General features: G+C 45.6%; 56 protein-coding genes, 3 pseudogenes and 1 other annotated feature (2 of these 60 cut by a window edge). Of the genes and pseudogenes, 40 read left to right on the top strand and 19 right to left on the bottom strand.

Features of this window, described 5'->3' with window-relative positions; translation table 11 throughout:
• On the top strand, positions 1-1,247 hold the 3' portion of the coding sequence (locus tag Q5C82_RS17530; protein WP_003223729.1) for a Na/Pi cotransporter family protein. Its footprint begins 385 nt before the window's first position; 1,247 of the gene's 1,632 nt are visible here — the last part of the coding sequence; its start codon lies beyond the left edge, outside the window; it ends in the stop codon at positions 1,245-1,247.
• A gap of 25 nt (positions 1,248-1,272) precedes the next feature.
• Here Q5C82_RS17530 and Q5C82_RS17535 read toward each other — a convergent pair whose 3' ends face one another.
• Positions 1,273-2,163 (bottom strand): glycerophosphodiester phosphodiesterase, encoded by an 891-nt coding sequence (locus Q5C82_RS17535; RefSeq protein WP_003223731.1) that lies wholly within the window; start codon positions 2,161-2,163, stop codon positions 1,273-1,275.
• Positions 2,164-2,261: 98 nt separating this feature from the next.
• Positions 2,262-3,596, bottom strand: a complete 1,335-nt coding sequence (gene glpT / locus Q5C82_RS17540; RefSeq protein WP_003223733.1) for a glycerol-3-phosphate transporter — start codon at positions 3,594-3,596, stop codon at positions 2,262-2,264.
• A gap of 294 nt (positions 3,597-3,890) precedes the next feature.
• On the opposite strand from glpT, the gene Q5C82_RS17545 reads away from it, so the two are divergent.
• The 3 genes from Q5C82_RS17545 (at position 3,891) to Q5C82_RS17555 (ending at position 6,398) form a co-directional block, all read left to right on the top strand.
• A complete protein-coding gene (locus Q5C82_RS17545) occupies positions 3,891-4,139 on the top strand; it encodes a YbeF family protein (protein WP_003223735.1) in 249 nt (82 codons plus the stop codon).
• Positions 4,140-4,230: 91 nt separating this feature from the next.
• Positions 4,231-5,148 carry a helix-turn-helix domain-containing GNAT family N-acetyltransferase gene (locus tag Q5C82_RS17550; RefSeq protein ID WP_003223737.1) on the top strand — a complete coding sequence of 306 codons (918 nt, stop codon included), beginning with the start codon at positions 4,231-4,233 and terminating at the stop codon, positions 5,146-5,148.
• Positions 5,145-6,398, top strand: a complete 1,254-nt coding sequence (locus tag Q5C82_RS17555) for an MFS transporter (RefSeq protein WP_003223740.1) — start codon at positions 5,145-5,147, stop codon at positions 6,396-6,398. The genes Q5C82_RS17550 and Q5C82_RS17555 overlap by 4 nt, the downstream gene beginning before the upstream one ends.
• 32 nt (positions 6,399-6,430) lie before the next feature.
• Here Q5C82_RS17555 and Q5C82_RS17560 read toward each other — a convergent pair whose 3' ends face one another.
• The 4 genes from Q5C82_RS17560 to Q5C82_RS17575 all read right to left on the bottom strand — a co-directional run bounded on the left by Q5C82_RS17560 (position 6,431) and on the right by Q5C82_RS17575 (position 9,740).
• On the bottom strand, positions 6,431-6,856 hold the full coding sequence (locus tag Q5C82_RS17560; protein WP_003223742.1) for a hypothetical protein: 426 nt from the start codon (positions 6,854-6,856) through the stop codon (positions 6,431-6,433).
• Positions 6,857-6,917: 61 nt separating this feature from the next.
• The gene (locus Q5C82_RS17565; protein ID WP_003223744.1) at positions 6,918-7,829 is read right to left on the bottom strand and encodes a hypothetical protein; all 912 of its coding nucleotides are present in this window, start codon (positions 7,827-7,829) and stop codon (positions 6,918-6,920) included.
• Between the two features lie 160 nt (positions 7,830-7,989).
• Positions 7,990-8,916, bottom strand: a complete 927-nt coding sequence (locus Q5C82_RS17570) for a DMT family transporter (RefSeq protein ID WP_003223746.1) — start codon at positions 8,914-8,916, stop codon at positions 7,990-7,992.
• A complete protein-coding gene (locus Q5C82_RS17575; RefSeq protein ID WP_003223748.1) occupies positions 8,913-9,740 on the bottom strand; it encodes an AraC family transcriptional regulator in 828 nt (275 codons plus the stop codon). Before Q5C82_RS17575 ends, Q5C82_RS17570 begins: the two co-directional genes overlap by 4 nt.
• A 230-nt stretch (positions 9,741-9,970) precedes the next feature.
• Between Q5C82_RS17575 and purT the strand changes: the two genes are divergently transcribed.
• From purT to Q5C82_RS17625, 10 genes are all read left to right on the top strand, one after another.
• Positions 9,971-11,125: a phosphoribosylglycinamide formyltransferase 2 gene (gene purT / locus Q5C82_RS17580; RefSeq protein ID WP_003223750.1), complete on the top strand. Its 1,155-nt coding sequence runs from the start codon at positions 9,971-9,973 to the stop codon at positions 11,123-11,125.
• Positions 11,126-11,266: 141 nt separating this feature from the next.
• Positions 11,267-12,205 carry an extracellular metalloprotease Mpr gene (gene mpr, locus Q5C82_RS17585; protein WP_003223752.1) on the top strand — a complete coding sequence of 313 codons (939 nt, stop codon included), beginning with the start codon at positions 11,267-11,269 and terminating at the stop codon, positions 12,203-12,205.
• Positions 12,168-12,566, top strand: a complete 399-nt coding sequence (locus Q5C82_RS17590; protein ID WP_003223754.1) for a YbfJ family protein — start codon at positions 12,168-12,170, stop codon at positions 12,564-12,566. The genes mpr and Q5C82_RS17590 overlap by 38 nt, the downstream gene beginning before the upstream one ends.
• A gap of 172 nt (positions 12,567-12,738) precedes the next feature.
• Complete coding sequence (locus tag Q5C82_RS17595) at positions 12,739-13,623, top strand: alpha/beta fold hydrolase (protein ID WP_003223755.1); 885 nt, start codon at positions 12,739-12,741, stop codon at positions 13,621-13,623.
• Between the two features lie 198 nt (positions 13,624-13,821).
• On the top strand, positions 13,822-14,355 hold the full coding sequence (gene pssA, locus Q5C82_RS17600; RefSeq protein ID WP_003223757.1) for a CDP-diacylglycerol--serine O-phosphatidyltransferase: 534 nt from the start codon (positions 13,822-13,824) through the stop codon (positions 14,353-14,355).
• Positions 14,346-14,834 carry a DedA family protein gene (locus tag Q5C82_RS17605; RefSeq protein ID WP_003223759.1) on the top strand — a complete coding sequence of 163 codons (489 nt, stop codon included), beginning with the start codon at positions 14,346-14,348 and terminating at the stop codon, positions 14,832-14,834. The genes pssA and Q5C82_RS17605 overlap by 10 nt, the downstream gene beginning before the upstream one ends.
• Positions 14,827-15,636, top strand: a complete 810-nt coding sequence (locus Q5C82_RS17610; RefSeq protein WP_003223762.1) for a phosphatidylserine decarboxylase — start codon at positions 14,827-14,829, stop codon at positions 15,634-15,636. The genes Q5C82_RS17605 and Q5C82_RS17610 overlap by 8 nt, the downstream gene beginning before the upstream one ends.
• Before the next feature lie 36 nt (positions 15,637-15,672).
• A complete protein-coding gene (locus tag Q5C82_RS17615; protein WP_003223765.1) occupies positions 15,673-15,951 on the top strand; it encodes a hypothetical protein in 279 nt (92 codons plus the stop codon).
• 103 nt (positions 15,952-16,054) lie between these two features.
• A complete protein-coding gene (locus tag Q5C82_RS17620) occupies positions 16,055-17,395 on the top strand; it encodes an erythromycin esterase family protein (RefSeq protein WP_003223766.1) in 1,341 nt (446 codons plus the stop codon).
• A 252-nt stretch (positions 17,396-17,647) separates the two neighbouring features.
• A complete protein-coding gene (locus tag Q5C82_RS17625) occupies positions 17,648-18,616 on the top strand; it encodes a rhodanese-related sulfurtransferase (RefSeq protein WP_003223769.1) in 969 nt (322 codons plus the stop codon).
• 35 nt (positions 18,617-18,651) lie between these two features.
• Here the strand turns inward: Q5C82_RS17625 and gltP are convergent, their stop codons facing one another.
• The 3 genes and pseudogenes from gltP to nagB all read right to left on the bottom strand — a co-directional run bounded on the left by gltP (position 18,652) and on the right by nagB (position 22,703).
• Complete coding sequence (gene gltP, locus Q5C82_RS17630; RefSeq protein WP_003223771.1) at positions 18,652-19,896, bottom strand: glutamate-aspartate/proton symporter GltP; 1,245 nt, start codon at positions 19,894-19,896, stop codon at positions 18,652-18,654.
• A 142-nt stretch (positions 19,897-20,038) separates the two neighbouring features.
• Positions 20,039-21,933 (bottom strand): annotated as a pseudogene (ptsG, locus tag Q5C82_RS17635) (glucose-specific PTS transporter subunit IIBC).
• A gap of 20 nt (positions 21,934-21,953) precedes the next feature.
• On the bottom strand, positions 21,954-22,703 hold the full coding sequence (gene nagB / locus Q5C82_RS17640) for a glucosamine-6-phosphate deaminase (protein WP_003223778.1): 750 nt from the start codon (positions 22,701-22,703) through the stop codon (positions 21,954-21,956).
• Between the two features lie 218 nt (positions 22,704-22,921).
• Here nagB and gamR point away from each other — a divergent pair, with 218 nt between their 5' ends.
• The 3 genes from gamR (at position 22,922) to Q5C82_RS17655 (ending at position 25,222) form a co-directional block, all read left to right on the top strand.
• Positions 22,922-23,629 carry a transcriptional regulator GamR gene (gene gamR / locus Q5C82_RS17645; protein ID WP_003223779.1) on the top strand — a complete coding sequence of 236 codons (708 nt, stop codon included), beginning with the start codon at positions 22,922-22,924 and terminating at the stop codon, positions 23,627-23,629.
• Positions 23,630-23,663: 34 nt separating this feature from the next.
• Positions 23,664-23,939 (top strand): DUF1648 domain-containing protein, encoded by a 276-nt coding sequence (locus Q5C82_RS17650; protein ID WP_003223781.1) that lies wholly within the window; start codon positions 23,664-23,666, stop codon positions 23,937-23,939.
• A 212-nt stretch (positions 23,940-24,151) separates the two neighbouring features.
• Entirely contained in the window at positions 24,152-25,222 is a 1,071-nt protein-coding gene (locus tag Q5C82_RS17655; RefSeq protein ID WP_032727371.1) for a branched-chain amino acid aminotransferase, read from the top strand.
• A gap of 35 nt (positions 25,223-25,257) precedes the next feature.
• On the opposite strand, the gene mmuP is transcribed toward Q5C82_RS17655, so the two are convergent.
• The 4 genes from mmuP to Q5C82_RS17675 all read right to left on the bottom strand — a co-directional run bounded on the left by mmuP (position 25,258) and on the right by Q5C82_RS17675 (position 30,304).
• On the bottom strand, positions 25,258-26,670 hold the full coding sequence (gene mmuP / locus Q5C82_RS17660) for an S-methylmethionine permease (protein ID WP_003223786.1): 1,413 nt from the start codon (positions 26,668-26,670) through the stop codon (positions 25,258-25,260).
• A 120-nt stretch (positions 26,671-26,790) separates the two neighbouring features.
• Positions 26,791-27,738 (bottom strand): homocysteine S-methyltransferase, encoded by a 948-nt coding sequence (gene mmuM / locus Q5C82_RS17665; RefSeq protein ID WP_003223788.1) that lies wholly within the window; start codon positions 27,736-27,738, stop codon positions 26,791-26,793.
• 124 nt (positions 27,739-27,862) lie between these two features.
• Positions 27,863-29,299 (bottom strand): sodium:alanine symporter family protein, encoded by a 1,437-nt coding sequence (locus Q5C82_RS17670; protein ID WP_003223789.1) that lies wholly within the window; start codon positions 29,297-29,299, stop codon positions 27,863-27,865.
• Positions 29,300-29,320: 21 nt separating this feature from the next.
• The gene (locus Q5C82_RS17675) at positions 29,321-30,304 is read right to left on the bottom strand and encodes a glutaminase (protein ID WP_003223791.1); all 984 of its coding nucleotides are present in this window, start codon (positions 30,302-30,304) and stop codon (positions 29,321-29,323) included.
• Positions 30,305-30,604: 300 nt separating this feature from the next.
• Between Q5C82_RS17675 and glnK the strand changes: the two genes are divergently transcribed.
• The 14 genes and pseudogenes from glnK (at position 30,605) to Q5C82_RS17745 (ending at position 46,025) form a co-directional block, all read left to right on the top strand.
• On the top strand, positions 30,605-31,837 hold the full coding sequence (gene glnK / locus Q5C82_RS17680) for a two-component system sensor histidine kinase GlnK (protein ID WP_045590033.1): 1,233 nt from the start codon (positions 30,605-30,607) through the stop codon (positions 31,835-31,837).
• A 10-nt stretch (positions 31,838-31,847) separates the two neighbouring features.
• Entirely contained in the window at positions 31,848-32,792 is a 945-nt protein-coding gene (gene glnL / locus Q5C82_RS17685) for a glutamine utilization two-component system response regulator GlnL (RefSeq protein WP_003223796.1), read from the top strand.
• A 228-nt stretch (positions 32,793-33,020) separates the two neighbouring features.
• Positions 33,021-33,947, top strand: coding sequence for a 5-dehydro-4-deoxyglucarate dehydratase (gene kdgD / locus Q5C82_RS17690; protein WP_003223799.1), 927 nt, complete (start codon positions 33,021-33,023; stop codon positions 33,945-33,947).
• Positions 33,948-33,976: 29 nt separating this feature from the next.
• Positions 33,977-35,443 (top strand): alpha-ketoglutaric semialdehyde dehydrogenase GucD, encoded by a 1,467-nt coding sequence (gucD, locus tag Q5C82_RS17695; protein ID WP_003223801.1) that lies wholly within the window; start codon positions 33,977-33,979, stop codon positions 35,441-35,443.
• A gap of 84 nt (positions 35,444-35,527) precedes the next feature.
• Positions 35,528-36,895, top strand: coding sequence for a glucarate transporter GudP (gene gudP / locus Q5C82_RS17700; RefSeq protein WP_003223803.1), 1,368 nt, complete (start codon positions 35,528-35,530; stop codon positions 36,893-36,895).
• A 36-nt stretch (positions 36,896-36,931) separates the two neighbouring features.
• The gene (gene gudD / locus Q5C82_RS17705) at positions 36,932-38,299 is read left to right on the top strand and encodes a glucarate dehydratase (protein WP_003223806.1); all 1,368 of its coding nucleotides are present in this window, start codon (positions 36,932-36,934) and stop codon (positions 38,297-38,299) included.
• 69 nt (positions 38,300-38,368) lie between these two features.
• A complete protein-coding gene (locus Q5C82_RS17710; protein ID WP_003223808.1) occupies positions 38,369-39,070 on the top strand; it encodes a FadR/GntR family transcriptional regulator in 702 nt (233 codons plus the stop codon).
• A 92-nt stretch (positions 39,071-39,162) separates the two neighbouring features.
• On the top strand, positions 39,163-40,695 hold the full coding sequence (gene garD / locus Q5C82_RS17715; RefSeq protein WP_003223810.1) for a galactarate dehydratase: 1,533 nt from the start codon (positions 39,163-39,165) through the stop codon (positions 40,693-40,695).
• Between the two features lie 276 nt (positions 40,696-40,971).
• On the top strand, positions 40,972-41,892 hold the full coding sequence (gene mphK / locus Q5C82_RS17720) for a macrolide 2'-phosphotransferase MphK (protein WP_003223811.1): 921 nt from the start codon (positions 40,972-40,974) through the stop codon (positions 41,890-41,892).
• 56 nt (positions 41,893-41,948) lie between these two features.
• Positions 41,949-42,196, top strand: a binding site (T-box leader).
• Positions 42,197-42,291: 95 nt separating this feature from the next.
• Positions 42,292-42,453, top strand: a pseudogene (locus tag Q5C82_RS17725) (tryptophan RNA-binding attenuation protein).
• A 231-nt stretch (positions 42,454-42,684) separates the two neighbouring features.
• A complete protein-coding gene (gene ycbL / locus Q5C82_RS17730; RefSeq protein WP_080334851.1) occupies positions 42,685-43,365 on the top strand; it encodes a two-component system response regulator YcbL in 681 nt (226 codons plus the stop codon).
• 1 nt (position 43,366) lies between these two features.
• Positions 43,367-44,302 carry a HAMP domain-containing histidine kinase gene (locus tag Q5C82_RS17735; protein ID WP_003223816.1) on the top strand — a complete coding sequence of 312 codons (936 nt, stop codon included), beginning with the start codon at positions 43,367-43,369 and terminating at the stop codon, positions 44,300-44,302.
• A 94-nt stretch (positions 44,303-44,396) separates the two neighbouring features.
• Positions 44,397-45,320 carry an ABC transporter ATP-binding protein gene (locus Q5C82_RS17740; RefSeq protein WP_003223819.1) on the top strand — a complete coding sequence of 308 codons (924 nt, stop codon included), beginning with the start codon at positions 44,397-44,399 and terminating at the stop codon, positions 45,318-45,320.
• 18 nt (positions 45,321-45,338) lie between these two features.
• A complete protein-coding gene (locus Q5C82_RS17745; RefSeq protein ID WP_079996494.1) occupies positions 45,339-46,025 on the top strand; it encodes an ABC transporter permease in 687 nt (228 codons plus the stop codon).
• A gap of 19 nt (positions 46,026-46,044) precedes the next feature.
• Here Q5C82_RS17745 and Q5C82_RS17750 read toward each other — a convergent pair.
• Both Q5C82_RS17750 and Q5C82_RS17755 read right to left on the bottom strand, forming a co-directional pair.
• A pseudogene (locus tag Q5C82_RS17750) lies at positions 46,045-46,107 on the bottom strand (hypothetical protein); the annotation flags it as partial.
• The gene (locus Q5C82_RS17755) at positions 46,079-46,465 is read right to left on the bottom strand and encodes a YndM family protein (RefSeq protein ID WP_003223823.1); all 387 of its coding nucleotides are present in this window, start codon (positions 46,463-46,465) and stop codon (positions 46,079-46,081) included. The pseudogene Q5C82_RS17750 and the gene Q5C82_RS17755, both read right to left, overlap by 29 nt.
• A 114-nt stretch (positions 46,466-46,579) precedes the next feature.
• Between Q5C82_RS17755 and Q5C82_RS17760 the strand changes: the two genes are divergently transcribed.
• The 7 genes from Q5C82_RS17760 to tatC all read left to right on the top strand — a co-directional run bounded on the left by Q5C82_RS17760 (position 46,580) and on the right by tatC (position 52,202).
• Positions 46,580-47,815: a serpin family protein gene (locus Q5C82_RS17760; RefSeq protein ID WP_003223825.1), complete on the top strand. Its 1,236-nt coding sequence runs from the start codon at positions 46,580-46,582 to the stop codon at positions 47,813-47,815.
• An 82-nt stretch (positions 47,816-47,897) separates the two neighbouring features.
• The gene (gene cwlJ / locus Q5C82_RS17765; RefSeq protein ID WP_003223827.1) at positions 47,898-48,326 is read left to right on the top strand and encodes a cell wall hydrolase CwlJ; all 429 of its coding nucleotides are present in this window, start codon (positions 47,898-47,900) and stop codon (positions 48,324-48,326) included.
• A gap of 105 nt (positions 48,327-48,431) precedes the next feature.
• Positions 48,432-49,163 (top strand): VWA domain-containing protein, encoded by a 732-nt coding sequence (locus Q5C82_RS17770; protein WP_003223829.1) that lies wholly within the window; start codon positions 48,432-48,434, stop codon positions 49,161-49,163.
• A 79-nt stretch (positions 49,164-49,242) separates the two neighbouring features.
• On the top strand, positions 49,243-49,419 hold the full coding sequence (locus Q5C82_RS17775) for a hypothetical protein (RefSeq protein WP_003223830.1): 177 nt from the start codon (positions 49,243-49,245) through the stop codon (positions 49,417-49,419).
• Between the two features lie 18 nt (positions 49,420-49,437).
• Positions 49,438-51,189, top strand: a complete 1,752-nt coding sequence (gene phoD, locus Q5C82_RS17780) for an alkaline phosphatase PhoD (protein ID WP_003223832.1) — start codon at positions 49,438-49,440, stop codon at positions 51,187-51,189.
• A gap of 13 nt (positions 51,190-51,202) precedes the next feature.
• Positions 51,203-51,415: a sec-independent protein translocase protein TatAD gene (gene tatAD, locus Q5C82_RS17785; RefSeq protein ID WP_003223835.1), complete on the top strand. Its 213-nt coding sequence runs from the start codon at positions 51,203-51,205 to the stop codon at positions 51,413-51,415.
• A 61-nt stretch (positions 51,416-51,476) separates the two neighbouring features.
• Positions 51,477-52,202: a twin-arginine translocase subunit TatC gene (gene tatC / locus Q5C82_RS17790; protein WP_003223836.1), complete on the top strand. Its 726-nt coding sequence runs from the start codon at positions 51,477-51,479 to the stop codon at positions 52,200-52,202.
• Here the strand turns inward: tatC and pcp are convergent.
• Positions 52,199-52,846 carry a pyroglutamyl-peptidase I gene (gene pcp / locus Q5C82_RS17795; protein ID WP_003223838.1) on the bottom strand — a complete coding sequence of 216 codons (648 nt, stop codon included), beginning with the start codon at positions 52,844-52,846 and terminating at the stop codon, positions 52,199-52,201. The two genes, tatC and pcp, sit on opposite strands and share 4 nt — an antisense overlap.
• Before the next feature lie 79 nt (positions 52,847-52,925).
• On the opposite strand from pcp, the gene Q5C82_RS17800 reads away from it, so the two are divergent.
• Positions 52,926-54,038, top strand: coding sequence for an aminotransferase class V-fold PLP-dependent enzyme (locus Q5C82_RS17800; protein WP_003223839.1), 1,113 nt, complete (start codon positions 52,926-52,928; stop codon positions 54,036-54,038).
• Positions 54,039-54,080: 42 nt separating this feature from the next.
• Here the strand turns inward: Q5C82_RS17800 and lmr(B) are convergent, their stop codons facing one another.
• Together lmr(B) and lmrA are read right to left on the bottom strand one after the other, a co-directional pair.
• Positions 54,081-55,514 carry a lincomycin efflux MFS transporter Lmr(B) gene (gene lmr(B), locus Q5C82_RS17805; RefSeq protein WP_003223841.1) on the bottom strand — a complete coding sequence of 478 codons (1,434 nt, stop codon included), beginning with the start codon at positions 55,512-55,514 and terminating at the stop codon, positions 54,081-54,083.
• Positions 55,515-55,563: 49 nt separating this feature from the next.
• Positions 55,564-56,130, bottom strand: coding sequence for a transcriptional regulator LmrA (gene lmrA / locus Q5C82_RS17810; RefSeq protein WP_003223844.1), 567 nt, complete (start codon positions 56,128-56,130; stop codon positions 55,564-55,566).
• Between the two features lie 793 nt (positions 56,131-56,923).
• Here lmrA and Q5C82_RS17815 point away from each other — a divergent pair.
• Positions 56,924-57,562 (top strand): triacylglycerol lipase, encoded by a 639-nt coding sequence (locus Q5C82_RS17815; RefSeq protein WP_003223846.1) that lies wholly within the window; start codon positions 56,924-56,926, stop codon positions 57,560-57,562.
• Positions 57,563-57,599: 37 nt separating this feature from the next.
• On the opposite strand, the gene Q5C82_RS17820 is transcribed toward Q5C82_RS17815, so the two are convergent.
• Positions 57,600-57,671, bottom strand: the 3' end of a protein-coding gene (locus tag Q5C82_RS17820; protein WP_003223848.1) for an RDD family protein. Its footprint extends 312 nt past the window's final position; 72 of the gene's 384 nt are visible here — the last part of the coding sequence; its start codon lies beyond the right edge, outside the window; its stop codon occupies positions 57,600-57,602.

The raw sequence follows: 57,671 nt of genomic DNA on the forward strand, positions 1-57,671 counted from the left end.
AACATAAAAATGTACAAAACGCTGGTCAGATTGTGTTTGGATTCGGGGCTCTGTTTTATGGACTGGAGTTAATGAGCGGCGGCATGAAACCGCTCCGTTCACTTGAGGCCTTTCATGATTTAACGGTTAGTATGAGCTCCAATCCGGTTCTGGGTGTTGTTATTGGGACTTTGTTTACGGTTCTCGTGCAAAGCTCCAGCGCCACGATTGGTATCCTGCAAGGTTTATTTTCAGATGGTCTGATTGATATTAACGGTGCGCTACCGGTGTTATTCGGTGACAATATCGGAACGACAATCACCGCGGTTCTTGCGTCTTTAGGTGCATCTGTTGCAGCGAGACGTGCTGCGGCTACTCATGTGCTGTTTAACCTTATCGGGACAGCGATTTTCCTTATTTTGCTTAAACCATTCACAGGATTGATCTTATCGCTTCAGACATCGATGGGGCTTGATCCGAAGATGACGATTGCATTCGCACACGGAATCTTTAATACAACCAATACGATTATACAGCTTCCTTTTGTCGGGATATTGGCTTTGGTCGTAACAAAACTGATTCCGGGCAAGGATTCAATGCTCGAATACAAGTCGCATCTTGATCCGATTTTTATCGAGCAATCTCCATCTATTGCTCTCGGGCAAGCAAAAGAAGAAGTGCTGCAAATGGGGAATTTTGCGGTGCAGGGGCTGGAAGTTACAAAACAGTTTTTAGTGACAAAACAGCCAAAATACGCGGCAAATGCTTATCAGATAGAGGATGCGGTTAACAATCTTGATCGGAAAATTACCGATTATTTGATCGAGCTTTCTTCAAGTTCTCTTTCAGAGCACGAGTCTGAGGAGCATCATATGCTGATGGATACAGTCAGGGACATTGAAAGAATCGGCGACCACTTCGAAAATGTGATTGAACTGATTGAATATCAGCAGGCGCATCGTGTGGTTATTACTGAATCTGCCATGGCGGATTTAACGGAAATGATGGATTTGACGATTTCTACTGTGAAGGCGTCAATAGAAGCATTGCACCACAATGATGTGAAGATAGCTGAACAAGTCATTGAAAAAGAAGATGAAATTGATAAGATGGAACGGAAGCTTCGCAAAAAGCATATTATCCGTCTGAATGAAGGGCTGTGCACTGGACAAGCGGGCATCGTCTTTGTCGATATGATCAGCAACCTGGAGCGTATCGGCGATCATGCGGTGAATATTGCAGAAGCTGTTATTGGTGAAAATCAATGAGAAAAAGCTGAGAATCCTAAGATTCTCAGCTTTTTTTGTAGTCTTTTTTAACGTGCTGGAAGATATCAGGGTAATTTGTGAACACTCCTGTCACTCCCCAGTCTAGCAGGCGGCGCATATCTGCTTCTGTATTGACTGTGTAAGGATGAAGCAGGAGGCCGTGGCTGCGGATCATGCTGACGTTTTCAGCATTCAGAGCTTTGTAATCGGGACCCGCACCGACAGCGTATGTTTTGATTTCTTCCAGATCAGCATCTGTCATTGACGCCATTTGTTTGGCTTCCAGCAATTGAACGGTTGGCAGGTTTGGCTGTAATTGATGGATTTTTACTAGACTTTCTTTGCTGAACGATTGAATCATCACTTGACCACGCTTAGCATGTTTGTCTAGTAGTTTATGTTTCTGTAAAGAAGCGATCAGTTTTTCTTCCATGCCTGGGTAGGTGTCAGGCGTTTTTGTTTCAATATAGTAGTTTGCGTGTTTTCCGAAACGGTCTAATACTTCCTCTAATGTAGGGACCTTAAGGCCGGCGTACTGCGGCTTTGCTTTTTCCGGATAGGCTTTATTGAACCAAGAACCGGCGTCAAGTTTCTTAATATCTGCGAGTGTATGGTCTTTCACCCAGCCCGTTCCGTTTGTGGTGCGGTCCAGTTTTTCATCGTGCATGACAATCAATTTTCCGTCTTTTGTCATTTGGAGATCCAACTCAATATAATCTGCTTTCATTTTCTGAGCGGTTTCGTAAGAAAGAATCGTGTGCTCAGGCACATATCCGGAAGCCCCTCTGTGTGCAACTGTAAGGATGCGGTCAGGTGACAGCAGGTTTCCTTTTGACGCTGCCGACACTGGCGTTACCATAAATGAGAGTAAGCCCAGCGACAGAAGAACCAGGGCTAGTATTCTATTTTTTCGCATGATTTCTCCTCCTTATAGATAAGCAGTACCTGTCTTTCATATTAAAAAAGTGATGTAAACGACGTGTTGAAAAATGATTAATCTTTTATGTTTCTTTCTTAAACGTGCTCTGCTCGTTTTCCTGTATTCCACGTTAAAGCTAAGAAAACGATTGCCAGAATGCAGGAAGAAATCAGCATGATAAAGCCGCCGTTCCAATCAAACCGGTCAACGACAAAGCCCATAATGGCGTTTGCGAAGGCAGATCCGCCAATGTATCCGAAAAATCCGGTCAAACCGGCTGCAGTTCCTGCCGCTTTTTTCGGCGCGAGATCAATTGCTTGCAGGCCGATCAGCATAACAGGTCCGTAGATTAAGAAGCCAATGCTGATCAGGGCGATGTTGTCTACGAGCGGATGGCCCGCGGGATTCAGCCAATACACCAATACGGCAATGAATACGCCCGCCATAAACAAGACGCCTGCCGGTGCCCGGCGGCTTTTGAAGAATCGGTCACTGATCCAACCGCACAGGATCGTTCCGGGTATGCCGGCGTATTCGTAGAGGAAATACGACCAGCGCGAATCTTCAGGAGAAAAGCCTTTGGCTTCTGTTAAGTAAGTGGGCGCCCAGTCGACCACGCCGTACCGCACGAAATAAACAAATACATTGGCAAACGCGATGTACCATAGAAATTTATTGTTCAGTACATATTGAAAAAGAATTTCTTTTGTTGTTAATTCTTTTTCCTGATTTTTAAAAGCGTGTTTTGGATAGTCATTCCGATACTCTTCAATTGGCGGGAGTCCGCAAGATTGAGGCGTATCGCGAACCAATAAAACAATCAAAAATGAAATGATAATGGCGATGATGGCAGGGAAGAAAAACACGCTTTTCCAAGTCACGAACATCGCGATGCCAAGAGTGACAAGCGGTGCTAGAATCCCGCCACCTATGTTATGGGCGACATTCCAGATCGACATTTTGGTGCCCCGTTCACTAATGGAAAACCAATGGGCCATTGTCCTTCCGCATGGCGGCCAGCCCATTCCTTGAAACCATCCGTTGATAAACATAAAGATAAACATGATGGTGACGCTCGAAGTCACCCAAGGCATTGAAACAAATAAGATATTAACAATTGCTGATAAAAATAGGCCTGTCGCGAGAAAATACCTCGGATTACAGCGGTCAGACACCATGCCCATGATGAATTTGCTGAAGCCGTATGCAATGGACACAGCGGCCAGCACCAATCCCAGTTCCGTTTTTGAAAACCCCTGTTCCTGCAAATAAGGAATGGCAAAGGCAAAGTTTTTCCGCAGCAGGTAGTAGCCTGCGTAGCCAATGAAAATACCAATGAATACTTGCAGCCTGAGCCGTTTGTAAGCCGCATCCATCTTTGAATCATCCAGTCTCTCAATGTGAGGAGCCGGTTTAAATATATTAAGCATTAAAATCATCCCCCTTTGCTGTTTGTGCTGGATGTGTGGCGTACCTCCTTTCTGAAAAACAAAAAGAGCCAGAAAACACCCCTTGTCAAAAAGGGGTTGGATTCCTGGCTCTCCTCATCTCCATCCAAGCTATTAACTTATCTTGATAGCGCTTTCTTAAATTATCATAGTCCGGAGTGAATGTAAACGGGTAATTTTCAAAATGGATCTAGAAAAAAGTGAATATTATCCTTTTCATATTGCAGTTATGTTTTTTTACGAGCCGCATAAAAATTTGGAGGGAGGCTGTTGCAGGTGGATGAATTAGATATCGCATTCGGTATTTTGCCTTTAGGGATTATATTGTTATCGGTTGCCGGGACTTGTGTTTGTAAAAACGTGTATCTGATGCCGGTGCTTAGTTTGATCATTTCGCTAGTGTTCACTTTTACCATTTTTAACGAATCATTTTTAGGCTGGGTTGTTGTCTATAGCTTGGTTTCACTGGCTTTATCCTATATCACATTGATTGTGATGAGGAAAAGGAAAGCATCAGGAAAATAAAAATGCCCCACTTTCCAACATATCGTTGACTATGGCAACTATATCTGATTATAATTGGCTTAATTAACGATATAAGAAAGTGGGGATGAGTTTGAAAACCAGTGAATCAACTGTCGGACTAAAATTCAGAAAGTTCAATCGATTTTACACAAATGTCCTTGGCTTCCTTAATGAGCACATTTACGACAGCCCGTTTTCCTTAACAGAAACTCGGATTTTATTTGAAATTTATAATACGCCTCATTGTACGGCAAAGACTCTTCAGGATAAGCTAGGGCTTGATCGGGGATATGTCAGCAGGATTTTGAAGCAGTTTGAAAAAGAAGACTTGATCTATAAACAGAAAAGCAAAGATGACGCTCGCCACCATTATATTTATGTCACGGAAACAGGGAAAACAATTTATAAAAAGCTGGAGGAGAAAGCCAACGAACAAGTAGAACTGATGCTGAAGGAAATTGACCAAAAGGATCAGCACAAGCTTGCGGAGGCGATGGCAGAAATTGAAGCGATCCTTTCACAGTCGCTTTCTACCAGAACGTCAGACATATCGATTAGAGATTATTTTCTTTCGGATGATCTTCAGCTTCTCATTGAAAAACAGAGACACTTTTATGAGGAGGCTCATGGCTGGGACGACACGTTTTTAGCTTATCTTCATGAGACATTTGATGCTGAAATCGAAAACATATGGATTGCGGAAAGCAGCGGGAAATTTGCCGGCTCTGTCGGATTGGTCAAACATGATGAAAAGACAGTGCAGCTCAGATGGTTTCTTGTTGATGCCGCTTTTCGAGGCAGAGGGCTCGGCACTCAATTGCTGGAGCATCTGGTTGCATACTGCCGGGACATGAAGTTTGAACGTGTTTTCCTTTGGACGGTGAGCACTATGGCTGAGGCTCGCCCGCTCTACGAAAAAATTGGATTTAGGGTAAGTGAAGTGAAAAAAGAAGCACCATTATGGGGACAGCGTTTGACAGAAGAACGGTGGGATTTGGAGCTGTCATGAAAAGACTGCACTATGCTTGGATCATCGTGTCCGTCACCTTTTTGATCTTATTGGCTGTCCAGGGGGTGCGCCTGTCGTTTGGTGCATTTGTGGAGCCGTGGGAACGGCAGTTTTCAATGGATAGAGGCACCATCTCGCTGATTTCTACGATAAGCTTTATTGTCTATGGCATATCACAGCCTGTGATCGGGCGGCTTGTGGACAAATGGGGTGCCCGGGCTGTTTTGTCATGGAGTGCGTTACTGACAGGAGTCAGCATTTTTTTAACATGTTTTGTCACTTCGCCTTGGCAGCTGTTTCTGCTTTATGGGCTGGGTGTTTCGCTTGGAGTGGGCGGAGCATCGAATGTGGCAGCAAGTGTGTTGGTTGTCAATTGGTTCAGCAAAAAGAGGGGACTAGCCTTTGGGATCATGGAAGCAGGCTTTGGCGCTGGGCAAATGCTTCTCGTTCCCGGCTCACTCATGCTGATCCATTGGTTTAGCTGGAAGCTGACGGTTGTGGTGTTGGGCTTGCTGTTAATCGTGATTGTCTTTCCGGCTGCACTGTTGATGCTGCGGAACAATCCTTCAGAAAAGAATGCAGAGCCGATAGGCGGGCTGGCTGCTACGGAAAAAGAAACAACGCCCAAATCAACTGCTCTTTCAGTGACCGGAATGTTTCGGATGAGGCAATTCTGGTTTTTGATTTTGCCGTTTTTGATCTGCGGATTTACGACCGTGGGACTGATGGATACCCATTTGATTCCGTTTTCTCACGATCACGGCTTTTCAACGACAGTCACAAGTGCCGCTGTCAGCCTGCTTGCCGGCTTTAATATCGCTGGCATCTTACTGTCCGGGATTGTAGCGGACCGGTGGAGCAGCCGGAAAATCCTGTGCTTTTTATATGCGGTACGCGCACTGTCGATCGTGATTTTGATTTACAGCCACGAGCCCTACTTGCTTTTAGCCTTTGCGATTCTGTTTGGATTAGTGGACTTCGCCACGGTAGCGCCGACTCAAATGCTCGCTACCCAGTACTTTCAAAACTATTCGATCGGCCTCATGATCGGCTGGCTGTCGCTTGCCCATCAAATCGGCTCGGCACTCGGCGCGTACGTGCCTGGCGTCATCTATACGGTAACGGGTGAGTATACACTGGCTTTTTATTTGTCGATTGGGATGCTTGTGCTGGCGAGTGTGATGAATGTGATGCTGAGGGAGCCCGCGGCGGTCACGCGTGACAGTGCGGCTGTGGTGGAGAAGGTGTAAGAGAGAGAGAAGGAGCATCTCTGATGTTGGAATTATTCAGAGATGCTGTTTTTGTATTTTTGTTCTAATACGAAGTCGATCATTCCGACTATACGGGCGTTTTCGGATTTTTGTTTGAAGTTTTGGGAGATTTGAATGGCTTTTCCGTTTTTAAAACAAGAGGCAAGCCAGATAAACCCGACAACAACAAAAAATAATCTAGCAAGTAAACTCCATGCATGGGGTAATTCATTCGTTGCAAAATATAAAAATAGAGTTACTAATGTGCCGTAGATTACTGTTTTTATACTATGTATAAGAGTCAGCTGGGGCTCGCTAAAGAATACTTTTAGCTGATTCAGCATGATAGAATCCTGTTTGTTTAGAAAAGCCAGGATTTCTTTAGCATCTTTTTTACCTTCTAAAATGAACTTCGCGGCTGTTTCAGTTTCTTTATATGTTTGTAGGTCTATATTCAATACATACATCTCCTAAGTATAACAATTGCGTATTTCTTTTCTTAGTCAGGGTAAAACAAAACTACATGATTTTTTTGTTATATCTTTCAGTTAGAACAAAATCTATAACTCCTTTCATTCGCAAATATTCGGCTCTCTGTGCAAAGTGCAAAACAGTATGTAATTGTCCTTTTCTAGATATATTTAAAAGCTTTATCAAATCAATAAGGATTTTCAAGAAAATAATTAATAATAGAAAGATAAAAATGTCTGGTATGTCAATGTAATTGATTTGTCCTGAAAATAAAGTAGTTGCATAGACGACAATTATACTTCCGCAAAACATCAAACTCATATAATGTGAAAGGGAAAATGGACGAGCTGAAAAATATGCTTTTAATTGGCTTAGCACAGCATTATCTTTTGTATGTAAGTAGCCCAAAAGCTCTTTATCATTCTTACTAATTGTAAGAACATGATTCAATACAGCATTAAAATTCATTGAATCTTCATTATCAGAGGCAGTTGGTTTATTAACCTGTATGTTTTGTTGATCCATTTTATATTTTTTATAAAGTATTGTATTAATTAACTTGTTTTTCTCATAGAATTCAGATCGTTGAATAAGGGATGCTTTTCCTTTGTTTTTATTTCCTCTTTTTATGACTTTAGTATAAGTCATAAAGATACAAATGACTGTAAAAATAGAAAATGCTGCAGGTGAAATATCTGATAGAATAGGATTGGTGAAAACTTCTTTTGCTTGGATGAAAAGGAAAGAAGCTAAAGTCATAGATATAAACATGCATAAAACTGCTACTTTCACAAGAAACTGAAGCGGAAGGGAAGGTTCAGAATAATAGTGCTTCAACTGGTTGAGTGTAAGAGAGTCTTGGCGAAAAAGATAATCTATTATCTCCTGTTGATTTTGCATCTGATCGATATCATGAGCGATGTTTTTTGTTTTTTCAAAAACTATTTGATCATTTTTCATTTTTTGATAAACCTCCAAAAGACGATAAATAAACTAAAAAAACTGCATGAGCATATTTTAACTTATGTTCATGCAGTTTTGTATTGATGTTAGCTTGTATAATAAGCAAAAATAGCCAGTAACATAGCAGATAATGCGGTAGAATAAAAAATGGATGCCGTTAAACATCCGTATTACATCCATTCCCCATCAGCTTCGCTTTCGGTTTCAGTTTCAGCTCTGAAATGTAGAGGCCTAGAAGTGTAAGTGCACCTCCTAGAAGAGCGATCCATGTCATGTTTTCGTGCAGGATCAGGATGGCGGCTGTGATTGTGATGACCGGGACCATGTAAATATACGCGCTGGATTTTACGGCACCGAGCACACCGACTGAGTAATTCCATGTTGCGAAACACAGGGCGGAAGCACCGATGCCGAGGAAGAGCATGTTGAGTATATTTGAAGCGGATGAAAATCGGCTCAGGTCAAAATGGAAGTCGAACAAAAATAAAGCGGGAACCATAAACAACAAACCGTATAAAAACACTCTCTGTGTCAGCTCGATGATGTGATAATCGTAAGCGCTTAATTTTTTCATGAAAATCGAGTAGCCTCCGAACACGAGAGCGGCCCCGACTGCCATGATGTCTCCGAACGGATTCAGACGCAGTACGACATTGCCGTTGAACGTAATCAATAAAAGCCCGATCAGTGCTGCCCCAAATCCAATGAAAAAAGTCAGCCGCAGTTTTTCGCCTTCAAGCAGAAAATGGGCCAGCACCGCAGTGATCATCGGAATAACGGATACGATCATGCCGACATTGGATGCATATGTATAGGTGAGAGCTATATTTTCTAATAGAAAGTATAAGGTTACGCCAAATAAACCTGCCCCGGCAAATAACAGCTCCTGCCGCCAATTTTTGAACGGAATTATTGTGGGACGTACGAGAATAAGCGCAATAAAGCCCATCAAAAACCGATAAAATAATATTTCCATTGGAGTGAAGTCATCCAGAAGAACCTTTGTCGAAATAAAGGTCGTCCCCCAAATCAGAATGGTCACAATGGCTGCGATATGCCCGGAAGTTTCTCTTTGTATGCTCATCTTTGAAGCTCCTTTTCAAAAATCTTCATGTATTGCTTCGGTGTCAGCCCCACCTGCCGTTTGAAAAACTTCGTCATATGGCTCTGATCGCTGAATCCTGTCTGAAATGCCGCATCAATCGGTCTAACCCCTTGTTCCAGGAGTTTTTTCGCTTGATTAATCCGGATTGTCTCCAGGTAGCTATTAGGGGTAATTCCTTTTTGTTTTGTAAATGAACGCAATAAATGATACTTGCTCCAGCCTGTTAGTTCACTCAAATCGTTGAGCGTAACGTTCTCGGCATAATGCTCTTCTAAAAATTCGCAAACCATTTTGACTTCGTCGGACGGTTCGGGAATGCTGCTGAGGAATGTGACGTCAGAATAATGGCGGATCAGCTCTTCAAGAAGATGAAGAAACAGCTCCTCTTTGCGCAAAGCCTGTTTTTCCTTGGATATCAAAATATGCAATTCCTGCAGGCTGGTTGTCAGCTCGTGGCGGAATAACACATGCTGGGAGAAATATGGGAGATGCCCGGCACCAGTAATCTCTTTCACCGCCTTCTCCATGACATCCGGCATCACATTGATACACCGATAATCAAGCGTCCGCCCGTCAATCTGCTCACAGCTATGCGTGTCACGGGGGTTAAAGAGGAGAAGATCACCTGGATTGATGATATATTCTTGATCCTGACAGGCCAGATACCGCTGTCCTTTTTCAATAAAGCCAATCACATAATAATCGTGAAAGTGGTTCGGGAATTTTTGCATAATCCCTTTGAAACGGTAGGCTTCTATATTAAGGTGCGGATCAAGCTGCAGTGTTCGGGTTTCGTTTTGCATGGGATGCCTCCTATCGGTGTGGTGTCTTGGGTTAAGTGTAGCATGATTTTTGGGGATTTCTTGTATGATGTTGCTGTTTGGAATAGAGAAAGCAGACCGTTATTGGTCTACTTTCGTTTAAGAATTTAAAAAAAATTCATTCTCCAATAATAAATTTATCTATTTTAATAAAAATTTATTTTTCGGATATTTCAGTTATAATGGTTGGGAAACAGATAGGAGGGGCAAAGATGTATCAATCAAAGAAGGTTTTGTTGTTAGGTTCAGGTGAGTTAGGAAAAGAGGTAGTGATTGAAGCCCAGCGTCTTGGGGTACAGACGGTGGCAGTTGACAGTTACGAGCATGCTCCGGCGATGCAGGTCGCGCATAACAGTTATGTCGTTGATATGCTGGATCGCGAGCAGATCAGAACCATCATTGAGAAAGAAAAGCCGGATTTGATTGTGCCTGAGGTTGAGGCGATCGCGACAGATGAATTGCTGAAGCTTGAAGAGGAAGGATTTCACGTCATCCCGAATGCGCGTGCGGCGAAGCTGACGATGGATCGGGAAGGCATCAGACGGCTTGCGGCGGAAACGCTCGGACTTGCGACGGCTGGCTATGAATTTGCGAATACATATGACGAATTTGTACAAGCGGCAGCTCAAATCGGCTTCCCTTGTGTCGTTAAACCATTGATGAGTTCTTCTGGAAAAGGCCAAAGCGTGTGCCGCTCTGAAGCGGATTTAGAGAGCTGCTGGGAGACGGCGATGGAAGGCGGACGTGTGAAAAACGGACGCGTAATCGTTGAGGAGTTTATCCCATTCGAATCAGAAATTACGCTCTTAACTGTACGTGCGGTGAATGGCACGACATTTTGCGAGCCGATCGGTCATGTGCAAAAGGACGGAGACTATATCGAATCATGGCAGCCGCATGATATGACAGAGCAGCAAATGGAAGAAGCGAAGCATATTGCGAAAGCCATTACGGATGAGCTTGGCGGATACGGTCTATTTGGCGTTGAGCTGTTCCTTGCGAAAGATAAAGTGTATTTCAGTGAGGTATCTCCTCGTCCTCATGATACGGGCCTTGTCACACTGGTGACGCAAAATTTGTCAGAATTCGCGCTGCATGTCCGGGCGATTCTCGGCTTTCCGATTACAGAAATCACACAGCTTTCTCCTGGCGCCAGCCGGCCCCTCAAAGCACCGGAAGAATCAGCGGATTACACTGTTGGAGGACTGGAAAACGCACTGGCAGTTCCAAAGACACAAGTTCGCGTCTTTGGTAAACCGATAACGAAAGCCGGACGCCGTATGGCGGTTGCGCTTTCTGCGGCGGATACAGTTGAAACAGCAAGAGAGAATGCAAAGAAAGCATTGGATCAGCTATCTATAAAATAGAGTTTAAGCGGGCCTTGTCTTGGACAAGGCCTGTTTTTTCATTCCCGATAAAAGTTTTATCATAAGAATCGGAAACGTGATTATAATGTAAAAGTCTTCCATTGGTTAGGGTGGTTGACACAAAAGGAGGGAGATGACAAAATGAAATTAGTTCCAACATTCAGAAAACGAGGGTTCGCTTACTTAACGGTTTTGTGCTTGGCATTGGCAGCGGCGGTATCTTTTGGCGTACCGGCAAAAGCAACAGAGAACCCGCAAATTTCTGTATCGAATACCGGTAAAGAAGCTGATGTCACGAAAAATCAAACGTCAAAAGAAGAACAGGTTTCCGCCCCTTATGAGGGAACCGGGAAAACAAGTAAATCGCTTTACGGCCAAACGGAACAGGAAAAAAACATTCAAACCTTACAGCCTTCAAGTATCATCGGAACCGATGAACGCGTCAGAATCTCCAGTACAACGTCTTTTCCTTACAGAGCAACTGTTCAACTGTCAATCAAGTATCCCAACACCTCAAGCACTTATGGATGCACCGGATTTTTAGTCAATCCGAATACAGTCGTAACGGCTGGACATTGTGTGTACAGCCAGGATCATGGATGGGCTTCGTCGATAACCGCTGCACCAGGGCGCAATGATTCCTCATATCCTTACGGAACTTATTCAGGCACGATGTTTTACTCCGTCAAAGGATGGACGGAAAGCAAAAACACCAATTATGATTACGGAGCTGTTAAATTAAACGGTTCTCCGGGAAACACGGTTGGCTGGTACGGCTATAGGACAACAAACAGCAGCAGTCCCGTGGGCCTTTCCTCGTCAGTGACAGGATACCCGTGTGACAAGGTATTTGGCACGATGTGGTCTGATACAAAGCCGATTCGCTCCGCTGAAACGTATAAGCTGACCTATACAACCGATACGTACGGCTGCCAAAGCGGCTCGCCTGTGTATCGAAACTACAGTGATACAGGACAGACCGCTATTGCGATTCACACGAACGGGGGATCATCATATAACTTGGGAACAAGGGTGACGAACGATGTATTCAACAATATTCAATATTGGGCAAATCAATAAATACAGCAAACTAGCTATTTTCATGTCTATTTTGTTTTTATGCGGATGCAGTTCACAGACGCATTCTGCTCAGAAAGAAACGGCTATTCCTGTCACTCTTCATGTGGAGGATGCCAAGGGGCTTCCCGTCGAAGCGGTTCAAGTGACGATTGTCAAAGCGCCGGCCTCAGACCAGGAGCCGAGTACAGAGATAGGCGAGATACTCGGTAAAACAGATAAAAACGGAGACATCAAATGGGATACAGGCAAAAAAGGTGACTACTCAGTCGCATTGACGAAGGGGGAAACATCAGTAACCCATCACATCTCATTAACAGAGGATAAAAAAGATAAGATCATTCCTTTAGTTTTCAAAGAATAGGCGGTTTTCCTGATTTTAAGGGAAATTGCCTTTTTTTATTTTCACAGGAAGACAAGATATATACTGGAAATTTATAATATGAGATAATGAGAAATAGGTATTTTTTCTTACGAGACAAAAGGGGCATTATCCTTTATTTTATATCAATCAAACCCGGAGGAAAAAGAAGAAGATGACACAAGATTCGATGCAGCTTGCCGCGGCTGAAAGCGGTCTTCGCTTTTACCAGGCATATGATCAAAGCCTTTCTTTGTGGCCGATTGAGTCGGAAGCATTCTATGTTTCTACTCGTTTTGGAAAAACACATATTATTGCAAGTGGGCCAAAGGACGCACCTTCGCTCATTTTGCTTCACGGGGGGCTCTTCAGCTCTGCTATGTGGTATCCGAATATCGCGGAGTGGAGCAGTCAATATCGTACATATGCGGTCGATATAATAGGAGACAAAAATAAAAGTATCCCATCAGCTGCTTTGGATACGAGAGCTGATTGCGCAGAATGGCTGAAAGACGTCTTTGATTCTCTTGGACTTGAGACAGCACACCTGGCAGGCCTTTCGCTTGGCGGATCCCATATCGTGAATTTTTTGCTCCAAGCGCCTGAAAGAGTAGAGCGGGCGGTTGTTATGAGTCCCGCTGAAGCATTTATTTCATTTCATCCGGATGTCTATAAATACGCTGCAGGGCTTACGGGATCAAGAGGGGCTAATGAATATATTAAGTGGATTACCGATAGCCGTTATGATCTACATCCTGTGCTGCAAAGACAAATTGTAACGGGTGTGGAATGGCAGGACGAACAAAGAAGCCTGAAGCCGACAGCAAATGGCTTTCCGTACGTGTTCACAGACCGGGAATTGAAATCGATAACGGTCCCGATACTTCTGATGTTCGGTGAGTACGAGGTCATGTACCATCAGCAAATGGCTTTAGAACGGGCTTCAGTATTGGTACCGGGGATTCAGGCTGAAATCGTGAAGAACGCCGGACATCTGTTATCTCTGGAGCGGCCAGAGTACGTCAATCAACGCGTCTTGTCCTTTTTAAGCGGGGAATAATATAGTAAGAAACATGAAAAGATTGGCATTCATTGTTCAAAAGGTAACAAATGTTGTATAATAATAGAATTTGAGTGCTGCTTTTTTGGGGGCATTCTATGTTATCATGCTTAGTAGAGAAAATTTTTCCTGTAACGCTATTCGATCCATATCGTCGAATGAGATAGATGGTTTTACAATTGGAGGTTTGGTTACACTGTGAATTATATCCCCTGTATGATTACGATAGGAAACTTTACTTGCGGACTGCTGGCGATTCATTCCTTGTTATATCACAACATTCATTCAGCAGTGCTTTTCATTTTTACCGGCATGTTTCTCGATTTCTTTGACGGGATGGCAGCGCGTAAACTGAATGCCGTTTCTGATATGGGAAAAGAACTGGATTCATTTGCCGATCTGGTTACGTTTGGTGTGGCTCCTTCTATGCTTGCGTACAGTGTCTCATTATATGCCCTTCCGTTTATCGGGATTTTATGCGCATTAACGTACAGCATTTGCGGAATGCTTCGCCTCTCTAAATTTAACATTGAGCAAAGCAAGCTCCCGACCTTTATCGGCATGCCGATTCCATTTGCGGGTATGTGTCTCGTTATTCTAAGCTTCGTCTATAACCCGGTCCTGCTGGCAATCGGCACTTGCGGACTTTCATATTTAATGGTGAGTAAAATAAAATTCCCTCACTTTAAAAAACATGCGGCAGAAAACCTGGAGTCCGAGAGATGGAATTAGTTCAGCAGCTCATAGCGGATTACGGTTATATCGCTATTTTTTTGATGTTGGTTCTAGGGATTGTTGGACTGCCGATTCCAGATGAAGTAATGATGACCGTCGTTGGTTACTTCACGCATACTGACGTGCTGAATTATGAGCTTTCGATTTTGATCAGCTTTGTCGGGGCTTTGTTAGGCATGCTGATCAGCTACATGATCGGCAGAAAAGCCGGGCGTCCGTTTATCGACAAGTACGGCAAGTGGGTCGGATTAAAAGAAAAGAGAATGATGAAAGTAGAAAAATGGATGAATAAATACGGCCCATATTCTCTTATTTTTGGTTATTTCATTCCCGGCGTCAGACATATGACGTGTTATTTTTCGGGAATCGGCAAAATGAACTTGAAAACATATATTGCGTTTGCGGCAATCGGCGCCTTCTTATGGTGCTTTATTTTTATTACAATCGGAAGGGTTATAGGGATTATTCATGTTTAATACGGCTGTAAAGATTCTGTATCGATCATTGATAGAGCTGACGAATCATCGTCTGTCATCCTATCTGATTAAAGGATTTTGCGAGTCTAAAATCAGCAAACCGGTCATTCCGCTTTTCTCAAAACACTTTCGGCTAAATTGGGATGATGTAGACGGTTCGGCCGCTGATTACGGTTCGCTGTCCGAATTGTTCATTCGACAGATTAATTTGGAGCGGCGCCCTGTTTCAAAAGAGGCACACGCGGTAGTTAGCCCTGTTGACGGTGTGGTTCAGACGGTAGGAACCATCAACCCGAATCAAACCTTTACAGTAAAGGGAAAAGATTACTCATTCGCAGAGTTGACCGGCTGTAAAAGCGCAGACCATCAATACAACGGCGGATACTTCATCGTGCTGTATCTAAGCCCGCGGCATTATCACCGTTTCCATTCTCCAATCAGTTGCAGGTATCAAAAGCTGGCCGAGCTTGGAAATCGCTCATATCCAGTAAATCAATTAGGGTTAAAATACGGAAGAGATGTGCTGTCGAAAAATTACCGGTTTGTGTACGAGCTGAATGGCGGTACTCGAAATGTCCTGATGATTCCTGTCGGCGCGATGAATATTAATTCTATCGTACAGACGAGTACACGGGACGAGCTGGAGATCGGCGAGGAGCTTGGATACTTTTCATTCGGCTCAACCGTCATTTTGATTTTTGAAAAAGACGCGTTCCAGCCGTCCGCCAATTTAACAGAAGGCCAAGAAGTCCAAGTCGGAGAACTGATAGGTTACGAAGAAAAAAAAGAGGAGCTCGTATAAACGCAGCGCCTCTTTTTTTGAAGAAAGGTGAAACTCATGGAGAAACAAATCATCAGCTGGATCACAGATTATCAGAACACCGGAGATGAAGCCGTCCTGCGGCAAGTGCGGGAAGCGTGCTGGCCAATTGTTGAAGGAGTTCTGCAAGAGAAGGCAACAGATGAAGAGCAAGCGAGTGATTTTCGCGAGAAAGGAATCGAACGGTTTCCATTCATCATCAGCAAATATCAAGCGGATGTGCAGCTTCCGGTTGAAACATTTTTACGAAATACGTATCGGTTTTACTTTCATCAGGTGATGAGAGGATCCAGCTAAAGCTTCTTTCAATAGAGAAGCTTTTTTGTTGGTGAAAAAAGGAAACTTTTTCTGTATCAATCTCGTAACTACTAGAGAACCTTACAGAAAAGGAGAGATAGAATTGAAACGAATGATAGTGAAAACGGTTCTGCCGCTGCTGATTGTCTGTCTGGTGTTTACTTCTTTTTCAGCCTCCGCCCGAGCTGCTTCTGAAGAAAAACATTGGAATCGCTGGATTGAACGACATGCACATCCGCTGGATTCTTCCGATGCCTCAAACAAAGACCTTCGCTTTCTAAAGAAGGTGCTGAAAGGAAAACGAATCGTTCAGTTAGGAGAAACCACACACGGCGCTGGCGAAATCAATGCAACAAAGGTCCGAATGATCAAATACCTCCACGAAGAACTGGGATATGATGTATTAGCCTTTGAGTCTGGCTTTTCCGATACAAATGCATCCTACCTTAACATGGATCAATTAACCTCTAAGGGCACGATGAAAAACTCCATTTACGCCGTTTGGCACACAGAAGATGTCGTTGAACTGTTTGATTACATGAAAGAGCAAAAAGAGAAAGGCGATCCGCTTATCCTTACTGGATTTGATATTCAAAGCATGAAGAATTCATTCAATGATGCTGCAAACCAATGGGTAAAAGCGGTGGACCCTGAAAAAGCAGAGCTGCTCTCCCAATCAGAAAATGACTTTTCAACATTGGTGACTAACAGCAACACGTTTGATGAATTTACGCAAAAGAAAGAAGCGCTTGTGAAAAACTATCAGGAGCTGATCAAGTTCGCTGAAACACATGCTTCAGAGTTAAAAGCCCACCTTCCTAAAGAGCCGAAAGCTTATGAGATGTTTATGCATTCCCTTCAGCTGAGAATTGACGTAATGGAAATGTATATGCTGGAAGAAATGAAAGAAAAACTAAAGGATTATCCGGATAATATTGAGGATTTTTCATTCTATATGAGAGACCGCATGATGGCTGAACAATTTCAGTGGGTTGCGGAAACCCTTTATCCGAAAAAGAAGATCATTGTCTGGGGCCACAATTACCATCTTCGCAAACAGAATACCAAAATGATAAAGGACTGGGTACAGCTAAACGGCCCTAACATGGGGGATTATTTGCCGGAGCGGCTGAAAAAACAAACATATACGATTGGCATTTATGCTTACTCAGGTGCGAGTCTGGATAGCTCCGATAATAAGACGGTTACGCCGGTCACAAGCCCGCTGCCGTCTGGAAGTCTCGAAGCTTTGCTGAAAACTGCGGACCATCCAGCTGTCTTTGTTGATTTTCTCCATACAAAAAACAAGAAAGGCACTTCGTGGATGTATACCCCGCGGACAGCATTGTATTGGGGGTTCATGGAGGAGCAGATGATTCTAAAGGAACAATATGACGGTGTCATTTGGCTGGAGCATATCACGCCATCAGTCATTATCAAGTGAGAAGCATCCCCCCTGTTATACTACAGGGGGCAGTTCAGCTTATCATTTGATAGTTTTCAGATAACTACTTTAGTTAGTAAGTTAATGGAAAATACCGTTGGTTATTAATAAATCCTTACGCCGCTTGGGTTTGTAAGAGCTTGGATATTTTTATCAGTCTGTGCGGATATGTTCATCTTTGTGGCATTTTCCTGTATGATATAGTAAGAGTGTGCATAGCAACTAACTATAATCGAACAGGGTGTTTAAATCATGGAAAAACAATACAGAGTATTACTTTACTATAAATATGTTCCGATTGAAGATCCAGAGGCGTTTAGAGAGCAGCATCTGGCTTTTTGTAAGGAGCTTGGTTTGTTAGGCCGTATCCTTGTTTCTTCTGAAGGAATTAACGGTACGGTATCAGGTACGGTTGAGCAGACTGAAAAATATATGGAAACAATGAAAGCTGACCCTCGTTTTGCGGACATGGTATTTAAAATTGATGAAGCAGAAGACCATGCGTTCAAAAAAATCTTTGTCCGTCATAAAAAAGAGCTTGTAACGCTTCGTCTTGAAGATGATGTGGATCCGAACGAAACAACAGGTCAGCATTTGAAGCCTGCAGAATTTTATGAGAAAATGCAGGATCCAAACACAATTGTAATCGACGCGCGTAATGATTACGAGTATGACCTTGGCCATTTCAGAGGAGCAGTCCGTCCTGACATCGAGGCCTTCCGTGAATTGCCTGAATGGATCGAAGAACATAAAGATATGCTTGAAGGCAAACAGATTTTAACGTACTGCACGGGCGGCGTGCGCTGTGAAAAATTCTCAGGCTGGCTGGTGAAGCAAGGCTTTGAAGATGTAGCACAGCTTGACGGCGGAATCGTGACATACGGAAAAGATCCTGAGGTGCAAGGCAAGCTGTGGGACGGCCAGTGCTATGTCTTTGATGAAAGAATCAGCGTGCCTGTCAACCGTGTCGAGCATGTGATTGTCGGAAAAGACTACTTTACAGGTGAACCGTGTGAGCGTTATGTGAACTGCGCAAATCCATCTTGCAACAAAAAAATGATATGCACACCGGAAAATGAGTATAAATATATGCGCAGCTGCAGCCACGAATGCCGCACGAACCCAAGAAACCTGTATGTTTCAGAGCACAATATGACAGAAGAAGAAGTGAACGCAAGACTGGCAGCGATTGAAAAAGAAGAGCACGCTGCTGCTGAATAATCGAAAGAACACCTCGGGAATGAGGTGTTCTTTTTTTATACGCTTTCGGTTTGTCCGTTTGCAGAGGCCCATTCTTTTTCGCGGAAGGCCTTTTCCCATTTTGACACCACGATGCAGGCCATCGCATGCCCCGGTACGTTCACGCCTGTTCTCGCCATGTCCATGACACGGTCAACGCCCGCAATAATGGCGACGCCTTCAGCAGGAAGCCCTACAGCATTGGCAGTTGCCAGAAGAACAACAAGCGAGCCGGACGGAACAGCTGCAATGCCTTTACTTGTCATGACAAGCACAAGCATCATCAGCAGCTGCTGGGACAATGTCATGTCTACATGAAAGGCCTGCGCCAGAAAAATAAAGGAAACCGATAAATATAAGCTGGAGCCGTCACAGTTCAGTGACAAGCCGGAGGGAACGACAAATGATACCACTCGTTTCGGGCAGCCGTATTTCTCCATTCTGTCCATCAGCTGGGGGAGAATGGTTTCGGTGCTGGTGGTGGAAAACGCGATCAAAAACAGATCCCATATCATTTTTAACACTTCGAAATACTTAATATGAAAGATGAGACCGACAAGCGGAAAGAGGACAAAGAGGATCAGGAACAGACCAAGGAATACCGTGCCAACCAGTTTAAACATAGGGAGGAGGAGTTCGATGCCATATTGGCCTACAGAGGCTGCCATCAGGGCTAACACGCCAATAGGAGCAGTCACCATAACGATTTGCGTGAGTTTGAACATAATCTGAGCGGTGGATTCAAAGAAATTCATCACTGGTTCAGAGGCTTTGCCAATGCCGGCCGCGGCGACACCAAACAAAATCGCAAAGAAAATAACGGCAAGCAAATCATTTCTGGCCATGACATCAATAATGTTTGTAGGAATAATATCGAGGATCATTTGTTTGAAATCAACAACTTTGTCTGTGTAGCCGGAAAGTTCATTGATATCTTTTTTCGCCAAATGGGAGAGGTCAAGCCCGACACCCGGTTTTAAGACATTCGCTAATACAAGTCCAAGCCCCAATACCAATGTGGTAATCACTTCAAACCAAATGATCGTCTTGATGCCGAGACTGCCCATTTTTTTCATGCTTCCGCTTCCTGCAGCTCCGATGACAATGGTAGAAAACACAATCGGCACGACAATCATTTTAATTAAACGAATAAACCCATCTCCGACAGGCCTCAGCGCCATCCCGAAATCAGGAAAAAAATGGCCGACCACTGCGCCGACAGCCAAAGCGATTAAAATTTGGAACGCGATCAATTTTCTCAAATGAATCCCCCTTTTCATGATGATAGGATGAGGTATATTCATATCATTCGTAAATCAAATGAAAAAACCTTATTTCAAATTTTATTTTGATAGCGCTTTCATTATGTTGGCGAAAAAGTCCCCCGCATCAGGGGGGACTTTCTTACTTCATTTGAATGTGCTTCATATCTTCTTCAGATACATTTGTGAAAATAACCGGTGTCACAGCGGATGCGGCATGCTGCTTGATGTAATCGAGATCAAATGTAAGAAGCAGTTCGCCTTGTTTGACGGCTTGTCCGCTCGTCACATGTGCTTCAAAGCCTTCCCCGCTCAATTTGACGGTATCAATGCCGACATGAATCAGAATTTCGGTGCCTCCGGCGCTCATAAAGCCGATGGCGTGCTTCGTCGGGAAAATGGAGACAATTTCGCCGTCCGCAGGGGCAACGACTTTTCCTTCTGATGGATCAATCGCAAACCCCTCGCCCATCATTTTTTCTGAAAAGACTTGATCAGGCACGTCCGTCAGAGAGACCGTTTCTCCCTTGAGCGGATAAATAAAGGTCTCACCGGAAGCAGGCTTCTGCTGTTTATCAGTCTCTGTTTCAAGCGTGGCGGCGGTGTCGGGGACGCCTCCGGCCATGATCGTTTTGATGTCGTCTTTTAAGGCATCGGATTTTGTTCCGAATATCGCCTGGAAGTTGTTGTTGACTTCCAGCACACCTACTGCACCAAGCCGTTTTAATTCATCCTTGCTGACTTGGCTCGGCTGATGAACGGTCACACGAAGTCTTGTAATACACGCATCCAGGTTGGCGATATTTTGCTGTCCGCCTAAGGCCTGCAGCACGTGAAAGGCAAGCTGGTCTTTTGCGACAGGAGCTTTTGCCTCAGTCTGATCGGCTTCATCTGTTTCACGGCCGGGTGTCTTCAAGTTCCATTTCAAAATCGCAAATCGGAACAAATAATAATAAATGAATGCAAACACGATCCCGACAGGAATGACAACCCAGCCGTTTGTCGACAGCCCGTAGTTCAAGACGTAGTCAATGCCGCCGCCTGAGAACGTATAGCCGTGGCGGACATGGAATAAATCACAAACGACAAAGATGACGCCGGCGAGAATAGAGTTAATTAAATAAAGCACGGGCGCAACGAACAAGAAAGAAAACTCAACCGGCTCTGTAATGCCTGTCAGCATAGATGTGAGCGCCGCAGAAATCATCACGCCGGAGATCTTTTCTTCTTTTCCGGACGCGCGGTATGGATAATGGCAAGAGCAATTGCCGGCAGACAGAAAATCATGTAAGGGAAATCTCCCATCATAAAGCGCCCAGCTGTCGGGTCTCCTGCGAAAAACCTTGTCAGGTCGCCGGTTACGGTGCTGCCTGTTGACGGGTCTGTGTATTCTCCCATCATAAAATAGAAAGGTGTATAAAAAATATGATGCAGGCCAAAAGGAATCAGCAAACGATAGATCGTTGCATAGAAGAACAGGCCGACCGTTGAATCGGCAATTAAACTGCTGGCTGCGTTAATTCCGTTTTGGATTAGCGGCCAAACAAATGAGAAAATCACGCCGATTACCAATGAACTGATGGAAGTAATAATCGGGACAAACCGTTTGCCTGAGAAAAATCCAAGGACCGGATGCAGCTCGATGGATGAAAAACGCTTATATAAATATGCGGCAAGAAGCCCGATGATGATGCCTCCGAATACCCCCATATCAATGAGGTGCTCGGCTCCTTCATAAGGAGGCTGAAGGCCGAGTAATTTTCCCATGTTGTCGAGGGTGACGGTCAAAATGAAATATCCAATGACAGCGGCAAGTCCGGCTACACCTTCGCCGCCGGCTAAACCGATCGCGACCCCCACGGCGAAAATCAGCGGCAGGTTATCGAATACAACGCCGCCGGCATCCTTTATAATAGGGATGTTCAGTAAATCCTTGTCACCGAAACGGAGCAAAAGACCGGCTGCCGGCAGGACGGCAACCGGAGTCATCAACGCGCGGCCAAGCTGCTGCAGAATTTGAAATGCCTTTTTAAACATGACAGTCTCCTTTTATTGTTTTATGAGTATGATGTATTCTTTAATTTTTGAGCTGCTTTTTGATCGGCGATAACGGTTACATGATTGTGTTTTTGAAGAATTGAGGCTGGTACATCTGTCGTGACAGGACCTTCAGCCATCTTTTGAATGGCATCTGCTTTTTCCTCGCCGCTGGCTAAAAGCACAATATGTTTGCTGAATTCCATGATGGTTTTAATGCCCATAGAAATCGCGAGTCTCGGCACCAGCACAGGATCACCGCCGAAGAATCTGGCATTTGCCTGTATCGTGCTTTCTGACAGCTTCACAACTCGTGTCCGATCCTCAAAATCAGATCCCGGTTCATTAAAACCGATGTGGCCATTGGCGCCGATGCCGAGAATTTGAACATCAATGCCTCCCGCCTGACGAATGAGATCCTCGTATACCTTGCATTCAGCCTCAAGCTGCGGATTGTCTCCTTGCGGGATATGGATATGGCTAGGCTGCATATTAATATGCTGAAAAAGATGCTCATGCATAAAATGGTTATAACTTTGCGGATGAGATGGAGAGAGACCAGCGTATTCATCCAAATTAAATGTAGTAACCTTTGAAAAATCGATTTCGCCTGCCTGATAGTCTGAAATCAGCTGCTTGTACAAGCCGACCGGCGTGCTTCCTGTTGCCAGGCCGAGAACGGCATCTTTCTTAGCCTGTATCTGTTCTTTAATAATGTTAGCGCTTAACTTACAGAGTTCTTCATAGTGCTCGGCGATTATAATCTTCATGTGACACCCCCTCAAAGAGATAGACAAGCATCATATTTGTTATAATCAATTTATGATAGTTGTCATTACGAATTTAGCACCACCGTGATCAAACTGTCAATATTAATTTCTGAAAATTTGTTATAAAAGAAGGATACAAATCTTTCATATTGGGCTGGCAAGTGGTATTATGGTCTCAATCAAAAAGATCGGTTTACATACAGAATGGGGAGAATGAAATGACAGCTTTATATTCTGTTATCAAGTTTAAAATCATTGAATTAATTAAGTCGGGCAAGTATCAGGCGAATGATCAGCTGCCAACGGAGAGCGAGTTTTGCGAACAATATGATGTCAGCAGAACAACTGTGAGACTGGCCCTGCAGCAGCTTGAGCTTGAGGGATATATTAAGAGAATTCAAGGAAAAGGAACATTTGTATCGGCGGCAAAAATACAAACGCCGATTCCGCATAAGATTACGAGCTTTGCAGAACAAATGAGGGGCCTGCGTTCTGAATCAAAAGTGCTTGAACTCGTGGTAATCCCTGCTGATCACTCCATTGCCGAGCTTTTGAAAATGAAAGAGAATGAACCGGTCAACAAGCTTGTCAGAGTCAGATACGCCGAGGGGGAGCCCTTGCAGTATCACACCTCCTATATTCCCTGGAAAGCGGCACCGGGGCTGGCACAGGAAGAGTGCACCGGCTCGCTGTTTGAACTGTTAAGGACAAAATACAATATTGAAATCAGCAGAGGCACAGAATCAATCGAGCCGATTTTAACCGATGAAACGATCAGCGGCCACTTGTTAACCAATGTCGGAGCACCGGCATTTTTATCAGAATCTCTCACCTATGATAAAAATGAAGAAGTAGTGGAATATGCGCAAATTATTACGCGAGGAGACCGAACGAAATTCACCGTAGAACAGTCATATCAATCATAAAGCAATGTGTGAAGAAGGAAGGAATGGTTGTTCTATGTTTCTATTGACGAATGGAAAAGTGCTGTGGGGGGCTGTCATTGCGGCTTTCATCCTCTCAATCGTGTTTTACCCGTTTCTGCCGGCGGAAATGCCGATTCATTATGATGGAACGAACAGTCCGGATATGACGGTTAACAAGCTGGCAGGTATAGTGATACTTCCTGTTTTGATGGTGGTGTTTGCATGGGCACAGAAGATCAATTGGCAATTTGTGATTGCGGTGTATATTTTGCTGATTTGCCATATTGTCGTCCTGTATTTAGCAGTCTAAATTCAGGCAGCCGGATTGAATCTGGCTGTTTTTCTTTTATTTCATCTTCATTTGACAATGAATGTAGTGTATAATAGCTGATGATCATAAAGAATATTCTGAAATTTATAGGTGTGGAGCGGCGTATAATCAAAGAAGAGGCTGTATACCTTTTTAACTTTAAAAAGACTGAATATTTGAACAATTATATTGTGAAAGGTGTGCTGATCAGATTGAATAAGCTTATTGAACGAGAAAAAACTGCATTTCATAAGGAAAAGCCCGACCCTTCATCCTTGGAATTCGGGAAGTATTTTACAGATTATATGTTTGTGATGGATTATGAAGAGGGAATGGGCTGGTACCATCCGAGAATTGAACCGTACGCGCCGCTTACGCTTGATCCGTCTTCATCTGTTTTTCACTACGGCCAGGCTGTCTTTGAAGGATTAAAAGCGTACAGAACAGAAGATGGCAGAGTGCTGCTGTTCCGGCCGGATCAAAATATCAAACGCCTGAACAGATCGTGTGAACGCATGAGTATGCCACCTTTAGACGAAGAGCTGGTGCTTGAGGCATTGACACAATTAGTTGAGCTGGAGAAAGATTGGGTTCCAAAGGAAAAGGGAACGTCACTGTATATACGTCCGTTTGTCATTGCCACAGAACCAAGTCTCGGTGTGAAGGCATCCAAGAGCTATACATTCATGATCGTGCTTTCGCCTGTCGGCTCCTATTATGGAGACGATCAGCTAAAGCCGGTTAGAATCTACGTTGAAGATGAGTACGTGCGGGCGGTGAACGGCGGAGTCGGAAGTGCAAAAACGTCCGGAAATTATGCGGCCAGCCTTCAGGCGCAGCGGAAAGCGAATGAGCTGGGCTATGACCAGGTGCTGTGGCTGGACGCCATTGAAAAGAAATACGTGGAAGAAGTAGGGAGCATGAACATCTTTTTCGTCATTAACGGGGAAGCTGTCACACCGGCATTAAGCGGAAGTATTTTAAGCGGAATTACACGTGCGTCCGCGATTGAACTGATTCGGAGCTGGGGCATTCCGGTTCGAGAAGAGAGAGTTTCAATTGATGAGATTTATGCGGCTTCTGCACGCGGAGAATTGACAGAGGTCTTCGGCACGGGAACGGCAGCAGTCGTTACGCCTGTCGGTGAACTCAATATTCATGGGAAAACGGTGATTGTAGGCGACGGGCAAATCGGGGATATCTCGAAAAAGCTGTATGAAACGATAACAAATATTCAGCTTGGAAAAGTGAAGGGGCCGTTCAACTGGACGGTGGAAGTTTGAAGATGAAAAAGAACCTGCTCAGAGGCAGGTTCTTTTTATTTTGAATGAGTGATATCAGCAGTCGGCTGGCTCATGCGGTTTTTCGCATAATATACTGCATAACAGATGGCCATAAACGGAATGCCGCAATACAGTGCGATTCTTTGATTCGGATCAAAGGCTATGCCGATGACGGAAGCCAGGCATAACAGGAACGCGGCAATCGGCACGAACGGATACAAAGGGGTCCGGTATGTCAAATCGGCGACCTTGTTTCCCGCTTCTACATAACGTTTTCTGAACATGAATTGAGAAGCGGCGATTCCCATCCACACGACAACAACAGCAAAACCGGAAAGCGACACGAGCACAACGTATACAGTGTCTGGCGCGATTACGCTGGATAGCAATGACAGAATGCCGCCGATCATACTGAATACCAGGGCGTTAAACGGGGTTCCTTTTGACGTCAGCTTTGCAAATGTCGGGTGAAGCGTTTTTTCTTTTGATAAAGACCACAGCATCCGGGAAGAAGCGTAAAGTCCGGAATTAGCAGCTGACAGGATCGCTGTCAGGATGACAAAGTTCATGATATCGGCTGCATACGGGACACCGACTCTGTCAAAGACAGCGACAAACGGGCTTTTGATAACGCCTGCGTCTTGAATCGGAATCAGCCCTGACAGCACAAAAATCGTTCCGACAAAAAAGAGTGAAAGACGCCAGACCGTTGTTTTAATCGCTTTTGGTATCGTCTTGTCGGGATCAACACTTTCTCCGGCGGCGATTCCGATCAGTTCAGTTCCCGAGAAGGCAAAATTGACGGACAGCATTGTCATCAAAATCGGGACAAATCCATTGGGAAAGAGCCCGCCTTCCGCTGTGAAGTTGGACAGCATCGGAGCGGCTTCTCCGCCTTGAATCGGGATGATGCCGAACATGGCGGAGCCACCTAAAAGAATAAACAATATAATGGCTAATACTTTAATGCTGGAAAACCAAAATTCTGATTCAGCGAAAAACTTGACTGAAAATGCGTTCAGCAAGAAAATGAACAGCGCAAAGACGGCACTCCACATCCAAACGGACGTATGGGGGAACCAGCGCTGCATTAACAGGCCGGCTGCAGTGAATTCTGATCCCAATGCCACGGTCCATGTCAGCCAGTACAGCCAAGCGACCGTAAACCCGGTGCCCGGCCCTATGTATTTGGCTGCATAGGTGTGAAAGGCACCCGTGACAGGCATGGCCACTGACAGCTCACCGAGGCACAGCATGACCAAATAGACGATTCCGGCGCCGACTAAGTAGGCGAGTATCGTTCCCGCCGGGCCTGCCTGCTGAATGGTATAGCCAGAGCTTAAAAACAGCCCGGTTCCAATGACACCCCCTAAGGAAAGCATAAAGAGGTGCCGGCTTTTCATACTTCTCTGAAAGTTTGTCTCATTCTTGTTGTGAGCAGATTTCATTTTTTTCCAACTTTCTATCGGCGATTTATTTCCTTCCTAATAAAAAATCTCATGTCAGCGAGTGACACGAGACTCCGGCGAACCGGCTTTTAGATAGAATATACAAACAATTCCGATAAGTCAAGTTGTTTTTAAAGCGTGCGCCCATGCCGCAATTTCTTTGATATCTTCAGGTTTTGTCCGGCAGCAGCCGCCAATCAGCTTCGCTCCTTTTTCATGCCACATGCGTGCGCTTTGTCCGTATGGTTCTGCGCATGCTGCGCCGTTCCACGTTTTTGTCTCCGGATCATATTGCTCGCCTGAATTCGGGTAGACGATGATCGGTTTTGATGTGTGCTTTTTTAACTCTTCTATTAAAGAAGGGATATGCTGAAGCGGCGTGCAGTTGATGCCGATCGCTGCAATTTGGTGATGCTCATCAAGCCATGACGCGCAGTCAGCGGCAGGTGTTCCGTCACTGATATGCAGGCCGTCTTTTGCACTGAAGCTGATCCACGCATACGTTTCAGGAAATTCCTTCAACAGCCGCACAATCGCTTTTGCTTCGGTCAGACACGGAATCGTCTCGCATGCCAAAACATCAGCTCCGGCTTCGATCAGCGCTTTCATGCGGGGGCGATGAAATTCAACAAGTTCATCCTCTGTGATTCCGTAGTGACCCCGATACTCAGATCCGTCTGCAAGATATGCGCCATAAGGGCCAACAGAAGCCGCAATGATTGGTTTTGGCCGATTCAGACGGTTCTCTTCAAGTGCCCAAAATTCATCACGTGCTACAGCTGCGATGCTGACGGACATCTCGATGAGCCGGCGTGCTTTCGCTTCGCTCAGCCCGCGTGCGGCAAAGCCTTCAAACGTAGACTGGTAGCTGGCGGTGATCGCACAGTCAGCGCCTGCCGCGAAATAATCAGTATGAATTTGTTTAATCAGGTCCGGCTCTTCCATCAAAATTTTTGCCGACCAAAGACTGTCGTTCAAATCACAGCCCTTGCGTTCAAGCTCGGTCGCCATGGCGCCGTCTAGCACAATAAGCGGATATGTATCTAGTATGTGTTGGATAGGGTTCATAGAATGTACCGATGCCTTCTTTCAGATTTTTTGAAAAGATATGAAAATCGTAATGGAGGCTTACGTGTTTGTCAATAAACGCAAAAGGGAAAGGTGCTCAGCCCGTATGTCTGAACACCCTTTTTTAGGATATTTGTTTGTTGTGTGTGTCAGTCTGTGTGTCAGAAAGCGGCCAGCATTCAATGCCATTGTGGTTTTTGAGCACACTTTTATAAAAGACCGGATCTTTGCCTGCTTTCTTCTGGCGTGTATAGTCTTGGAGTGCCGCAAAAACGACCTTTGATAATAAGAAAATTGCAATTAAATTCACGACGACCATCAAGCCCATAAACAAATCAGCCAGATCCCAGACGAGCTGGACTTTGGCAACACAGCCAAACACAATCATTGCCAGCACGCCGATACGGTAGACAAAAATCAGTTTTTTGCTTTTGTTCAAAAAGCCGATATTGGTTTCGCCATAATAATAGTTTCCGATTAAAGCACAGAATCCGAATAACAAAATCAGAATGGCGAGAAAGCCTGATGCCCATGATCCGACATGGGAGCTGAGAGAAGCTTGTGTCAACGCGATTCCGCTCAGTCCCGGAGTATGGTAGGCATCCGAAAACAGGATGATAAAGGCGGTGCTTGTACAAATGACTAGCGTATCTGAAAGCACACCAAGCGCTTGAATCAGTCCCTGTTTGACAGGATGGCTTGTCGTTGCGGTGGCAGCGGCATTCGGTGCGCTCCCCATTCCCGCTTCGTTTGAAAAGATTCCACGTCTGACACCCTGCATTAACGCTGCACCTAAAGCGCCGCCAGCGGCCTGGTCAAAACCAAATGCATTTTTCACGATAAGTGCAATCACGTCTGGCAGCTGCGTAATGTTGGTGAAAATCACGAAAAACGCAACTCCGATGTACAGGACAGCCAATACGACGACAATGGATTCAGCCAGCTTCGCAATGCGCTTTACGCCGCCGAAAATAATCGTGCCGAACACAGCAATTAAAATGAGTCCCAATGTCAGGCGGTTTGTGCCGAACGCATTTTCAAAGGCGAGACTGACTGTATTTGATTGGACCGAGTTAAAGACAATACCGAACGATAAGGTAATTAACACAGCAAAAAGCGCGCCCATCCACCTTTTGTTCAGCCCTTTTTCCATGTAATAAGCCGGCCCGCCGCGGAAGCCGTTTGCATCTTTTACTTTATAAATCTGTGCCAGTGTGCTTTCCACAAAGCTTGAGGCTGATCCGATAATGGCGATAATCCACATCCAGAAGATTGCACCTGGCCCGCCAAGTGCAATGGCGATGGCGATGCCCGTAATATTTCCCGTTCCGACACGGGCCGCCATGCTGATGCAAAACGCTTGGAACGGAGAAATGCTGTTTTTCGACCGGGAAGCAGCACCTTCTCTTAATACCTTGACCATTTCTTTCAGCATGCGAACCTGTAAAAACTTAAGCCTGAACGTAAAATAAATTCCCAGCGAAAGGAGCAAAACAATTAATAGCTTTGACCACAATAGATCATTTGCGATACCGACGATATGTTCCAGGATTTGCTGCATACAATCACCTCTTTTTTATGTTTAAAAAATGCTGAGCTCCCACTCCTGCGCCATATGTTTCAGCAGCATACCGCCAGTGAGGCTGTTGCCGTATTCGTCAATGGCAGGCCCGTAAATACCGATACCGCATCCGGATTGAAAAGGCTGTTCTCTTCTGGCACTTGGAGGAACGAGAGCCATGATGCCGCCGGAGACGCCGCTTTTGGCCGGCACGCCGACAAATGCCGCATATTTGCCTGAAGCGTTGTACATACCGCACGTCAGCATTAACGCCTTGGCCAATTTTGCCACGTCTTTAGGAATCACTTGCTGACGGCGAATCGGATGATAGCCGTCATGGGCAAGGATCAGGCCGATCAATGCAATGTCTTCTGTAGTGCTCTCCATGGCGCATTGCTTCAAATACACCTCAAGCGTTTCTTCTACATCTGCCTCTAAAAAGTTTGTTTCTTTTAAATAGTAGGCCAGCGCCCTGTTGCGGTGGGCGGTTTCCCATTCAGACTGAAACACTTCCTCATGAATTCTCGGCCGTTTTCCTACCAAGGTTTCCATCACTGAGTAAAGAAACTCGAGCTTATTATGTGCCGATTCTCCGGGAAGAAGAGAGGCGATGGTGAGGGCACCGGCATTAATCATAGGATTAAACGGCTTTCCCGGCTTGTTGATTTCGAGTCGTATGATTGAATTAAAGGCGTCACCTGTCGGCTCGACATCTACACGGTCCAGCACATAGGGAATGCCGCGGCTCATGCAGGCGGCGATAAAGCTGATCACTTTTGAAATGCTTTGCAGGGTAAAAGGGACGTTCCAATCGCCGGCATGTATCATCGTTCCGTCAGGCTCCAATATACAAATGCCGAGCTGTGAGTCATTGACTTTTCCTAAAGCGGGGATATAGTTTGCACTTTGTCCATTGGCGGCAAAGGGGCGATAGTGCTCCACCCAATCATGCAGCTGAGACGCCGTATCTATTTCTATTTGGGGCTCTTTTATCAATTCTTTCATCGAATTCCTCCTCACTGTTTTTCTTCTTTAAGGACTGAGGTTTATCAAAACGAAGGCTGAAGGGGCATTAAACGCTTTCATAAAAGCGGAAGGTATATTTACTGTATAATGGCGACTACAGAATCATACAAAATACGACAAAAACATTTTGAAAATAAGCCGTAAGATTTATAAAAACCTCATGTTCTGGGTCAAAAGAAATTTGCAGGTTTTCTGCCATTTCCCCAAAATAGAAGCGAGGATGTGATCATCATAAAACTGGAACGTTTCTTTGAAAAAGACGGATATATACTGGCTCTCATGCTGATTACGGTGCCGCTGGCCGGTGAACTGAAATTTTATCCCCTCAATGAAGAATTCCGGGTCAGCTTTGGTGCACCGGTTTTTTTCTTCTTTTTATCGTTGCTGCGGCATGTGCCCGCTGTGCTGCCGGGTCTTCTGACTGGAGCGGCGGTTTTCGTCTTTCGCGTCTTTTTGGAATTATGGGGCGGGGGACACAATGGACTGACTCCGATTCTGTATGACCAAGCGTCTGGCTTTTTCTTTTATATGACTTACGCCTGTCTGTTTTCCGTATTAAAGGCTAATCGTTTCCGTGAACGGCCGGTTATGCTCGGTTTTATCGGGTTTATGATTGAAATTGTGTCAGATTGTGTCGAGCTGGCCGTGCAGTTTCTCATTTTCCATACAGTTGTCACACCTGAGAAAGTTACGGATATCGCGGTGATTGCGATTTCTCACACATTTATCGTCATGAGCTTTTATACTGTGCTGAAGCTGTATGAAACGCAGTCGAGAGAAAAACAAACAAGGCAGCAGCATGAGCACATGCTGATGATCGTTTCCAATTTATATGAAGAAACGGTGCATTTAAAAAAGACATTGAAAACGACAGAGAAAGTGACGAACGATTCGTATCAGCTCTATCGGGAAGTGAAGGGCAAGGATGATCAGCTCAGCGGAAGAATCCTGAGGCTGGCGGGAGAAATTCATGAAGTGAAAAAGGACAACCAGCGAATATTCGCAGGGCTTTCAAAACTGATTTCTAATGAGAGCTTAAGAGATTATATGAGGGCTTCTGATTTGCTGCAGCTTGTGATACGAATGAATGAAAAGTACGCTGAAGCACTGGAAAAGCAGATTGATTTTCACTGCTCGATAGAGGGAGAACATGACGAATATCACGTATTTATCGTGCTTTCGATCATTAATAATCTAACGGCAAATGCGGTAGAGGCCATGGGAAAAGAGGGGATGATCAGCCTGAGGCTCCGTAGGCCAAATGAGAGTATGGTAGAATTCCAGGTGGAAGACAATGGTCCCGGTATTTCTGAAAAAATAGGAGACATTGTGTTTGACCCGGGCTTTACTTCAAAATATGACGAATTTGGCACGCCTTCTACGGGAATCGGACTTTCCTACGTGAAGGAAATAGTGACTGAGCTAGATGGCGATATTATGTTTGATAATCAGCAGCGGGGAGTGGTGTTTGCCATCAGGCTGCCTGTCCGGCATTTGATTCAGAAAGGATGAACCGAAAGCTATGCGTTTTTTTATCGCTGATGATGACCGTGCAGTACGGTCAATTTTAAGGCAGATCATTGAAGATGAGGATCTCGGGGAAGCTGCTGGTGAAGCGGACGACGGGAGCCAGGTGGAAGGGCATATGCTGCAATTCAAGCAGATTGATATTTTATTAATTGATCTGTTAATGCCCGGAAGAGACGGCATTGAGACGATTCGCCAGCTCCAGAATACGTACTCCGGCAAAATCGTAATGATCTCTCAAGTGGAAGCGAAGGAAATGGTCGGAGAAGCGTACTCGCTCGGCATTGAATATTTTATCCATAAGCCGATTAACCGTATTGAAATTGTTACGGTTCTTCAAAAGGTGAAGGAGCGGATTGAGCTTGAGCAATCGATTGGGGCTATTCAGCATTCTCTAAGCCGGCTTGTCAATCGGACTGAACAGAAAGCGCGTCCTCAGCAGCACAGTGACAGCGGCTTAAAAGAAGCAGGAACATTCCTGTTGTCCGAACTGGGCATGATGGGGGAAGGCGGCGCACATGATCTCATGGCGGTGCTGCAGTATTTAGCAGAACATGAGCAGTCTGAGCCGTATGAAAAACATATCCCTTCGCTCAAACTGATCTTCACCCAGGTAGCCGAACGGAAGCTAGGGGCGGGGGCATCCGAAACGGAAGTCAATCGAGAAATGAAAGCCTCGGAGCAGCGCATCCGCAGAGCGATTATCCATTCACTGCACCATTTTGCTTCATTGGGCACAACTGATTTTTCAAATCCGAAATTTGAAACCTATGCATCGAAATTCTTTGACTTTCCGGTTGTCAGCCAGAAAATGAAAGAACTCCAATCCAAGGATGCAAAACCTCTCGCCCCTGCAAGAGTGAATATGAAAAAATTCATCCACGTGTTCTTTTTGGAAGCGAAGCTTTTGCACGAGACGATGAAACAAAGAAGGATATAAACCAAAACAGCCGGCTGTTCCGGCTGTTTTTTTGTTGCGCCAGAACCCCGGGGGGGCAGCGATTTCTTGTTTTTTTATAAAATATCAGAAAATAAAGATATTGACTTATTGTTTATTTGTCTTACAATTAAACAAAAAAGATATAGGGAAGGAGCGGATGCGAAACCAGAACTAATAAAAGCGCTTTCGGTTAGAGGCTGTATAAACAAATAACAGGAGGTTATGTTGATGAGCCGTATGAGAAAAGCACCCGCTGGAATCTTAGGTTTTCCGGTTGCACCTTTTAACTCACAAGGAAAACTGGAGGAAGAAGCTCTTTTTCAAAATATCGAGTTTTTGGTGGAAGAAGGCTTGGAAGCGATTTTTATCGCTTGTGGGTCTGGTGAATTTCAATCTCTCAGCCAGAAAGAATACGAGCAAATGGTGGAAGTCGCAATCTCGGCAGCCGGAGGAAAGGTTCCGGTTTACACGGGGGTGGGCGGCAACCTCAGTACAGCACTTGAATGGGCGCAGCTGTCGGCGAAAAAAGGCGCCGACGGCTACTTGATCCTGCCTCCGTATTTGGTGCATGGCGAACAGGAGGGGCTGTATCAGTATGCGAAAACGATTATTGAAAGCACCGATCTGAATGCGATTCTTTATCAGCGCGATAATACCATTCTCTCTCTTGAACAGATCAAGCGGCTGACCGAGTTTGAACAGCTTGTCGGTGTGAAGGACGGGGTGGGGAATATGGATTTGAATATTAACCTCGTCTATACGCTCGGCGACCGTTTAGGATGGCTTAACGGAATGCCGATGGCTGAAGTGACGATGCCGGCTTACCTGCCGATCGGGTTTCACTCCTATTCTTCAGCGATTTCAAATTATATCCCGCATATTTCCCGAATGTTCTATGACGCATTGAAAAACGGAAATGACGAGCTGGTGAAGGAGCTCTATCAGCATGTGATTCTTCCGATCAACGACATTCGCAAACAACGAAAAGGATATGCCGTATCTTTGATTAAAGCGGGCATGGAGATCATGGGATTGAATGTGAGAAACACAGCCAGACCGCCTGTCGGCCCGGTTGAAAAAGAGCACTATCAGCAATTAGAAGCGATTTTGAAGCAGGCGGCTGACCGTTTTCCGAAAAAAGCCGCGACGGTTTGAACAGAAAAAACATGAAAGGGGCAATGGGTATGTCTGTGATCACGGAACAAAACACGTATCTCAACTTTATTAACGGAGAGTGGGTTAAGTCTCAATCAGGTGATATGGTCAAGGTCGAAAACCCTGCGGACGTGAATGATATTGTCGGCTATGTACAGAATTCAACAGCTGATGATGTGGAACGGGCAGTCGCCGCCGCCAATAAAGCCAAAACGGCTTGGAGAAAGCTGACGGGTGCCGAGCGGGGCCAATACTTATACAAAACGGCGGATATTATGGAGCAGCGCTTGGAGGAAATCGCCGCCTGCGCAACGCGTGAGATGGGGAAAACACTGCCGGAAGCGAAAGGGGAAACAGCTCGCGGAATTGCGATTCTGCGCTATTACGCCGGAGAAGGCATGCGCAAAACGGGTGACGTCATTCCGTCAACTGACAAAGACGCGCTCATGTTCACCACCCGTGTTCCGCTCGGTGTGGTTGGCGTGATTTCTCCGTGGAACTTCCCGGTGGCGATACCGATTTGGAAGGTGGCCCCGGCTTTGGTATACGGCAATACCGTTGTCATCAAACCGGCGACAGAAACAGCCGTTACATGTGCGAAAATCATTGCCTGCTTTGAAGAAGCCGGGCTCCCGGCAGGAGTCATCAATTTGGTGACAGGCCCGGGTTCTGTTGTCGGGCAGGGACTTGCTGAGCATGAAGGTGTAGACGCCGTTACGTTTACTGGTTCAAATCAAGTCGGGAAAATCATCGGGCAAACCGCTTTAGCGAGAGGAGCCAAATATCAGCTAGAAATGGGCGGCAAAAACCCGGTCATCGTAGCCGATGACGCTGACCTTGAAGCTGCGGCAGAAGCGGTCATTACGGGTGCCTTCCGTTCAACCGGCCAGAAGTGCACCGCGACAAGCCGCGTCATCGTGCAAAGCGGAGTTTACGGCCGTTTTAAAGAAAAACTGCTCCAGCGTACAAAGGATATTACGATCGGAGACAGCTTAAAAGAGGATGTCTGGATGGGGCCGATTGCCAGCAAGAATCAGCTGGATAACTGCCTGTCGTACATTGAGAAAGGCAAACAGGAGGGTGCTTCCCTTTTGATTGGAGGAGAAAAGCTGGAGGACGGAAAGTATCAAAACGGCTATTATGTTCAGCCTGCCATTTTTGACAATGTGACATCTGAGATGACGATTGCCCAAGAAGAAATTTTCGGTCCGGTGATTGCCCTGATCAAGGTTGACTCGATGAAGGACGCGCTGGACATCGCCAATGATGTGAAGTTCGGCTTAAGCGCATCCATTTTTACGCAAAACATCGGCCTAATGCTTTCATTCATTGATGAAATTGACGCCGGGCTTGTCCGAATTAACGCAGAAAGTGCGGGTGTTGAGCTCCAGGCGCCTTTTGGCGGCATGAAGCAGTCGAGCTCCCACTCCCGTGAACAGGGTGAGGCAGCGAAGGACTTTTTCACGGCGATCAAAACCGTTTTTGTGAAGCCGTAATGATGCTGGAAAGAGGCGGACGTCTCTTTCCCAGCTTTATCACAGCCAGCATATGATTCTCTACTTTGAAAAGGAGAAGATACTATGAAAAAAGACTATGCGAATGTTTCACCGGCGGACAAAAAAACGTCTGTGCGCTGGTTCATCGTTTTTATGCTGTTTCTTGTGACCTCAATTAACTACGCGGATCGGGCGACGCTTTCCATCACGGGAGATTCCGTCCAGCATGATCTGGGATTGGACTCGGTCGCCATGGGATATGTCTTTTCTGCTTTTGGCTGGGCCTATGTCATCGGGCAGCTTCCGGGCGGCTGGCTGCTGGACCGGTTTGGTTCAAAGACTGTTATTGCATTAAGCATCTTTTTCTGGTCGTTTTTTACGCTGCTGCAAGGGGCGATTGGTTTTTTCTCCGCCGGCACAGCGATTATCCTGCTGTTTGCACTGCGTTTTCTGGTTGGCTTGTCCGAAGCGCCTTCATTTCCCGGAAACGGCAGAGTTGTTGCCTCATGGTTCCCAAGCTCCGAGCGCGGGACAGCTTCAGCCTTTTTTAATTCAGCTCAATACTTCGCAATCGTCATTTTTTCTCCTTTAATGGGCTGGCTCACCCACTCTTTTGGCTGGCATTCTGTCTTTGTTGTCATGGGTGCCGCGGGCATTCTTCTGGCTGTTATCTGGCTAAAAACGGTGTATGAACCAAAAAAACATCCGAAGGTCAATAAAGCCGAGCTTGCGTACATCGAACAGGGCGGCGGGCTGATTTCCATGGATGACAGCAAAAGCAAGCAAGAAACAGAATCGAAATGGCCGTATATCAAACAGCTGTTAACGAACCGCATGCTGATTGGCGTGTACATCGCGCAATATTGCATTACGACTCTCACCTATTTCTTTCTCACATGGTTTCCGGTATATTTGGTTCAGGCCCGCGGCATGTCTATTCTTGAAGCTGGGTTTGTCGCTTCCCTTCCGGCGCTGTGCGGATTTGCCGGCGGCGTGCTTGGGGGCATTGTGTCAGACATCTTACTCAAAAAAGGCCGTTCGCTGACCTTTGCAAGAAAAGCGCCGATCATTGTCGGCATGCTGCTGTCTTGCAGTATGGTTGTCTGTAACTATACAGATTCAGCGTGGCTCGTCGTCGTCATTATGTCACTTGCGTTTTTCGGAAAAGGCTTCGGCGCATTGGGGTGGGCTGTCGTGTCTGACACGTCTCCGAAAGAGTGTGCAGGATTAAGCGGCGGTTTGTTCAACACGTTCGGAAATATTGCCTCAATTACAACACCGATTATTATCGGCTACATCGTGAATGCCACAGGATCTTTTAATGGCGCGCTCGTGTTTGTCGGTGCTAACGCGATTGCGGCGATCCTCAGCTATTTGCTGCTGGTCGGGCCGATCAAACGGGTCGTGTTAAAGAAACAAGAGCAGGACCCCGATCAATCATTGCCTGTCTAACATTTATGAAAGCGCTTTATAAGAGGAGGAAAATAGATGAGTTCACCAATACAAGAGCAGGTTCAAAAAGAAAAGAGATCGAATATTCCCTCAATTTGTGAGATGAAGGTGATTCCTGTTGCGGGACATGACAGCATGCTGCTGAATCTGAGCGGCGCACACAGCCCATTTTTTACCCGGAATATCGTGATCTTAACTGACAGCAGCGGAAATCAGGGTGTTGGCGAAGTGCCCGGCGGAGAACAGATATGCCGCACACTCGAGCTGGCAGAGCCGCTTGTTGTCGGGAAATCCGTTGGTGCGTACCAGTCGATATTGCAAACCGTCAGAAAGCAGTTTGCCGATCAGGACAGGGGAGGACGCGGCATTCAGACGTTTGATTTGCGTACCACGGTGCATGCCGTCACAGCGCTGGAAGCGGCTTTATTAGATTTGCTTGGAAAGTTTCTTCAAGAACCGGTCGCGGCTTTGCTTGGCGAAGGGAAGCAGCGTGATGAAGTGAAAATGCTTGGCTACCTCTTTTACATCGGCGATCGAAAGCGGACGACCCTGCCGTATCAAAGCGATGAGCAGTCAGATTGTGGGTGGTTCCGTCTTCGCCATGAGGAAGCACTGACCCCAGAGGCTATTGTACGTCTTGCTGAATCCGCTCAGGAGCGCTACGGCTTTCAGGATTTCAAGCTGAAAGGCGGGGTGCTAGGGGGAGAGGATGAAATCGAAGCTGTCACCGCATTGGCGAAACGTTTTCCGGAGGCAAGGATCACTCTTGATCCAAACGGGGCATGGTCATTAGAGGAAGCTATTGCATTATGCAAAGGAAAGCATGATGTGCTCGCGTATGCGGAAGATCCGTGCGGGGATGAGAACGGCTACTCCGCCCGAGAAGTAATGGCTGAATTCCGCCGCGCGACAGGGCTTCCGACTGCGACAAATATGATTGCGACCGACTGGCGGGAAATGGGTCACGCGATCCAGCTTCATGCGGTGGATATTCCGCTGGCTGATCCACATTTCTGGACGATGCAGGGTTCGGTGCGGGTTGCGCAAATGTGCCATGATTGGGGTTTGACATGGGGCTCCCACTCCAACAACCACTTTGATATCTCTCTTGCGATGTTTACCCATGTGGCAGCAGCGGCTCCGGGACGCATCACGGCGATTGATACCCATTGGATCTGGCAGGACGGGCAGCGTTTAACGAAACAGCCTTTTGAGATTTCTGATGGCTGCGTCAAGGTGCCGACTAAGCCTGGTCTTGGCGTTGACATTGATATGGAACAAGTGGAAAAAGCGCATGAACTCTATCGAAAAATGAATTTAGGCGCACGGAATGATGCGATCCCTATGCGGTTTCTGATCAGCAACTGGGAGTTCGACCGGAAACGCCCGTGTCTTGTGCGATAAGTTTGATTGCAAATATTGTCATATCTGCTATTTTGTCTTACAATTGAACAACTGAAGGGAGAGTTGTTCGTGTACGAAGGTTTAGAAGATCTGAAAGTCGATACAGTCAATCGAAAAACATTAGCCAAGCAGGTCATTGAACGGATTGTCCATTTATTATCGAGCGGACAGTTAAAGGCTGGAGACAAATTGCCGACAGAAATGGAACTGATGGACATTTTGCATGTCAGCAGGCCGGTGCTTCGGGAGGCGCTGAGTTCACTTGAAACACTGGGCGTCATTACGAGAAAAACCCGCGGCGGCACGTATTTCAACGATAAAATCGGCATGCAGCCATTTTCCGTCATGCTTGCCTTGGCCACTGATAATCTTCCGGCTATCATTGAAGCGCGGATGGCGTTAGAACTCGGACTTGTGACGATTGCCGCGGAAAAAATCAATGAGGATGAGCTTCAGCGTTTGCAGAAGACAATCGACGACATTGCCAACAGCACTGACAATCTTTATGGTGAAGCAGATAAAGAATTCCATCGAATTATTGCATTAAGTGCCAATAACCCCGTTGTTGAAGGGATGATTCAGTCCCTGCTGATCACCCATGCGAAAATTGACAGCCAGATTCCGTACAGGGAGAGAGATGTAACGGTCGAATATCACAAAAAAATCTACGACGCTCTTGCTAAAAGAGACCCTTACAAAGCGCATTACCATATGTATGAGCATCTGAAATTTGTCCGTGACAAAATTCTGAAAGGCATGGATGAGAAATAATTGTAGTGACAGCCGCAGTTGAACCGAAAGAGCTGCGGTTTTTTTGAACCGGTTTAGAAAACGCTTACTATGATATGAGGAGTGATTTTCGTATGGCGATGAACCTTAGGCAGAACCAAGCGCCCCTTTACATTAAAGTGAATGAAAAAGATAATACGGCGATTATTGTCAATGACGGAGGACTGCCAAAGGGCACTGTTTTTTCATGTGGGCTCGTACTTGAAGAGGATGTCCCTCAAGGCCATAAGGTGGCCTTAACCGACCTGAATCAAGGAGATGAGATCGTGCGTTACGGGGAGGTGATCGGATTTGCCGATGAGACGATCAAACGCGGGAGCTGGATAAGGGAGTCCCTCGTAAGAATGCCCGCTCCTCCGGCTTTAGACGATCTTCCTCTCGCAAACAGAGTGCCCAAACCGCTGCCGCCTCTTGAAGGCTACACGTTTGAAGGGTATCGAAATGCGGACGGCAGTGCGGGGACGAAAAATATTCTCGGTATCACCACAAGTGTTCAATGTGTCGTTGGCGTTTTGGATTATGCAGTCAAACGGATAAAAGAAGAGCTGCTGCCAAAATATCCAAACGTTGATGACGTTGTACCGCTGCATCATCAATACGGATGCGGCGTGGCGATCAATGCGCCGGACGCTGTCATTCCGATCCGCACGATTCAAAATCTGGCGAAGCATCCGAACTTCGGCGGAGAAGTAATGGTAATCGGATTAGGATGTGAAAAGCTCCTCCCGGCAAGAATTGCCTCTGAGAATCAGGATGACATTCTATCGCTCCAGGATCACCGTGGTTTTGCGGCGATGATCCAATCCATTTTAGAAATGGCGGAGGAACGGTTAATCAAGTTGAACAGCAGAACCCGTGTGACCTGCCCTGTTTCTGATCTTGTCATTGGCCTGCAATGCGGCGGCAGTGATGCGTTTTCGGGTGTGACGGCGAACCCTGCGGTGGGGTATGCAGCTGATTTATTGGTTCGCGCAGGTGCGACGGTTTTATTTTCTGAAGTGACAGAGGTACGGGATGCGATTCATTTATTAACGCCGCGGGCTGTGAGTGAAGAGGTCGGACATTCGCTGATCGAAGAGATGAAGTGGTATGACAGCTATCTCCGGCGGGGGGAAGCGGACCGAAGTGCGAACCCGTCACCAGGCAATAAAAAAGGCGGGTTATCCAATGTGGTGGAAAAAGCGTTAGGCTCGGTAGCCAAATCGGGCACAAGCCCCATCTCCGGCGTGCTCGGCCCAGGTGAAAAGGCGGAGCAAAAAGGCTTGCTGTTCGCGGCGACACCGGCAAGCGATTTCGTGTGCGGAACCCTTCAGCTGGCGGCAGGCATGAATCTGCAGGTTTTTACGACAGGAAGGGGAACACCGTACGGCCTGGCCGCTGCACCGGTGCTAAAAGTATCGACACGGCATTCATTATCAGAGCATTGGGCGGATTTAATCGATATCAATGCCGGACGAATCGCGACAGGAGAGGCAAGTATCGAAGACGTAGGCTGGGAAATCTTCAGGACGATTCTTGATGTGGCGAGCGGCCGCAAACAAACGTGGGCAGAACGTTGGGGCCTTCATAATGATTTGTGCTTATTTAATCCTGCCCCAGTGACTTGAATCAATGTTCTAGTAGATCAAAAATGGAATATGATGTAAAATGATAAGCGACATACAAAGAACGGAGGGGTTACAGCATGGCATTCATTAGATTCCGATTGATTCGAATTCAATAGTGAATGACTCTCGCCTGGATGCGGAGAATCGGGATGAATCTGCCTATGTATGAGCCCTTATATAGTCATCAAAAGAGGGTCGCGATGCGGCCCTCTTTTTTAAAGCTTCAAAACATCCCTTCTCTCTACGACAGGCGGAGTATGAGAAAGGGGAAAAGAGATGACAAACCAGAACGAGAAAAATCTTATCACTGAGATTGTCGCGCTTGCACGCAGCCAAGGTTTGGCGGTTCACTCTGAAAACGCACAATTGAATGAGACCGGAATGGATTTTCAAGTTGTATTTGCCGAGGACGATACAGGTATGTCATGGGTGCTGCGAAAACCGCGGCGAAGTGATGTTGTGGAAAGAGCAGCTTCAGAAGGCAGAACGCTTGCCTTTCTCCGCGCGAATCTTACAGCTAATGTGCCGGATTGGAACATTCATACACCGGAATTGATCGCTTACCCAATGTTGGAAGGAACGCCAGCCGCTGGGGTTGATTTGGAACAGAAACAGTATGTATGGAATATGAATCATCAGCCGCCGTCTGACGACTTTGTTCATACACTTGCCGAGATACTGGCAGAATTACATGGCATGGATCAAACATCTGCCGGCCAATCCGGAATAGAAGTGATTATGCCAGAAGATTTCAGGCAAATGACAGCTGAATCGATGGTTGATGTAAAGAATAAGCTAGGCGTATCTAAGCAGCTGTGGGAAAGATGGCAAACGTGGATCAATGATGATGCATACTGGCCGGTTTTCTCCACGCTGATACACGGCGATCTCCACCCGCCGCATATCCTTATCAATCAAAGCGAACAAGTAACAGGCCTTCTAGATTGGACAGAAGCCAAAGTCGCCGATCCCGCAAAAGATTTTATCTTTTTTCAAATGCTGTTTGGGGAAGAGGAAACCGCCCGTTTGCTTGAATACTATGATCAAGCAGGCGGCCGCATATGGGCGAAAATGCAGGAACACATCTCAGAGATGCAGGCGGCATACCCGCTGGAAGTTGCCAAGTTTGCTCTGCAGACACAGCAGGAGGAGCACATCAAAATGGCGCTGGAAGCACTTGGCGTAAAATCGGATTAAGAATTGACTTCTTTAAATTAACCGAGTATTATAAATTTTACTAACAAAAGAACGGATCAACAATCGTGAGGAAGAGTAAGTACGCAGCAGTGTGGAGGTTCAGAGAGTCGGTGGCAGGTGTGAACCGACCCTCCCCTGATGCTGAATGGGCTTCTGAATTGCTTTGCTGAACGGTTAGTAGGCGAAGCCGGGATTCTCTCCCCGTTACCAAGAGAGGAGTATCGAAACGGATGTTTTCTGTACTGAGAGTGAACAGCTGTATAGCTGTTAATAAAGGTGGTACCGCGAGACCCTCGTCCTTTGCATAGGACGGGGGTTTTTGTGTTTCTTAAAGGAGGTGACGGCCAATGGATGATGGCTGGTGGTGCATAACAGATCAATAGGAAAGGAGGATGTCAAATGGTCATTGCAACTGATGATCTTGAGGTCGCATGTCCTAGATGTGAAAGAGCGGGAGAAATCTAAGGAAAACCTTGCTCGGCCTGCAGCGGGAAAGGTGTTATTCTGACTGCTCAAGGATATACGCTTTTGGATTTTATACAAAAGCATTTGAACAAGTAAATAGAGAGAAGAGTAAGCTTCGCGAGGCTGCTGTAGGTAGGGTTTTTGGGGTTATCTCAGTCGTCTCCACTATGATTCCCTTTGCTCTGACAATGCATGGAATATAGAAAACTGGTATCAGGAAAAAATAAATAATTTTTGTAAAACACACACGTTTTTCAATTACAATAAGTGTAATCACGTGTGTGTTTTTTGATTTTACAAAGGTTAGGTGAGAAGATGCAACGCATATTGCTTGTGGAGGACGATCATTCAATCAGTGAAATGGTGGATCATTATTTAACAAAAGAAGGCTTTGAGATGGTGCATGCTTTCGACGGAGAAGAAGGTATCCGGCTGTTTAAGCAGGATTCATACGATTTGATTCTCCTTGATATCATGCTCCCGAAGCTGAACGGCATGGATTTTCTGAAAATCATCCGGGAAAAAAGCAATATTCCGGTTTTGATGATTTCAGCAAAAGACGGAGATGTAGACAAGGCATTGGGACTGGGGTTTGGGGCGGATGATTATATCGCCAAACCGTTTTCCATGATTGAGCTGACGGCCAGAGTAAAAGCCGCGATACGGCGGGCGACGCAATATTCGGCGGAGGAACCGGCAGAGAATAAGGTGATCCGGATTCACCAGCTTGCGATAGATATAGACAATGTCTCGGTTTTGAAAAATGGAGAACCGCTTCAGCTGACGTCTACAGAATGGCAGCTGCTGTGCCTATTTGCGGCAAATCCTAAAAAAGTGTTTACGAAAGAACAAATCTACCGTTCCGTCTGGAATGAAGAGTACTTTGGCGATCAAAACATCATTAATGTACATATGCGGCGGCTTAGGGAAAAGATTGAAGACGATCCCTCTTCACCTCAATATATTAAAACGTTATGGGGCATCGGTTATAAATTAGGAGAGTTTTAGAATGACAGTGTTATGGATGGCCGCTGTCATCATTCTGGTATGTCTGAATGTCATTCAATTCATGATGAAAAAGAAGCGGGACAGGAATCTGGCATACACGGCAGAGCAGCTTGGCGCCATGCTCAACCGGGATTCGGCAGGGCAAATTTTGCTTCATACAGATCATCAGGCGCTCAAAGACTTGCTTGTCAACATCAACCTATTCGTTGAGGATCGTCAGCAGATCAGCGCTCAGTTTGCCAAAACAGAGCAATCCATGAAGCGGATGCTGACCAATATGTCGCACGACCTGAAAACGCCATTAACGGTCATTCTCGGTTATATCGAAGCCATTCAAAGTGACCCGGACATGCCTGACGAAGAGCGGGAAAGGTTACTGGGGAAGCTCCGCCAGAAAACAAATGAGCTCATTCAGATGATCAATTCCTTTTTTGATTTGGCAAAATTAGAATCTGAAGATAAAGACATTCCAATCACCAAAATACATATGAACGAAATATGCAAACGAAATATCCTGCACTATTATGATGCCGTTCAATCAAAAGGCTTTCAAGCAGCCATCGATATCCCGGATACGCCGGTGTATGCCCACGCAAATGAAGAGGCACTGGACAGAATCCTGCAAAACCTATTATCAAATGCGATTCAATATGGCGCGGCCGGCAAGTTTATCGGCATGACGCTGTCGTATGATGAGACGAGCATTGCCATCACCGTATGGGATCGGGGAAAAGGAATCAGTGAAACCGATCAGCAGCGTGTGTTTGAGAGGCTGTATACACTTGAAGAATCCAGAAATAAAGCATTTCAAGGAAGCGGTCTCGGTTTAACCATCACGAAACGGCTTACAGAAAAAATGGGAGGCACCATATCCGTTCAAAGCAAGCCGTACGAACGGACTGCATTTACGATCACATTGAAACGAATGACATATTAACAAACGTAAGAATGTCTTAAGATTTGAGAAATAAAAATGACAGGGCTCGCCGCTACAATAGAAAACAGGAAAAGAGAGGGAAGGAGAAACAAAGTTGACTTATATCGTACAAACAAACGGACTGACCAAAACGTATGGGGGCAAAGAAGTCGTATCCAATGTCAGCATGCATATTAAAAAAGGCGAAATCTATGGTTTCCTCGGCCCGAACGGAGCGGGTAAAACAACCATTATGAAAATGCTGACGAGCCTTGTTAAACCGACAAGCGGTGAAATCAGTATCCTAGGGAACAAGCTCACCCACACATCATACGAGGTGCTGGGGAACATTGGCAGCATGATTGAATATCCGATTTTTTATGAAAACCTGACTGCAGTAGAAAATTTGGATCTGCATTGTGAATACATGGGGTACCACAATAAAAAAGCCATTCAGGAAGTGCTGGATATGGTGAATTTAAAACAAATCAACAAGCAGCCTGTCAAAACATTTTCGCTCGGGATGAAGCAGCGCCTAGGGATTGCGCGTGCCATCCTCACGAAGCCGGATCTGCTCATTTTGGATGAGCCGGTAAATGGTCTTGATCCTCTCGGTATCAAAAAGATCAGGCAATTATTTCAAGTGCTGAGCAAAGAGTACGGGATGACGCTGCTGATCTCAAGCCACTTGCTGAGTGAAATCGAACAAATTGCGGACACGATCGGCGTTATTCGGGACGGCAGGCTGCTTGAAGAAGTGTCAATGGAAGATGTCAGAGGCCAGAACACTGAATACATCGAGCTTGTCACACCGAATCAGACAAGGGCCTGCTTTGTGCTGGAGAAAGAACTGCATGTAACTAACTTTAAAATCTTAAATGAGAAAACGATTCGAATTTACGAGGCTGAAGCCTCTCAGTCTGCCATATCCAAAGCGTTGATTTTGAATGATGTAGAGATTGAATCAATGAACAAAAAGTATACGTCGCTGGAGGATTATTTTATCAACTTGATCAACGGCAACAGGATCGGTGCGTAAAGGAGGAGAGACAGGTTGATGAATTTGATCAGAATCGAATTAAGAAAAATGAAGATGGGCTGGTATGTCAGAGGTGCCCTCATTGCCAACTTGATCATCATGGGCTTTTTGTGGCTGATCTGTTATTCAGAAAAAGCCGATAGCGGGGTTTCGTTCCAAAGCATGGAGGAAGCGTTTCTCATCATCGGCACTTTTGTCAGAGCGGTATTTATCGTTTTTGGTGCAGTGCTGATCGCAAAATTGGTGATTTCGGAATATAAAAACAAAACCATTCTTGTAATGTTCACGTACCCGATCAGCCGGAAAAAGCTGCTCACTGCTAAGCTCATGATTGCGGGCGGACTGACGTTTATCACGATTTTACTATCAAATATACTCATAGCCGTCGGTTTCTTTTGGCTCAACTCGATCTACCATTTCATACCGGGAGAGCTTACTTCCGAAATCATTTCTCAGCAGGCGGTAAAAATGGCGGTTTTCGCTTTTGGCGCCGCTGGAACCAGTTTAGTTCCCATCTTTTTTGGGATGCGTAAACACTCGGTTCCGGCAACCATCATATCATCTGTAGTGATTGTGATGCTCATCAGTTCAACAAACCCTGGTTTCTCCATTTCGTCTGTTGTTTATATCCCATTATCTTTGGCAGCTTTCGGTTTGGTTTTTTCCTACATGGCGATCAGGAACGCAGACAAGCAGGATGCGTAAACAAAGGCGCCAATATTTATAAAAGGCCGATGCTGCCAGCACCGGCCTTTCTATTATGAATCTGTTCTTGTTTCAAGATAATGCTTCTTGCCAATTTCTTTGCTCATCATATAGAAATGGAAGCAATATTCACCGATTGCCATGGCGATCGCGCCAAATAAAGCCGCCAATGCAACTTCACCGCCAGTCATCCCCATAGAAAGCGGCATGCCCATTAGCCAAATGACGAGAAAGGCCAGACCGAAATCAGCTAAAGTCGCAATCATATTATTCCATCTCGGCAATACATAAAGATCGCCCAGCAAATAAGAAATAACCCCTAACACAAGCGTCATTAAGAGCGTATCACCAAACGTGAAACCAAAGCCCAGACCTAGCACTAGATACAGCACAATAATCGTCATAATACCTTTAATCGCGAGCGCTTTCACATGTGTCATTCCAAAGTTCCTCCTTTTGTTATTTTGATTTGTTATGTATGATTCCTCAAATGCATAAAGTTAAACCTAATATTGTGTTTTTTACAGTCCATGTAAAGGGAGTGAGTTGTTTATATGAAAGGAAAGCTGCTCACAGTGATGCTGCTATTTATGCTTTGCGGAGGAGGCTGCAAACCTGTTGAAGAACCGGCATCATCTGCTCGATCACCTTTCCCATCTGATTCTGCAAAAACCAAAGCCTACAATATTCATAAGGGTTTTATTGAAGCGGAGCGTAGATTCGGAACCGAGTTGTTTCAAAACATGTCAGATAAAGACGGATTAACGGACAATCTGCTGATTTCCCCATACAGCTTACAGCAGGTGTTGATGATGACTGCAAATGGAGCGGAGGGAGAAACATTAAAAGAAATCAAAGCTGCTTTATATGTATCGGGCCTTCATGACAGCGCCATAAATGAGTCATCGTTCGCGCTCGTGAAAAGGTTTGGGTCTTTGCCAAAAGGCGATCTGCTGACGGCTAATGCCGTATGGTCAAAGCTTGAAGCAAAGCCAGACTTTAAACAAACGATTAAACAATTCTTCTCAGGCAGTGTCTTTAAAATGGATGACAATATTCAGACTGCAAAGAACTTGATCAATCAGTGGATGGCTCACCAAACGAAAGGGCATATTGACGACATCGCGGATCATCTTTCAACGGAAGCTGTTTCTCTTTTGGTAAATGCCGTCTATTTTCAAGAAAAGTGGGCGCTGCCGTTTGACCAGAATGTGACCGCTGAGGAGCAATTTTTTCTGCCTGACGGCTCGGCCAAAAAACTGCTGATGATGAAGCAGACTGCACGCTTTGCTTACTTAGAAAATGAACTGTTCCAAGCAGTCAAGCTTCCATATGAAGATCAACAGCTTTCGTTCACTTTATTTCTGCCGAAGAAAACGCCGGCTTCTTTCATGTCTCTTTTCACAAATCAACACATAAAAGCATGGGACAGCGCATTTCAGCCAAAAACTGTGAAGCTGAGCATGCCCCGTTTTACACTGAAAGGGCAGTATAACGTAAAACGCGCTCTTTACGAAATGGGAATGAAATCCGTCTTTTCCGCTGCCGACTTTTCCAGAATGTTTACTGAAGGCAGCGGTGTTTCAATCGATGATGTAAATCACCACACTTTTATCAAGGTGGATGAATCAGGAACCGAGGCTGCGGCTGCCTCGTCAGTGGAAATTGTTGAGTCTGCAATCGCGCCAGACGTTACCTTGACGGCCAACCGCCCATTTTTCTTTGTCATCACAGATGAACAAACAACAAGCCTTTTGTTTTTAGGCTTTGTCGCAAACCCAAATGAATAAATATAAAAACTTCTCCTGTCCCTCCGTCATCACTTTTGAAGTACTGAAATATGATGAAAGGAGATCAAGGGGAGGTGACGTGATGGCGGTCGTAAAAGCAACGAGTGCGGATGTCGATTTGCTGGCAAGGCTGCTCAGAGCTGAAGCGGAAGGCGAAGGTAAGCAGGGGATGCTGCTTGTCGGCAACGTCGGTATTAATCGGCTGCGGGCAAATTGCTCAGATTTTAAAGGCCTCCGCACCATCAGGCAGATGATTTATCAGCCGCACGCGTTTGAGGCTGTGACTCATGGATATTTTTATCAAAGGGCGCGGAATAGCGAGCGTGCCCTTGCACGCCGGTCGATTAATGGTGAAAGGGTCTGGCCTGCAAAATTTAGTTTGTGGTACTTCAGGCCGGAGGGAGACTGTCCGCCCCAGTGGTATAACCAGCCGTTTGTGGCCAGATACAAGTCACACTGCTTTTATCAGCCGACGGGGGAAACGTGTGAAAATGTATATAACACATTTTAGAGGCAGGACGCCGTTCAAATTGAACGGTGTTTTTCTTTGATAAGAGATACAATGGAAAATATTCTTGTGAGATAATCGAAGAAAAAGAGCTACGGAGATGACAGAATGGCAACAATCGACCTGCAAAAGAAAAGCGTAAAGATCGTACTGGAGAAAAAGCAATTAACGAAGGTGGCGGCTCGTGTCGGACTGGTGCTTGATATTACGGGTTCAATGAGAACGCTCTACAAAAACGGGACGGTTCAAAATGTGGTGGAGCGGATTTTGGCTGTGGCTGACCAATTTGATGACAACGGCTTGCTGGATATATGGGTGTATGATAACGAATTCTCCCGATTACAGCCAGTCTCTGAAAAAGATTTTTCTGGCTATGTCGACCGTGAAATTTTGAATAATGACCGCTTGCATAAATTCGGCAGAAATGATGAGCCGCCGGTCATGAAGGACGTGCTGCGTAAATATATTGTGGAGGAACCGAGTTCATATCCCGCTTTCGTCGTTTTTATTAATGACGGAGGATGTAAAAAGTCGATCAAACCGATCATTGAAGCTTCCTCTGATAAACCAGTGTTCTGGCAGTTTATCGGCGTTGGAAACGGAAACTTCGATTTTCTCAATAAACTAGATACGTTAGAAGGACGTGCTGTTGATAACACGAGCTTCCTGCATATCGAAGAGATTGACCGCATTTCTGATGATGAGCTTTATGACGCTCTGCTTACTGAATTTCCATTTTGGCTGAAAGAAGCGAAGGAAAAAGGAATTGTAAGAGAACAAGAGCCTCCTGCTGAAAAACCGAAAAAGAAGGGCTTTTTCAGCAGATTATTTTCAAAATAACTGATATTGCACTGAGTCATTCTGCGAAATGGCTCGGTGTTTTTGTTTTTTTAAGATCGTGTGAAGAAAAATAGTCCGAATGGACGGCTTGCAAACGACAAGATATGCAAAAAACGCGCCATTTAGCCAGCTTTCGGCACGTTTCAGCGGCAGGCTTGTGAGTGAAGACCTGTTTCTGAAGTTCAGCGCTTACAATCGGTTCACACTTCTTCACAGCCATTTAACAATGATTTTCTATAATGAAGGCGATCAATGAGAAGAGAGGGGATCTTGAATGGCATACGACAATCGTTTTGATGAATGGGTACAGAAACTGAAAGAGGAAAGCTTTCAAAACAATACGTTTGACCGCCGCAAATTTATTCAAGGAGCGGGGAAGATTGCAGGACTTTCTCTTGGACTGACCATTGCTCAATCAGTTGGTGCATTTGAAGTAAATGCCGCGCCTAAGTTCTCGAGCTATCCGTTTACGTTAGGGGTTGCGTCTGGAGATCCGCTTTCTGACAGTGTCGTGCTGTGGACGCGTTTGGCACCGGATCCGCTGAACGGCGGGGGAATGCCGAACCAGGCGGTACCTGTTAAATGGGAAGTCGCAAAGGATGAGCATTTCCGTAAGATTGTGAGAAAGGGCACTGAAATGGCCAAACCGAATCTCGCTCACTCAATTCACGTGGAAGCGGACGGGCTTGAGCCGAACAAAGTGTACTATTACCGTTTCAAAACCGGACATGAACTAAGCCCTGTCGGAAAAACAAAAACGTTGCCTGCCCCTGGCGCCAATGTGCCGCAAATGACCTTTGCGTTTGCTTCCTGTCAGCAATATGAGCATGGATATTATACGGCCTACAAGCATATGGCGAAGGAAAAGCTTGATCTAGTCTTCCATCTCGGTGATTACATATATGAATATGGTCCAAATGAATATGTATCAAAAACAGGCAATGTCCGCACGCACAACAGCGCGGAAATCATTACGCTGCAAGACTATCGGAACCGCCATGCCCAATATCGTTCTGACGCCAATCTAAAAGCTGCACATGCGGCGTTCCCTTGGGTTGTGACGTGGGATGACCATGAAGTCGAAAACAACTATGCCAATAAAATACCGGAAAAAGGACAATCGGTTGAAGCATTTGTACTCCGCCGTGCGGCTGCGTATCAGGCGTACTATGAGCATATGCCGCTCCGCATCTCCTCTCTGCCGAATGGCCCGGATATGCAGCTGTACCGGAACTTTACGTATGGAAACCTGGCGTCCTTCAATGTACTTGATACACGCCAGTACAGGGACGACCAAGCCAATAACGACGGCAATAAGCCGCCTTCTGATGAATCGCGCAATCCGAATAGGACCCTGTTAGGAAAAGAACAGGAACAGTGGCTCTTCAACAATTTGAGCAGCTCGACAGCCCACTGGAATGTGCTGGCGCAGCAGATTTTCTTTGCGAAGTGGAATTTCGGGACAAGCGCAAGCCCGATATACAGCATGGATTCGTGGGACGGCTACCCTGCTCAGCGCGAACGGGTTATCAATTTCATTAATAGTAAAAATCTGAATAACGTTGTCGTGCTGACAGGTGATGTACACGCAAGCTGGGCATCGAATTTGCATGTCGACTTTGAGAAGACAAGTTCAAAAATTTTCGGAGCTGAATTTGTTGGAACCTCGATCACTTCCGGAGGAAATGGCGCGGATAAGCGGGCGGACACAGACAAAATTTTAAAAGAAAATCCGCATATTAAGTTCTTTAACGACTATCGCGGATATGTTCGCTGCACAGTGACGCCTCACCAGTGGAAAGCCGATTATCGCGTGATGCCGTTTGTAACAGAACCTGGCGCCGCCATTTCAACACGGGCTTCATTCGTCTACCAAAAAGACCAAACCGGGTTGAGAAAGGTTTCATCCACAACGATTCAAGGTGGGGTGAAGCAATCCAATGAGGTTGAAGAGGATCGTTTCTTTGCACACAATAAAGCCCACGAAAAACAAATGATTAAGAAACGGGCAAAAATCACGAATTAAGGAGTGAAAAAACATGTTTTCAAACATTGGTATACCGGGCTTGATTCTGATCTTTGTCATCGCCCTCATTATTTTTGGCCCTTCCAAGCTGCCGGAAATCGGGCGTGCCGCCGGACGGACACTGCTGGAATTTAAAAGCGCAACAAAATCACTTGTGTCTGGTGATGAAAAAGAAGAAAAATCAGCTGAGCTGACAGCGGTAAAGCAGGACAAAAACGCGGGCTGAGTGCTGATGAGGCAGACACCGGGTCTGCCTCTTTTTTTTATGAAAGGGAGGGCTTTTTTGAATGGATAAAAAAGAAACCCATCTAATCGGGCATTTAGAAGAGCTTCGCCGCCGGATTATCATAACTCTCGCGGCATTTCTTCTATTTCTCATCACGGCTTTTTTGTTCGTGCAAGACATTTATGATTGGCTGATCAGGGATTTGGACGGAAAACTGGCTGTGCTTGGCCCGAGTGAAATCCTTTGGGTGTATATGATGCTTGCCGGCATTTGTGCCATTGCGGCTTCCATCCCTGTTGCCGCGTACCAGCTGTGGCGTTTCGTTGCCCCGGCGCTCACAAAAACGGAGCGCAAGGTGACGCTTATGTACATACCCGGGTTATTTGCATTGTTTTTGGCGGGCATTTCTTTCGGATACTTTGTCTTGTTTCCGATCGTGCTCAGCTTTTTGACTCATTTGTCTTCCGGCCATTTTGAAACAATGTTTACGGCTGACCGCTATTTCAGGTTTATGGTGAATTTGAGCCTGCCGTTTGGCTTTCTGTTTGAGATGCCTTTAGTGGTGATGTTTTTAACAAGGCTGGGCGTTCTCAATCCCTATCGGCTGGCCAAAGCGAGAAAGCTGTCCTATTTTTTGCTGATCGTCGTGTCTGTATTGATTACACCGCCTGATTTCATTTCTGATTTTCTCGTCATGATCCCGTTGCTTGTCCTGTTTGAAGTAAGTGTCACCCTATCAGCGTTTGTCTACAAAAAGAGGCTGACAAGCGAAACGGCGGCAGCTTAGTGCAGCGTACCGCCCGGTGACTTCAAATCCTCATCATATTGTGCGGCCGTAACAGCGGCGATTCTCAATGCCCGGACAATCGTGTCCAGGCTGAGGCTCGGCGCTGTTTTGTCGATTGTTTGCTCTGGAATGAAAGGGATATGAATAAACCCGCCGCGAATGTGCGGGGATGTCCGGCTAATGTGATCCATTAATCCGTAGAACAAATAGTTGCATACAAATGTGCCCGCTGTATAAGAAACCGCGGCTGGAATCCCGTTTTCCTTCATTTTTGCAGTCATTCGTTTCACGGGAAGTCCCGTCCAGTAAGCGGCGGGCCCTCTTGGAGAAATCTCTTCATCAATCGGCTGATGTCCTTCGTTATCGGGGATGCGCGCGTCTGCAAGATTGATTGCCACCCGTTCCGGCGTGATCTGCATCCGCCCTCCGGCTTGGCCGACACAGATCACGATATCCGGCTGATGCTTCAGAATGGCTTGCCGCAAAGTGTCCAAAGCGGTTCTAAAGACAGTCGGAATTTGTTCTGCTGTGATGATTGCTTCATCCGTCTCTAAGCCATTCAGCTGTTTCGCCGCTTCCCATGATGGATTGACGGTTTCTTTGTCAAAAGGATCAAAGCCTGTGATCAGCACTTTTTTTCTCATCTTCCCATCTCCTTTTTCCTTTTATTCTATTGTTTATTTTTGGGTTTTTCATCAAAATAATGAAAAGGAGTGAATCACAATGGAGCATTTGCCGCAGCAGTATCGCCAGCTGTTCCCAACTGTGCAGACACATACGATGCTTGCCAGCTGTTCTCAGAGCGCGTTGGCAGAGCCTGTATCAAGGGCGATCAAAGACTATCATGACAGCCTGCTGCATATGGGGACGAACTGGAATGAAGCGATCGAAAAAACAGAGAGTGCGAGAAACGAGTGTGCAAAGCTGATAGGGGCTGAACCGGATGAAATTGCGATTGTGCCGTCAGTTTCTGATGCGCTGGTTTCCGTAGCATCGTCCTTAGCCGTTTTTAGAAAGAAGCATGTTGTGTATACAGAGATGGACTTTCCGGCGGTGTCTCATGTTTGGCAGGCACAATCCGATTATACCGTATCCGTCATTCCATCAATAGACGGTGAGCTGCCGCTTGAACAATATGAAACATATATTATGGATGAAACAGTGCTGACGTGTGTTCCGCACGTTCATTATCGGGACGGCTTTGTTCAGGATGTAAAAGCAATCGCTGAGATTACTCATAGAAAGGGTTCTTTGTTATTTGTGGATGCTTATCAATCAGCGGGGCACATTCCCATTGATGTAAAAGAGTGGGGTGTTGATATGCTGGCGGCAGGCACCCGGAAGTATTTGCTTGGCATACCGGGAATGGCGTTTCTTTATGTGAGAAAGGAGCTGGCGGATGCACTGAAGCCGAAAACATCAGCTTGGTTCGGCCGGGAGAGCGGGTTTGATGCGGCTTATGCGAAAGGCGCGCGTCGTTTTCAAACAGGCACTCCTGCTTTTGTCAGCATTTACGCAGCGGCAGCGGCTTTATCACTGCTGAATCATATCGGGGTTTCTCATATCCGGGATCATGTGAAAACGATCTGTACCGATGCATGTCAATATGCTGCTGAAAAAGGTCTGCAGCTGGCGGCGGCACCAGCAGGAGAGCAGCCGGGCATGGTTGCGATCCGGGATGAGCGGGCATCGGAAACGGCGGCGCTGCTAAAGAAGAGAAAAGTGATTTGCGCGCCGCGGGACACTGTCATCCGTCTCGCTCCTCACTTTTATAACACGAAGGATGAATTGCGTCATGCGATTGATGAAATCGCGGAAATCGCGCTCCGCATGTAAACAAAAAAAAGCCCCTGAACACAATGTCAGGGGCTTTTCATATTAATGATCTACCTTAACTCGCTTCAAGAAGAAAGCGCCAATTAAACCGATAACAGCAACAATCATCGCAAACACAAACGCGTGCTGCACGCCCGCTGTCAAAGCCTGCGGGATGACTGCCGGATCGGCAGGGTTTTTGACTGTGCTCATATAATCATGCTGGCCTGCAGCCATAATGCTGACCGCAACCGCTGTTCCGATAGCGCCCGCCATTTGCTGCAGTGTGTTCATGATAGCGGTGCCGTCTGGATAAAACTCGCGCGGCAGCTGGTTTAAACCATTTGTCTGCGCAGGCATCATAATCATAGAGATCCCGATCATCAAGCATGTGTGCAGGATGATAATCAACGCAGCCGTTGAAGTGGTCGTGATGTTTGAGAAGAACCAAAGGACAACAGTAACAATCACAAATCCGGGAATGACAAGCCATTTCGGTCCGTATTTGTCGAACAGACGGCCTGTAACGGGGGACATAAATCCGTTTAAAATGCCGCCCGGCAAGAGAATAAGACCAGAAGCAAATGCTGTCAGGACTAAGCCGCCTTGTAAATACATCGGCAGAAGCAGCATAGATGACAGGATGACCATCATGCAAATGAATACCATAATAACACCCAAAATAAACATCGGGTATTTGAACGCACGCAGGTTCATCATTGGCTGCTTCATCGTCAGCTGGCGGATAGAAAATAGGATAAGACCGACAACCCCGACAATTAGTGAGACGATCACAGTCGGGCTGGACCATCCGCCGGAGCCTTCACCCGCGTTGCTGAATCCGAACACAATGCCGCCGAAGCCAATCGTCGACAGGATGATAGACAATACATCGATTTTCGGCTTTGTAATGTCAGATACATTTTGCATGTATGCGATACCGAAAACAAGCGCCAGCACAAGGAACGGAAGAGAGATCCAGAAAATCCAGTGCCAGTTGAGATGCTCCAGAACCAATCCGGAGAAAGTCGGGCCGATAGCGGGCGCGAACATAATGACAAGCCCGATCGTTCCCATCGCCGCGCCCCGTTTATGAGGCGGGAAAATCACCAAGATTGTGTTAAACATCAGCGGCAGTAAAAGACCCGTTCCGAGTGCTTGAACGATCCTCGCCGCCAATAAAAAAGAGAAGCTCGGCGCAAGCGCCGCAATCAAGGTGCCTAAAATTGAAAAGATAAGTGACACGGTAAAAAGCTGTCTTGTTGTGAACCACTGCAATAGCAGTCCAGATACAGGAACGAGGATACCGAGAACAAGCAGGTAGCCCGTCGTTAACCATTGAACGGTTGCCGCTGTAATGTTCAATTCCTTCATAAGATCGGTTAAAGCGATATTCAGCGCTGTTTCACTGAACATGCCGATAAAACCGGCCAACAGCAAGGAAATCATAATCGGCATCACTTTGTATTGCTGAGATGCTTTAGCTGCTGTTTCCAAAAATCATTTCCCCTCTCTATTTCGAACGTAGTATAAGTATGTCTTATTTTTATCTCTTCAGCAGGTCAGGAATGCAGCTGGAGATATGAAGGAGCGGTGTGCTGTTTTTTGCCGTCAAAGATAAAAGAATACCGCCTTCAATCATGGCGTTAATCACAGTGCTGACTTCCTTAGCATGGCTCTCGCTGCAGCCTGCGAGCCGCAGTTTTTCTTCATACACAGAGGCCCACTCTTTGTAGGCTTCATGGCAGGCTTCCCGCAACGGTTCGCTTTCCAATGACGTCTCAGCCGCAAGCAAGCCGACAGGCAAGCCTTCAATGTCTTCCGTACATGAAAATTGGCAGGAGAGCTCCTTCAAAAAGGCTTGAATGCCTTCCGCTGGATCGGTGTAGGCTTCCATGCAGTCCGCAATTTTCTGGCGGATATATTCCTTCATCTCATTCACCGCTTCGATCGCCAGCTGTTCTTTGCCGCCGGGAAAGTGGTAGTAAAGGGAGCCTTTAGGTGCGCCGCTTTCCTTAATAATCTGGTTCAGCCCCGTGCCGTAATATCCCTGCAGCTGAAATAGCCTGGTTGCAGCTGAAAGGATTTTCTCACGGGAATCTCCATAACTCATAACATTCCCACCTTACTGAATTGCAATCAAAAATATAGTGACTGGTCTATTATCTTGATTCGACCACCAGTTGTCAAGAAAAATTGACTGAATGAAAAACTTATTTTTGCATTTACAAATGATAAAATTTTTCAAGAAACGATAAGGGAGGTTTCCCTGAATCGCGATTCAATATATATACAACTATTCTTCTTATTCTTGCCTCAGCATCTCATTTAATTTCAATATTGGTATTTCACCAAGGTATTTTAGCTTACATTCTTTCCATTATCTTTTTATTAGCCGCAGGATATTCCACAACATTCACTAAACCCAAAGACCAAATATAACCAAATAAAAAAGAGGGAAAAGGATGACTCCATTTCTCTTTTTTTTATGCCTTTTCCACACATTATTAGGATAAGGGAATTTTCACTCTCCCTTAACATTCATAAAGCCCTAATGCCCCAAACAAAAAACTCATTAATCATTTCACTGTAAAGCTCATATCTATTAGTTTTCTCTTAGTTCAATTCAAAACAAAAACTAGGAAAAGTAATGCCAGATCTATGTTTCCTAGAGAAAATGTTGTGCCTAAACTTAGTCATAACATTTGCTTTGCTGATTCCTACGGACGTTATACTTGCTGTTCAACAACGTAACAATGAACAGAAACTAATCGAGATAGGTTGGTAGAACTAAAAATTCCTTTAACCTTAAAATTTCTTTAAAAATAAGTAAAAATTCCCCTTTACTTAATTAATTTGGTAACGTAATATAATTTAAGAATTTGTTACAAAAAAAGGAGGATATTATGAAATTTGTAAAAAGTAAGTTCATTGCACTTGTAACAATTTTGGTGCTGTCAGTCACATCGCTGTTTGCGATGCAGCCGTCAGCAAAAGCCGCTGAACACAATCCAGTTGTTATGGTTCACGGTATCGGAGGAGCTTCATACAATTTTGCGGGAATTAAGAGCTATCTCGTATCTCAGGGCTGGTCACGGGGCAAGCTGTATGCGGTTGATTTTTGGGACAAGACAGGGACGAATTATAACAATGGCCCGGTATTATCACGATTTGTGCAAAAGGTTTTAGACGAAACGGGTGCGAAAAAAGTGGATATTGTCGCTCACAGCATGGGTGGCGCGAACACACTTTACTACATAAAAAATCTGGACGGCGGAAATAAAATTGAAAACGTCGTAACGCTTGGCGGCGCGAACCGTTTGACGACAAGCAAGGCGCTTCCGGGAACAGATCCAAATCAAAAGATTTTATACACATCCATTTACAGCAGTGCCGATATGATTGTCATGAATTACTTATCAAAATTAGACGGTGCTAAAAACGTTCAAATTCATGGCGTTGGGCACATTGGTTTATTGATGAACAGCCAAGTCAACAGCCTGATTAAAGAAGGACTGAACGGCGGAGGCCAAAATACGAACTAACGAGAAACATAACCTTGAAGAATTTTATTCTTCAAGGTTATTCTGCTTTCAGCACAATTGTTTTCGCAGCCATATCATGAACGGCTTGTTTTTTCTTCGTAAATGCGGC

Source organism: uncultured Bacillus sp., assembly GCF_958411575.1.
Lineage (GTDB): Bacteria > Bacillota > Bacilli > Bacillales > Bacillaceae > Bacillus > Bacillus spizizenii.

Bases quoted from the DNA above. Each gene is read 5' to 3' on its own strand.
- purT (WP_003223750.1), top strand. From the start codon at position 9,971: ATGTATCAATCAAAGAAGGTTTTGTTGTTAGGTTCAGGTGAGTTAGGA.
- pcp (WP_003223838.1), bottom strand. From the start codon at position 52,846: ATGAGAAAAAAAGTGCTGATCACAGGCTTTGATCCTTTTGACAAAGAA.
- phoD (WP_003223832.1), top strand. From the start codon at position 49,438: ATGGCATACGACAATCGTTTTGATGAATGGGTACAGAAACTGAAAGAG.
- Q5C82_RS17800 (WP_003223839.1), top strand. From the start codon at position 52,926: ATGGAGCATTTGCCGCAGCAGTATCGCCAGCTGTTCCCAACTGTGCAG.
- Q5C82_RS17735 (WP_003223816.1), top strand. From the start codon at position 43,367: ATGACAGTGTTATGGATGGCCGCTGTCATCATTCTGGTATGTCTGAAT.
- mmuM (WP_003223788.1), bottom strand. From the start codon at position 27,738: ATGAACCCTATCCAACACATACTAGATACATATCCGCTTATTGTGCTA.
- Q5C82_RS17625 (WP_003223769.1), top strand. From the start codon at position 17,648: ATGGAAAAACAATACAGAGTATTACTTTACTATAAATATGTTCCGATT.
- mmuP (WP_003223786.1), bottom strand. From the start codon at position 26,670: ATGAAATCTGCTCACAACAAGAATGAGACAAACTTTCAGAGAAGTATG.
- Q5C82_RS17535 (WP_003223731.1), bottom strand. From the start codon at position 2,163: ATGCGAAAAAATAGAATACTAGCCCTGGTTCTTCTGTCGCTGGGCTTA.
- nagB (WP_003223778.1), bottom strand. From the start codon at position 22,703: ATGAAGATTATAATCGCCGAGCACTATGAAGAACTCTGTAAGTTAAGC.
- Q5C82_RS17745 (WP_079996494.1), top strand. From the start codon at position 45,339: ATGAATTTGATCAGAATCGAATTAAGAAAAATGAAGATGGGCTGGTAT.
- Q5C82_RS17775 (WP_003223830.1), top strand. From the start codon at position 49,243: ATGGACGGCTTGCAAACGACAAGATATGCAAAAAACGCGCCATTTAGC.
- mphK (WP_003223811.1), top strand. From the start codon at position 40,972: ATGACAAACCAGAACGAGAAAAATCTTATCACTGAGATTGTCGCGCTT.
- Q5C82_RS17565 (WP_003223744.1), bottom strand. From the start codon at position 7,829: ATGAAAAATGATCAAATAGTTTTTGAAAAAACAAAAAACATCGCTCAT.
- Q5C82_RS17590 (WP_003223754.1), top strand. From the start codon at position 12,168: ATGTATTCAACAATATTCAATATTGGGCAAATCAATAAATACAGCAAA.
- glpT (WP_003223733.1), bottom strand. From the start codon at position 3,596: ATGCTTAATATATTTAAACCGGCTCCTCACATTGAGAGACTGGATGAT.
- gamR (WP_003223779.1), top strand. From the start codon at position 22,922: ATGACAGCTTTATATTCTGTTATCAAGTTTAAAATCATTGAATTAATT.
- mpr (WP_003223752.1), top strand. From the start codon at position 11,267: ATGAAATTAGTTCCAACATTCAGAAAACGAGGGTTCGCTTACTTAACG.
- Q5C82_RS17570 (WP_003223746.1), bottom strand. From the start codon at position 8,916: ATGAGCATACAAAGAGAAACTTCCGGGCATATCGCAGCCATTGTGACC.
- Q5C82_RS17575 (WP_003223748.1), bottom strand. From the start codon at position 9,740: ATGCAAAACGAAACCCGAACACTGCAGCTTGATCCGCACCTTAATATA.
- Q5C82_RS17610 (WP_003223762.1), top strand. From the start codon at position 14,827: ATGTTTAATACGGCTGTAAAGATTCTGTATCGATCATTGATAGAGCTG.
- Q5C82_RS17815 (WP_003223846.1), top strand. From the start codon at position 56,924: ATGAAATTTGTAAAAAGTAAGTTCATTGCACTTGTAACAATTTTGGTG.
- glnL (WP_003223796.1), top strand. From the start codon at position 31,848: ATGCGTTTTTTTATCGCTGATGATGACCGTGCAGTACGGTCAATTTTA.
- gucD (WP_003223801.1), top strand. From the start codon at position 33,977: ATGTCTGTGATCACGGAACAAAACACGTATCTCAACTTTATTAACGGA.
- garD (WP_003223810.1), top strand. From the start codon at position 39,163: ATGGCGATGAACCTTAGGCAGAACCAAGCGCCCCTTTACATTAAAGTG.
- Q5C82_RS17675 (WP_003223791.1), bottom strand. From the start codon at position 30,304: ATGAAAGAATTGATAAAAGAGCCCCAAATAGAAATAGATACGGCGTCT.
- Q5C82_RS17650 (WP_003223781.1), top strand. From the start codon at position 23,664: ATGTTTCTATTGACGAATGGAAAAGTGCTGTGGGGGGCTGTCATTGCG.
- Q5C82_RS17770 (WP_003223829.1), top strand. From the start codon at position 48,432: ATGGCAACAATCGACCTGCAAAAGAAAAGCGTAAAGATCGTACTGGAG.
- tatAD (WP_003223835.1), top strand. From the start codon at position 51,203: ATGTTTTCAAACATTGGTATACCGGGCTTGATTCTGATCTTTGTCATC.
- Q5C82_RS17555 (WP_003223740.1), top strand. From the start codon at position 5,145: ATGAAAAGACTGCACTATGCTTGGATCATCGTGTCCGTCACCTTTTTG.
- Q5C82_RS17615 (WP_003223765.1), top strand. From the start codon at position 15,673: ATGGAGAAACAAATCATCAGCTGGATCACAGATTATCAGAACACCGGA.
- lmrA (WP_003223844.1), bottom strand. From the start codon at position 56,130: ATGAGTTATGGAGATTCCCGTGAGAAAATCCTTTCAGCTGCAACCAGG.
- kdgD (WP_003223799.1), top strand. From the start codon at position 33,021: ATGAGCCGTATGAGAAAAGCACCCGCTGGAATCTTAGGTTTTCCGGTT.
- gudD (WP_003223806.1), top strand. From the start codon at position 36,932: ATGAGTTCACCAATACAAGAGCAGGTTCAAAAAGAAAAGAGATCGAAT.
- gudP (WP_003223803.1), top strand. From the start codon at position 35,528: ATGAAAAAAGACTATGCGAATGTTTCACCGGCGGACAAAAAAACGTCT.
- Q5C82_RS17760 (WP_003223825.1), top strand. From the start codon at position 46,580: ATGAAAGGAAAGCTGCTCACAGTGATGCTGCTATTTATGCTTTGCGGA.
- Q5C82_RS17755 (WP_003223823.1), bottom strand. From the start codon at position 46,465: ATGACACATGTGAAAGCGCTCGCGATTAAAGGTATTATGACGATTATT.
- Q5C82_RS17605 (WP_003223759.1), top strand. From the start codon at position 14,346: ATGGAATTAGTTCAGCAGCTCATAGCGGATTACGGTTATATCGCTATT.
- tatC (WP_003223836.1), top strand. From the start codon at position 51,477: ATGGATAAAAAAGAAACCCATCTAATCGGGCATTTAGAAGAGCTTCGC.
- cwlJ (WP_003223827.1), top strand. From the start codon at position 47,898: ATGGCGGTCGTAAAAGCAACGAGTGCGGATGTCGATTTGCTGGCAAGG.
- Q5C82_RS17670 (WP_003223789.1), bottom strand. From the start codon at position 29,299: ATGCAGCAAATCCTGGAACATATCGTCGGTATCGCAAATGATCTATTG.
- glnK (WP_045590033.1), top strand. From the start codon at position 30,605: ATGCTGATTACGGTGCCGCTGGCCGGTGAACTGAAATTTTATCCCCTC.
- Q5C82_RS17595 (WP_003223755.1), top strand. From the start codon at position 12,739: ATGACACAAGATTCGATGCAGCTTGCCGCGGCTGAAAGCGGTCTTCGC.